40 protein-coding genes and 1 pseudogene (1 of these 41 cut by a window edge) are annotated in these 45,595 nt (G+C 58.7%); 10 read left to right on the forward strand and 31 right to left on the reverse strand.

What is annotated here, in order from left to right:
- The 11 genes from PHW99_RS00350 to PHW99_RS00400 form a co-directional block, all read right to left on the reverse strand.
- Window positions 1-1,831, reverse strand: partial view of a nucleoside-diphosphate sugar epimerase/dehydratase gene (locus PHW99_RS00350; RefSeq protein WP_300172592.1) — the 5' portion only. The gene continues 38 nt to the left of window position 1, outside the view; the window shows 1,831 of its 1,869 coding nt (coding positions 1-1,831); it begins with the start codon at window positions 1,829-1,831; the stop codon falls past the left edge of the window.
- Window positions 1,832-1,855: 24 nt separating this feature from the next.
- Complete coding sequence (locus tag PHW99_RS00355; protein ID WP_300172593.1) at window positions 1,856-2,179, reverse strand: H-NS histone family protein; 324 nt, start codon at window positions 2,177-2,179, stop codon at window positions 1,856-1,858.
- Window positions 2,180-2,245: 66 nt separating this feature from the next.
- A complete protein-coding gene (locus tag PHW99_RS00360) occupies window positions 2,246-2,806 on the reverse strand; it encodes a sugar transferase (protein WP_300172595.1) in 561 nt (186 codons plus the stop codon).
- Window positions 2,803-3,741 (reverse strand): SDR family oxidoreductase, encoded by a 939-nt coding sequence (locus PHW99_RS00365; protein ID WP_300172597.1) that lies wholly within the window; start codon window positions 3,739-3,741, stop codon window positions 2,803-2,805. The genes PHW99_RS00360 and PHW99_RS00365 overlap by 4 nt, the downstream gene beginning before the upstream one ends.
- Complete coding sequence (locus PHW99_RS00370) at window positions 3,738-4,607, reverse strand: glycosyltransferase (RefSeq protein WP_300172599.1); 870 nt, start codon at window positions 4,605-4,607, stop codon at window positions 3,738-3,740. Before PHW99_RS00370 ends, PHW99_RS00365 begins: the two co-directional genes overlap by 4 nt.
- The gene (locus PHW99_RS00375) at window positions 4,505-5,317 is read right to left on the reverse strand and encodes a glycosyltransferase family 2 protein (protein WP_300172601.1); all 813 of its coding nucleotides are present in this window, start codon (window positions 5,315-5,317) and stop codon (window positions 4,505-4,507) included. Before PHW99_RS00375 ends, PHW99_RS00370 begins: the two co-directional genes overlap by 103 nt.
- Window positions 5,314-6,141: a glycosyltransferase family 2 protein gene (locus PHW99_RS00380; RefSeq protein WP_300172603.1), complete on the reverse strand. Its 828-nt coding sequence runs from the start codon at window positions 6,139-6,141 to the stop codon at window positions 5,314-5,316. The genes PHW99_RS00375 and PHW99_RS00380 overlap by 4 nt, the downstream gene beginning before the upstream one ends.
- Complete coding sequence (locus PHW99_RS00385; protein ID WP_300172605.1) at window positions 6,138-7,154, reverse strand: acyltransferase; 1,017 nt, start codon at window positions 7,152-7,154, stop codon at window positions 6,138-6,140. The genes PHW99_RS00380 and PHW99_RS00385 overlap by 4 nt, the downstream gene beginning before the upstream one ends.
- 10 nt (window positions 7,155-7,164) lie before the next feature.
- Window positions 7,165-7,821, reverse strand: coding sequence for a class I SAM-dependent methyltransferase (locus PHW99_RS00390; RefSeq protein WP_300172606.1), 657 nt, complete (start codon window positions 7,819-7,821; stop codon window positions 7,165-7,167).
- Window positions 7,822-7,824: 3 nt separating this feature from the next.
- Entirely contained in the window at window positions 7,825-9,183 is a 1,359-nt protein-coding gene (locus PHW99_RS00395) for an oligosaccharide flippase family protein (RefSeq protein WP_300172608.1), read from the reverse strand.
- Between the two features lie 112 nt (window positions 9,184-9,295).
- Window positions 9,296-11,293, reverse strand: coding sequence for an SDR family oxidoreductase (locus PHW99_RS00400; protein WP_300172610.1), 1,998 nt, complete (start codon window positions 11,291-11,293; stop codon window positions 9,296-9,298).
- A 204-nt stretch (window positions 11,294-11,497) separates the two neighbouring features.
- Between PHW99_RS00400 and PHW99_RS00405 the strand changes: the two genes are divergently transcribed.
- The 4 genes from PHW99_RS00405 to PHW99_RS00420 are packed head-to-tail and all read left to right on the forward strand — an operon-like array spanning window position 11,498 to window position 14,836.
- Window positions 11,498-12,094, forward strand: coding sequence for a phasin family protein (locus PHW99_RS00405; protein ID WP_300172612.1), 597 nt, complete (start codon window positions 11,498-11,500; stop codon window positions 12,092-12,094).
- 33 nt (window positions 12,095-12,127) lie between these two features.
- Window positions 12,128-13,378, forward strand: a complete 1,251-nt coding sequence (locus PHW99_RS00410; protein ID WP_300172614.1) for a patatin-like phospholipase family protein — start codon at window positions 12,128-12,130, stop codon at window positions 13,376-13,378.
- Window positions 13,372-14,040, forward strand: coding sequence for a TetR/AcrR family transcriptional regulator (locus PHW99_RS00415; protein ID WP_300172616.1), 669 nt, complete (start codon window positions 13,372-13,374; stop codon window positions 14,038-14,040). The genes PHW99_RS00410 and PHW99_RS00415 overlap by 7 nt, the downstream gene beginning before the upstream one ends.
- A 22-nt stretch (window positions 14,041-14,062) precedes the next feature.
- Complete coding sequence (locus PHW99_RS00420; RefSeq protein WP_300172619.1) at window positions 14,063-14,836, forward strand: hypothetical protein; 774 nt, start codon at window positions 14,063-14,065, stop codon at window positions 14,834-14,836.
- 67 nt (window positions 14,837-14,903) lie between these two features.
- Here PHW99_RS00420 and PHW99_RS00425 read toward each other — a convergent pair whose 3' ends face one another.
- Window positions 14,904-16,439 carry a wax ester/triacylglycerol synthase family O-acyltransferase gene (locus PHW99_RS00425; RefSeq protein WP_300172621.1) on the reverse strand — a complete coding sequence of 512 codons (1,536 nt, stop codon included), beginning with the start codon at window positions 16,437-16,439 and terminating at the stop codon, window positions 14,904-14,906.
- Window positions 16,440-16,546: 107 nt separating this feature from the next.
- On the opposite strand from PHW99_RS00425, the gene PHW99_RS00430 reads away from it, so the two are divergent.
- Window positions 16,547-16,801 carry an acyl-CoA-binding protein gene (locus PHW99_RS00430; protein WP_300172623.1) on the forward strand — a complete coding sequence of 85 codons (255 nt, stop codon included), beginning with the start codon at window positions 16,547-16,549 and terminating at the stop codon, window positions 16,799-16,801.
- Here PHW99_RS00430 and PHW99_RS00435 read toward each other — a convergent pair whose 3' ends face one another.
- Both PHW99_RS00435 and PHW99_RS00440 read right to left on the reverse strand, forming a co-directional pair.
- Entirely contained in the window at window positions 16,802-17,122 is a 321-nt protein-coding gene (locus tag PHW99_RS00435) for a polyhydroxyalkanoic acid system family protein (RefSeq protein WP_300172625.1), read from the reverse strand.
- Window positions 17,115-18,194, reverse strand: coding sequence for an aminopeptidase (locus tag PHW99_RS00440; RefSeq protein WP_300172665.1), 1,080 nt, complete (start codon window positions 18,192-18,194; stop codon window positions 17,115-17,117). The genes PHW99_RS00435 and PHW99_RS00440 overlap by 8 nt, the downstream gene beginning before the upstream one ends.
- A gap of 87 nt (window positions 18,195-18,281) precedes the next feature.
- On the opposite strand from PHW99_RS00440, the gene PHW99_RS00445 reads away from it, so the two are divergent.
- Window positions 18,282-18,617, forward strand: coding sequence for a DUF1840 domain-containing protein (locus PHW99_RS00445; RefSeq protein ID WP_300172627.1), 336 nt, complete (start codon window positions 18,282-18,284; stop codon window positions 18,615-18,617).
- Between the two features lie 15 nt (window positions 18,618-18,632).
- Here the strand turns inward: PHW99_RS00445 and PHW99_RS00450 are convergent, their stop codons facing one another.
- The 7 genes from PHW99_RS00450 to PHW99_RS00480 all read right to left on the reverse strand — a co-directional run bounded on the left by PHW99_RS00450 (window position 18,633) and on the right by PHW99_RS00480 (window position 27,074).
- Window positions 18,633-19,889, reverse strand: coding sequence for an AMP-binding protein (locus tag PHW99_RS00450; protein WP_300172629.1), 1,257 nt, complete (start codon window positions 19,887-19,889; stop codon window positions 18,633-18,635).
- Window positions 19,890-19,914: 25 nt separating this feature from the next.
- Entirely contained in the window at window positions 19,915-20,727 is an 813-nt protein-coding gene (locus tag PHW99_RS00455) for an ABC transporter ATP-binding protein (protein WP_300172631.1), read from the reverse strand.
- Window positions 20,728-20,891: 164 nt separating this feature from the next.
- Complete coding sequence (locus PHW99_RS00460; protein WP_300172633.1) at window positions 20,892-22,208, reverse strand: ABC transporter substrate-binding protein; 1,317 nt, start codon at window positions 22,206-22,208, stop codon at window positions 20,892-20,894.
- Window positions 22,209-22,271: 63 nt separating this feature from the next.
- Complete coding sequence (locus PHW99_RS00465) at window positions 22,272-23,348, reverse strand: branched-chain amino acid ABC transporter permease (RefSeq protein WP_300172635.1); 1,077 nt, start codon at window positions 23,346-23,348, stop codon at window positions 22,272-22,274.
- A 35-nt stretch (window positions 23,349-23,383) separates the two neighbouring features.
- Complete coding sequence (locus PHW99_RS00470) at window positions 23,384-24,313, reverse strand: branched-chain amino acid ABC transporter permease (protein ID WP_300172636.1); 930 nt, start codon at window positions 24,311-24,313, stop codon at window positions 23,384-23,386.
- Window positions 24,314-24,324: 11 nt separating this feature from the next.
- Window positions 24,325-25,110 carry an ABC transporter ATP-binding protein gene (locus tag PHW99_RS00475; RefSeq protein ID WP_300172637.1) on the reverse strand — a complete coding sequence of 262 codons (786 nt, stop codon included), beginning with the start codon at window positions 25,108-25,110 and terminating at the stop codon, window positions 24,325-24,327.
- A gap of 17 nt (window positions 25,111-25,127) precedes the next feature.
- Window positions 25,128-27,074 carry an AMP-binding protein gene (locus PHW99_RS00480; RefSeq protein ID WP_300172638.1) on the reverse strand — a complete coding sequence of 649 codons (1,947 nt, stop codon included), beginning with the start codon at window positions 27,072-27,074 and terminating at the stop codon, window positions 25,128-25,130.
- A 190-nt stretch (window positions 27,075-27,264) separates the two neighbouring features.
- On the opposite strand from PHW99_RS00480, the gene PHW99_RS00485 reads away from it, so the two are divergent.
- Window positions 27,265-27,972 (forward strand): Crp/Fnr family transcriptional regulator, encoded by a 708-nt coding sequence (locus tag PHW99_RS00485; protein WP_300172640.1) that lies wholly within the window; start codon window positions 27,265-27,267, stop codon window positions 27,970-27,972.
- A 100-nt stretch (window positions 27,973-28,072) separates the two neighbouring features.
- Here PHW99_RS00485 and PHW99_RS00490 read toward each other — a convergent pair whose 3' ends face one another.
- Complete coding sequence (locus PHW99_RS00490; RefSeq protein ID WP_300172642.1) at window positions 28,073-28,249, reverse strand: hypothetical protein; 177 nt, start codon at window positions 28,247-28,249, stop codon at window positions 28,073-28,075.
- Window positions 28,250-28,352: 103 nt separating this feature from the next.
- Between PHW99_RS00490 and PHW99_RS00495 the strand changes: the two genes are divergently transcribed.
- Window positions 28,353-29,294, forward strand: coding sequence for a GSU2403 family nucleotidyltransferase fold protein (locus PHW99_RS00495; RefSeq protein ID WP_300172644.1), 942 nt, complete (start codon window positions 28,353-28,355; stop codon window positions 29,292-29,294).
- Between the two features lie 61 nt (window positions 29,295-29,355).
- On the opposite strand, the gene PHW99_RS00500 is transcribed toward PHW99_RS00495, so the two are convergent.
- The 5 genes and pseudogenes from PHW99_RS00500 to PHW99_RS00520 form a co-directional block, all read right to left on the reverse strand.
- Window positions 29,356-29,736 carry a VOC family protein gene (locus tag PHW99_RS00500; protein WP_300172667.1) on the reverse strand — a complete coding sequence of 127 codons (381 nt, stop codon included), beginning with the start codon at window positions 29,734-29,736 and terminating at the stop codon, window positions 29,356-29,358.
- Between the two features lie 28 nt (window positions 29,737-29,764).
- Window positions 29,765-31,159, reverse strand: a pseudogene (locus tag PHW99_RS00505) (DUF2130 domain-containing protein); the annotation flags it as partial.
- 153 nt (window positions 31,160-31,312) lie between these two features.
- Window positions 31,313-32,704, reverse strand: a complete 1,392-nt coding sequence (locus PHW99_RS00510; RefSeq protein ID WP_300172646.1) for a hypothetical protein — start codon at window positions 32,702-32,704, stop codon at window positions 31,313-31,315.
- A 53-nt stretch (window positions 32,705-32,757) separates the two neighbouring features.
- A complete protein-coding gene (locus PHW99_RS00515; RefSeq protein ID WP_300172648.1) occupies window positions 32,758-37,125 on the reverse strand; it encodes an NACHT domain-containing protein in 4,368 nt (1,455 codons plus the stop codon).
- Between the two features lie 99 nt (window positions 37,126-37,224).
- A complete protein-coding gene (locus PHW99_RS00520) occupies window positions 37,225-39,054 on the reverse strand; it encodes an NERD domain-containing protein/DEAD/DEAH box helicase (RefSeq protein WP_300172650.1) in 1,830 nt (609 codons plus the stop codon).
- Window positions 39,055-39,264: 210 nt separating this feature from the next.
- Between PHW99_RS00520 and PHW99_RS00525 the strand changes: the two genes are divergently transcribed.
- Both PHW99_RS00525 and PHW99_RS00530 read left to right on the forward strand, forming a co-directional pair.
- On the forward strand, window positions 39,265-40,263 hold the full coding sequence (locus PHW99_RS00525) for a pseudouridine synthase (RefSeq protein ID WP_300172652.1): 999 nt from the start codon (window positions 39,265-39,267) through the stop codon (window positions 40,261-40,263).
- Between the two features lie 47 nt (window positions 40,264-40,310).
- Window positions 40,311-41,558, forward strand: coding sequence for an alpha/beta hydrolase (locus PHW99_RS00530; RefSeq protein WP_300172654.1), 1,248 nt, complete (start codon window positions 40,311-40,313; stop codon window positions 41,556-41,558).
- 13 nt (window positions 41,559-41,571) lie between these two features.
- Here the strand turns inward: PHW99_RS00530 and PHW99_RS00535 are convergent, their stop codons facing one another.
- The 4 genes from PHW99_RS00535 to PHW99_RS18810 all read right to left on the reverse strand — a co-directional run bounded on the left by PHW99_RS00535 (window position 41,572) and on the right by PHW99_RS18810 (window position 45,593).
- Window positions 41,572-42,831, reverse strand: a complete 1,260-nt coding sequence (locus tag PHW99_RS00535; RefSeq protein WP_300172656.1) for an IPTL-CTERM sorting domain-containing protein — start codon at window positions 42,829-42,831, stop codon at window positions 41,572-41,574.
- A 21-nt stretch (window positions 42,832-42,852) separates the two neighbouring features.
- Window positions 42,853-44,082 (reverse strand): DUF1566 domain-containing protein, encoded by a 1,230-nt coding sequence (locus PHW99_RS00540; protein WP_300172658.1) that lies wholly within the window; start codon window positions 44,080-44,082, stop codon window positions 42,853-42,855.
- 96 nt (window positions 44,083-44,178) lie between these two features.
- On the reverse strand, window positions 44,179-45,411 hold the full coding sequence (locus PHW99_RS00545; protein ID WP_300172660.1) for a DUF1566 domain-containing protein: 1,233 nt from the start codon (window positions 45,409-45,411) through the stop codon (window positions 44,179-44,181).
- Between the two features lie 14 nt (window positions 45,412-45,425).
- Window positions 45,426-45,593, reverse strand: a complete 168-nt coding sequence (locus PHW99_RS18810; RefSeq protein ID WP_366912853.1) for an IPTL-CTERM sorting domain-containing protein — start codon at window positions 45,591-45,593, stop codon at window positions 45,426-45,428.
- Window positions 45,594-45,595 lie beyond the last annotated feature (2 nt).

The raw sequence follows: 45,595 nt of genomic DNA on the forward strand, positions 1-45,595 counted from the left end.
TCTGCAATACGCTTTTGATCGCGGGCACATCATTGGCTTCTGCTGCTCGACGTAAAACACGCAAATGTGGCTCCAGTTGTGACCATTCAAGATGATCTTCATGCGCCTTCATGATGCGAGGGTGAGCAGTGGGTGTCGGGTTGTCGCCAATCAGCAGTTCTTCATATAGTTTTTCACCGGGGCGCAGACCGGTCACTGTAATCTCGATGTCACCATCTGGCTGCAACGCATTGCGCACGCGCAACCCCGAAAGCTCTACCATGCGACGCGCCAGATCCATGATTTTCACCGGCTCGCCCATGTCCAGCACAAACACATCCCCCCCCTCCGCCATGGCACCAGCTTGCAACACCAGTTGCGCGGCCTCAGGAATCGTCATGAAATAACGTGTGACCTCGGTATGGGTCACGGTAAGTGGTCCGCCAGAAGCCAATTGACGCCTAAACAAGGGCACCACACTGCCACTGGAACCCAATACATTGCCAAACCGTACCATGCAAAAACAAGTCCTGGGCATGCCGGCCGCCATGGCCTGCAAGACCAGCTCAGCCATCCGTTTGCTTGCCCCCATGACATTGGTGGGCCGTACTGCCTTATCTGTGGACACCAGCACAAAATGGGCAACCCCACTGGCCAGGGCGGCCTGCGCCATGTTCAACGTCCCAAAGACATTGTTCAAAATGCCTTCACCTGGGTTGTCTTCAACCATTGGCACATGTTTGTAGGCAGCTGCGTGATACACCGTGTACGGTCGATAAGTTGCACAAACCGCGGCCAAACGGTCAGGATTCGCCACACTGCCCAACAAAGGAACCAAATCCAGTCGCAATCCAAGCGCTGCACAAACGTCCAGCAATTCCTGGTGAATGGCGTAAAGACCAAACTCGTTATGGTCAAACAGCAGCAATTGCCGTGGGCGTTGCAACAGAATCTGGCGCGTCAACTCGCCACCAATGCTACCCCCAGCACCGGTCACCAGCACCACCTTATCTGTCAGGTTTTTGGCCAACAAGGCAATATCCGGGGGCACCGGATCGCGCCCCAGCAAATCTTCGACATCGAGTTCACGAAAATCCTGTATGGTGACGCGGCCACTGGCCAAGTCTGACAAGCCCGGAAGCGTGCGGACATGTACCGGCAAATGGCGCAAGCTCTCCAAAATGGCATTCCGACGATCCCTGGACACACTGGGCAGAGCAAGCAGAATATCCGTCACCCCCTGACTTGCGACAACGGCTGTTATTTCTGTGGGCCCGATCACAGGCACACCGTTGACACTGCGCCCAATCTTGGTGGCATCGTCGTCGACAAAACCAATCAAGGCATATTGTGGTGACAAGTGCAATGCTGCAGCAGTTTGCACCCCTGCCGCACCGGCACCGTAAATCAGCAAACGCCCATCCATCTGGGCGCCCACACGCCCTAGATCAGCCAGCCAAAATCGGGCGACAGCCCGACTTGCCCCCACCAGAAATAAAAACACCAGCGGCTGAAGCACACCCAGGCTGCGCGGCACCATCGGCCATTGCGTCCACAGCAAAATGACCGACAACAGCCCGCCATACAGCAGCACCGCCAGGCCAGTTGCCTGCAGTGCAGCTTGCCCCGTGTACCTGAAAATGGCTCGATACAAACCAAACCGAACGAAAATCGGGATCGACAACACCGGGGCCAAAAAATAGACCCACCATTGCGCTCCCGACGGCCAATGGGGCTGGTCGAGCCGCAGGGTGTAGGAAATCCAGGTTGCCAGCAGCGCCAGAAAGATATCCAGCGCCACCACCACCAGCCGCTTCGCCGAACGCGGCCACTCAAGTACCCTGCTTTGCATCAACAAACCCTGAGGCAACCCCGCTTAGACACCAATTGCAAACGATTCCTTGGACTGCCCTTGTGCGACCAGAGCAGCGAGCCAACGTGGCATCAACCCGCGGCCGCTCCAGGTTTCTCCGTTCGGCCCACGGTATTTTGCAGGTGCCGGGTTGCTGGATTTGCCTGGTTTGTTCGTCACTTTGCGCCCTCGCGCTTTGCCACCCTGAAGATCATCCAAGGTAATACCAAAGGCTTCCATTTTGGCGAGGATTTCCTGCACTGTTTTGTCAAACTCCTTTGCCTTCAACTCATCAGCCTGCTTTTGCAACAATGCGATTTGATTTTGAATGTCGATCAAACTGGTCATATTCAACACCTATACATGAACGTTAAGAAAACCCAAAGATCCCTGAACATCACTTGGACGTGATTTCTAATGGGAAATATTATCTCTCTTTAAAACTTTCAAGGCTGTCAAAAAAATAATTCTGACATCAAAAAAAATAGATTTTTTTTGCATGTATTCAATATCAAGCGCCACTTTCTCAGGTATAGGAAGCTCATCACGGCCATTGATCTGCGCCCATCCAGTCAAACCTGGGAGCAATTGATGAACGCCGGCATCGGTACGTAATTGAATCAAATCATGTTGATTGAATAGGGCGGGTCGCGGCCCGACAAAACTCATATCACCATGAATAATGCTCCATAACTGTGGCAATTCATCGAGACTGGATTTCCTCAAAAAACCGCCAACCGGGGTCAAATAAGCACCTGGGTTATTCAACAAATGCGTAGCCACTGCCGGTGTCCCTATTTGCATACTGCGAAATTTGGGCATTTTGAACAACCTATTGTTCTGCCCCACCCGATCAGACCAATACAACACGGGCCCCCTGGAGGTCAAGGCAACGACAAGCGCAATCAAGATGACCGGAACCATCAAAACCAGACTGGCAAACACGGCCAAAACCAAATCAAAAATTCTTTTCACGGTGATGTCACTCCAGCGGCAGCCCGCATCAACCCTTCTTGCACAGATACAGGTGGCGTCCAGCCCAACAAATTCCTGCTCTTGGCGCTATCCACCTGCAAATTGGCGCACAGACGCTGCACCGCGCCGCCCTTGCCAATCAGCCCCCCAATCAACTGGAGTGTCCATACAGGCACCGGCAACAAACGAACAGGAACACCAAGCGCCTGGGCTAGTCCGCGAACCAGTTCGGACGTGGATAAATCCTTCCCGTCACTGACCAGAAAGGTCTGACCAGCACTTTGAGGGTGCGAAATACAGGTCATGAGGAAGTCCACCAAGTTATCCAGGGCAATCAAGCTGCGTTGATTGTGGACAGCGCCAAGGGGCAAAGGCCAGCCCTTGACCACGACACGCATCAAGGCGTCAAAATTGGCCTTGACACCCGGACCATAAACCAAAGGCGGCCGAATGATGACCAGCTCCAGGCCGGTGGCCTCAGCGATGGCCCGCAAGCCTTGTTCGGCCTCATATTTGCTGATCGCATAGTTATCTTGCGGATCAGGAACATCAGACTCCCGGAAAACGACCCCGGGTCGCGTGAACTCACCATTGACCTTGATGGAGCTGACAAAAACAAAACGCTTCACGCCCGCCGCAACGGCCTGGCGCGCCAAGTTGAGCGTCCCATCAACATTGACACGACGAAATTCAGCCATAGGATCCTCAGCCGTATCGTCCATGACATGAACACGTGCCGCCAAGTGCACCACCACGCTGACACCCGTCAAGGCAGTCGACCAATCCGTCGACGCATGGATATCCCCAACGACAAAAGCACCCGGGATCGACTCCGAAGTTCGCACAGCGGCCCGGACAACCTCCCCCTCTAGCTGCAGACGGGCACACAGCGCACGCCCAATCAACCCGTTGGCGCCAGTTACCAAGATACTCATAACCGATGCTGCGACTTAAGTTGACGATATTCCGCAGAGCATAAAAACCGCAACATGCTGCCGACATGCCAGCGCAGATACCTCAGACTACGATGACTGCGTCGTTGGGCATGATGCACCACACAAGAACCCGGGTCCACGACGACGCGCAGACCAATCAGGTGCAGCCTGGCGCAGATGTCCACGTCCTCGTAATACAGGAAATAGCGTTCGTTGAACCCCTTCAGGTTTTCAAAAACTGCATGAGGAAACAGCATGAACATACCGGCCACCCAATCCACATCCACCAGCTCGTCACCCAAGGCATAGTCAATTGATCGAGTTTTCTTGACCAGTTTTCCCATGATTTTTTTCAATGTCGGAAACCGCCGTGCGCTGTCTTCCGTGGTTCCCGATGGATTCAGGACTCGTGGCGCCACAATACCAATCTTGACTTCCTCCAAACACCCCAGCAACGCCTGGAACGGGCACACATCCAGACGAATATCCGGGTTGAGCACACAAAAATAGTCACCCCGCGCAACCCTGAAGGCCTGGTTATGGTTGGCACCAAACCCTTGAGGCACCGTATTTCTGATGACCGTGATAGGGTAGAAAAAATGGTGCTCATCCACGGTGAAAACCTCGTGAATATTGAGCGTCAAGATCAGTTCAATCGCTTGCCCATGACAATGGGCATGTATATCCTGCATCAAGTCCATCACCATATCCATTTGTCCATGGCTGACCACTGAAATGGAAATGGTGACAGGTCGGGATTCGGTTATTTTTTCCATCGCAAATAGGCTGTATAGATCATCAACCGACGTACGTATTTCAAAATAGAGTACAACACCAGGATCGAGAACTGAATGGCATTGATACATCGATCTTTGTAAAGACGCTGATAATTCCCCAGGTCGCTGCGCTCCATGAGCCAGATTTGAGAGCTGAGCCCCGTGACACCAAACGGATTCTTATAAATAGCCGCCAAAGCAACCGGTAATTTCACGACACGCGTGCTGGTGCACACAATCCGCATCCAGAGCATATGGTCTTCCATATACCGTTGCCGTTCTATGAATCGGTGTTGAATATCGCGTCTCACCATCACCGATGGTGTCACAAACTGATTTTTGAAAATCATGCGCCACTTGCTCACCGGCTGTGCTGCTTCTTTGCCAAGCTCCCAATACGGCAACACCTCCTGCTTCAAAAACCGGCATTCATGCCCCGACATCAGAACATCAGGATTGGCCACCATATAACCGTACTGAACTTCAATTTTCCGAAGATGCCAGGCATCGTCTGCGTCAAGAAAAGCAATCATGGGCTGGCTGGCAGCGGCCCACCCCGCGTTGCGGGCACTACCAGCGCCCACATTCTGATCCAGTAAAACCAGTTTGACCCATCCGGGCTCGTATCGTTCCCGCAACTCATACAACAGCGCCCGGGTGCCATCCTGACTGGCATCGTCCACCAGAACCAGCTCCATCGGCAATACCGTCTGGGCAGCTACCGAGGCCACCGCCCGCTCAAGGGTTTTGGCGCACCGAAAACAGGGGATGATCACACTCACGGCAGCAGTTTTGCTCATGATTGAGCCACCCCTTTGATCACCGCGCGGACACGAGCGAGCTGCCCCGCGAACAAGCGCTTCAACAGCATCAAACCCACCATGACCGACACAGAAAACCATGGTAGCGGAGCATGCCGGCGCAAAAATCGAACACCTGAACGCGTGAAATATTCATCCAGCAGAGGACTCCCCTGGCCAAGACTGGCTGACTGTTGGTGCCAAACCCGGGACCCGGCCGCCACGGCCAGCCGCCAGCCGGCCTGACGTAGACGAAAACCCAAATCGGTATCCTCCCAATACATAAAAAAGGACTGTTCGTCAAAAAGGCCTATCGCCTGCAGGGCTTCACGGCGCAACAACAATGACGCACCAGATACAAAATCCAGTTCAGCGGGTTGTCTTTGGTGCCGTGAACCCCCACGCCAAAGCTGCACCTTGCCACCGCCCCACAACTGGACCTGATCAGCCGGTGCCACCTCGTACAACACCGAACCCACAGCCCCGACAGCCGGATTTTGCTCAGCCACAGCGACCATCTCCGACAAGGCCTGGGGATCCACAGTGGCATCGCTATTGATCAGCCAGACATAATCTGCGCCCCGCTCAAGCGCTTTGCGAATACCCACATTGCACCCGCCCCCGAAGCCCAGATTGGCCCCCGTCTGGAGCAACTCAAGCCCCGGTTGGTGACGCAAAAGATGTTCTGCCGACCCATCGGTTGAGCCATTGTCAACCACGATCAAACTGAAATTGGGGTACTCCAGCTTCTGCAGGGATGCAATACACCCCAGCGTGTCACGCCAACCATTCCAGTTAAGCACCACCACGTCCACACGCTTCATGCCGGTGTCCCTGTCTTGGGTTTGAACCGCAACGCCTGCTTCTCGACAAAATGCCAGGACAGGTAGGCCAGCGTTGCCGTCACCAGGAAAGACAAGCCCAGATACAAACCAAACGGCCAGCCACGCCCCTGTCCCATCTGCGCAATGGTCTGTTGCACCGGGAAAGCAAAAATGTACATGCCGTAGGACAGATCGCCCAACCGATCAGTCAAACCGGCCCCCACAGCCGTTTTTTGGGCCATGATCACCAAGGCAGCAGCAAACAACAAAATGGCGGTGCGTTCCACTCCGCGGGAATCCACAACCAGAAACACGACAAAGACCAGCGCACTCCACAGCAACACCTTTTCCCTGTCTACCGGTGCCTTGGTGCTGACATGCCCGTACCAGACACCCCACCAAAAAAAGCCGACCATTTCAACATGTGTAATGTATTTGTCCCCCACAACACGTGTGCCAAACACCGCCACCAGCACCGCCAGCCCCAAACCAACGCCCCATGCCCTGTTCTCACGGCCTCGTCCAAGAACGCCGGCGAGCGCAACTGACACATAGCAAAAAAATTCAACCGGCAGGGTCCAGAGCGAGCCATTCACCGCCACCGGATAGGGGTTACTTGCAAAAACGCCAGGCAATTCATACCTGACCAACAACACCGAGGTCGTCAGGTAACGCCAAGTCTTCGATGCACTGAAATAGTCCGTCATTGCCAAACTGGACAACACCGGCCCGATCAGCAAAACGGTCACCCCAACCACCAGCCATAACCCCGGGAAAATGCGCAAGGACCGCCGCAGAAAAAACCGATTTGCGTCAGGATCACGCGCCCAACTGGACCACACCAGCCATCCACTCAGGAAGAAAAAAATCGACACGCCTGCGCCACCGAGCGTGGTCCAGTCGAGAAAGGCCGGCTGAACAAACCCCAATACGGCGTATTGGTGGCTGTACAGAACCAGGGTAGCGGCAAACAACCGCAACAGGTCAAGCGAATTCTTCTGTGCTGTCGCCATGAGGCACCGTTCAACGCACCTTGCGAGCGGCAAGGTAATACTGGTAAGTGATCAGGTCCTGAAAAATGCCCAGCGTCAAGGTGTTGAACACCCGCTTTTTTGAAACCCCGTCAAAACCGGTGGTCATGCAAGCCACATCCCCAAGCTGAGCGTGGGACAACAACGCTTGTGCCGTGCCACGGGTGAAAAACCGCAGATGAGTCCGGTCGAGCAAGCCGGCATCCGCATAATCCCAGCGCCCACCAAAAAGCAGCGGAAGCACCACACTGTAATGGCGCACATTGGGAACACTGGCAATCAGCGTTCCCCCGTCGGCCAGATAAGCGCTCACCAGCCGGTCCACAACGGACCAGGGATCGACCATGTGTTCAAGCACATCCAGGCACAAAATGACGTTGAATTTTTCACCCGCCAGGGCGACGTCGCTGCGCTCAAAATCAGCCCAATGCACCTCGTCCGCATGTGCTCTGGCAGCCGCAGCAGCCCCTTCGGCAATTTCAATCCCCACGGTGTAGGATGCTTTTTGGGTTTGGCGAAGCCACCCCAAAGTGGCACCCGATCCACAGCCAAGCTCCAGAACCCGGCCACAGTGCTGCGGCAAAAGCGGCAGTATCTCTTTGCGCGCGTGCGCAAAATAATCGTCTGATTTATCCTGGTAACTTTGCATGTCTCAAATCGTCATGACCGACGGTGTGCGGTCAGTGTGCAAATGCCACATCCAGACCAAAACGCAGTAGTCTACGATGCTTCTCGCCAGCCAGGCCCAGGCAGCACCTTCAATCCCCAACCAGGAAATGGCAAAAAACACCAGTACGGCATAGGGCAGCAACTCTGCGCAATGCAACAGAGCCACCGATCTCACCTTGCCAACCGCCTGCAAAGCCGTGAACGGAATCTGGGCCACCGCATTCACCCCAAAAGCCACCAATAAAATCTGTGTCAAGTGTGAACTCTGCTGCGCCAGGTTCGCCCCCAACCACACCGCCAGCGCCCACGGTGTCATCCAGCAACCTATCAACACCAGGATCGTCACCACCACCGCGCTCAGCCAACTCGACTTGGTCACCAGCCGATGTGCCCTGCTGGCAGCGCCCGGATCCGCGGCTGCCGCCAGGCTGGACAACCGGGTCAATTCTGGCAACAGCACGCTGCACAACGCAGCAACCAGCACGGGCAAACGTGACACCAGATCAAAGGGCACGGCATAAGCCGTGACCGCACTGGCAGTCAAGGTGGCCCCAATGACAAAGCGGTCAACATAAACAATGACCGGGCCAATCACATTGCTGACGGTGACCCACCCGCCAAAAGTCAACAGGCGACGCAGCCAGACACCGCTACCCGCCCTCAACAATACGGCGGTCATGCCCAGAAAACCATGCCCCGTCTGGTCTGCCACCAATTTCCATAACACCAACACATGCAAAGCCCTGACCAGCAGGATGCTGAGACACGCCCACACCAGACTGGGAACATAAACCGCCGTCATGCAGGGGCCGGCCACCAGCAGAACACCGGTCGGGATTCGCAACAAATTAAGCTGACGAAAAGCCCCCACACCCTCCAGATGGCCACGCAGGGAAGAAGACAACAGCAGCAAAGGCAAACTGGGCAACGTCCAGAGCAGGGCCTCAGCCACCTCCAGACGCAATTCGGAGGAGGACATCTGGAACGGGACACCCCAAGTGATCAGCCCCAACCCCAACATCGCCGCCGCCGCAACGCCCAGCCCCAACAGCAGTACTGAGGCCGATCCCAGCACATGCATCTCGTCAGGCCGTGCGCCGTCGCCTTCAGCCCGCAGCGCAGCAACCGCGACCGTCACCGCGCGGCCCAACCCCATATCCAGGAAGCTGAAATAACCAACGACAACCCAGACCAGCGACAACACACCCAAACGTTCCTGCCCCAGGTAACGCATCAACCAGGGCACGGCCAGCAGTGCCGCCAACATGGGCACAACCGTCCCCAGCAAGGACCAGACAGCCGAGCGGATCAGTGAGCGGTGAGAACGGGCGACGACCGACATGTCAACAATCAATAACGAGGCCCCGGCACGGACCGAAGCAGCAGGATAGACACTGAAAAAAAGGGCGCTGAGTAGCGCCCTGGGTCAGATTATCGCCGTTGCATCCGCCGCCTCAAAAATGGATCCCCTGCATCATCTGCTGCAACGCCATGGCCTCGGGAGACAATTTGGGCTTGGCCAGTTTGTCACCCGGTTTGGCCCCCTTGGCCGCACTCGAGTCCGGGAACATCCTGAAACTGGTGTTCATGGCAATTTGCGCCACCCGCGGCAACACCGCATGCAGGATTTGCCCGGTAATCCCCAGGCGTGTGGCAATCCGCACAGGCTTGAAGATACAGGCCTGGGCAATCATGTCAGCAGCCTCTTCCGGCGACAACGTGGGCACGTTGTTGTACAAGTTGGTTGGCGCAATCATGGGCGTGCGCACCAACGGCATGTTGATGGTGGTAAACGAGATCCCCTGGTCAGCAAATTCACTGCTGGCGCACCGCGTCCAGGCATCCAGCGCCGCCTTGGAAGCCACATAGGCACTGAAGCGAGGTGCATTGGTCAGCACACCAATCGAACTGATATTGACCACGTGTCCCTTGCGTTTGGCCACCATGCCTGGCAACAGCCCGGTGGTGACCCGCAGGCTACCGAAGTAATTGAGCTGCATGGTGCGCTCATAGTCATGGAAACGGTCATAACTGGACTCGATGGCCCGCCGGATGGAACGTCCGGCATTGTTGATCAGGAAGTCCACTCCCCCGTGATCAGCCAGCACCTGCTGTACAAACGCTTCACAATCGGTGGCATCCGCAATGTCGACCTTGTAGGGCACAAAAGCGTAGCCATTGGCCTTGGCTTCGGCACAGGCTGCATCCAGTTTGTCCTGATCACGTCCACAAATCAGCGTGATGGCACCCGCTTCGGCAAACTTGTGGGCGCTGGCCAGACCAATACCGGAAGACCCACCGGTGACCAGCACGACCTTGCCACCCACCGTACCACGCAGGCTGCGGTCGATGTGCAAGTCAGGATCCAGATGGCGCTCCCAGTAGTCCCATAAGCGCCAGGCGTAGTCCTTGAGGTTCGGACAGGCAATGCTGGTTCCCTTGAGCGCCGCCAGGGTATCGCGGCAATCAAAACGCGTGGGGTAATTGACAAACGTCAACATATCCTCAGGCAGTCCCAGGTCCGTCATGATGGCGTTGCGCACCCGGCGCACCGGAGCCAGTGCCATCAGGCCTTTGGTGATGCTGCGCGGAATGAATCCGAGCAGGGCCGCATTCACAAACAGATTCATCTTGGGCGCATGCGCGGCACGGCTGAAAATGTCCAGCACATCACCCACACGGTAACCCACCGGGTCCACCAGGTGATAACACTTGTGATCAATGTCCTTCTGATGGCTGATGGCCGCCAGGGCATCCACCACGAAGTCCACCGGCACAATATTGATCCGCCCCCCCTCCAGCCCGATCGAGGGCATCCAGGGCGGCAACAACTGACGCATGCGCTGGATGAGCTTGAAAAAGTAATATGGCCCGTCAATCTTGTCCATTTCCCCGGTGGTGCTGTCTCCCACCACCATGGCAGGCCGGTAGACCGACCACGGCACCTTGCACTCGGCGCGGACGATTTTTTCGCTTTCATGTTTGGTCATGAAATACGGGTGGTCGTAGTTTTCGGCCTCGTCAAACATGTCCTCTCGGAACACGCCCTCGTACAAACCGGCAGCAGCGATGGAACTCACATGATGGAAATGGCCGGCATCCACCGCTTTGGCCAGTTCCACCGTATTTCGGGTGCCGTCGATATTGACTTCGATCTGGCTGGCTTCATCCGCACCCAGGTCATAAATGGCCGCCAGGTGGTAAAAATGATCCACCTTGCCCTTGAGCTGTTTGACATCCGTCGCCGACACCCCCAGTTTTTTCTGAGTCAGATCCCCAAAAATCGGCACCAGCCGTGCAGCACTGACCCCACAAAACTCACGCAGAGCCTTGACCTTGTCTTCACTCTCCTGACGAATCAGGACAAATACCACGCTGCCCTTGCGCTCCAGCAACTTCTTGACCAGCCGTTTGCCAATAAAACCCGTTGCACCCGTTACGAAATATTGCATAAGTCATCTCCAGTTCAGACGGCCATTTTGGCCCGAACCACCCGGCCTTGCATTCAGCGTAAACCCGCAGCCAGCCTAGAGAGCCATGCTCAAATTAGGAAGCAGCACCTACACCTTGCGGGCATTGGCATCTAAAGTGCGAGCCATGCATGGGGCATCACACCATGCAGCTGTTTTCACCCTCGTACTTAACCGGAGCGCACCATGGTCACCAAACTCAAAAAGTCCACCCCAGCCAAAAAATCCGTCACCAGCAAAAAGGCCGGTTCCCCGCTGAGCAGCTCAGTCAAGGACTCGGCCCAACAAATCTGGCAAGCCGGCCTGGGTGCCTTCACCAAAGCCCAGACCGAGGGTACCAAGGCATTTGAAGCCCTGGTCAAGGAAGGCGTGAGCTTCCAGCGCAAGACCCAGTCTGCGGCTGAAGAAAAAATCACTGAAGCCACACAAAAAATGACCAGCATGGCCACCGATATTTCCAGCAAAGCCTCCGGCCAGTGGGACAAGCTGGAAAGCATTTTTGAAGACCGCGTTGCCAAGGCGCTCAACAAATTGGGGGTGCCCTCTGCCAAGGACATCAATGCGCTGATTGCCCGCATCAACGAACTCAACGCCAGCGTGCAGAAATTGGCCCCCGCCAAAGTGACGGCGAAAGCCCCGTCCAAGGCACCCGCCAAGGCCGCCACAGCCGCCAAACCAGTGGCCAAAAAGCCGGCGGTCAAATCAGCCGTCAAACCGGCAGCCAAAAAAGCCGCACCGCGCAAGGCACCAGCGGCCCCCGCTGCTGAGGTAAACCCTGACTGAGAAAAAGCACGATCGGTCTTAAACTGACGGCTTATGAAAAAGCCAACAAGGTCTTCTCCCAAAATTGCTTTGGCGCTGGCGGGGGGTGGCCCCTTGGGGGCCATCTATGAAATCGGCGCGCTTTGCGCCTTGCAGGAATCCCTCAAAGGCATCGACTTCACCCGCCTGCAGCACTATGTGGGCGTCTCAGCCGGCGGGTTTATCGCTGCCGGCCTGGCCAATGGCATCACACCGCAGCAGTTGTTCGCACTCTTCATTGAAGACCGCAAACACCAGACCGAAGCCTTTGACCCGGCCTGGCTGCTCAAACCCGCTTTCGCCGAGTTTTTCTCTCGCTCCCTGCTGTTACCCGAATTGATGCTCAAGGGAGCATGGCACAGCACCTTGGGGCGAAAATCGTTGATGCGCACGCTCGAGCGCATGAGTCCGAGCCTGCCAACCGGCATTTTTTCAAACGCGCAGATTGATGTTGAATTGACCCGTCTGTTTTCGCGCGCCGGGCGCAGCAACGACTTTCGTCAACTCAAAAGCCGTTTGACGCTGGTGGCCACCCATCTGGACAGCAGCAAAGCCGTGGCCTTTGGCCGCACCGGCTGGGACCACATCCCCATTTCCAAGGCCGTGCAAGCCAGCGCTGCGCTGCCGGGACTGTTTCCACCCGTCGAGATTGACGGCCAGCATTTTGTCGATGGCGCACTGATCAAGACCATGCACGCCTCCATCGCGCTGGACGAAGGTGTGGACCTGATGTTGTGTCTGAACCCACTGGTGCCATTCGACGCCTCGGCACCCGCGTCGGCGGGTGAATCGGCAACACCCTGGGCGGCGCCCGAGCCGATCCCACGGATTGCAGACGGAGGCCTGCCGGCCGTGCTGAGCCAGACCTTCCGCTCATTGATCCACTCCCGGCTGCTGCTGGGACTGAAACACTACGAACAGGCTTATCCCAACACCGACATCGTGCTGATCGAGCCCAACCACCGCGACCCCGAGCTGTACTTGGCCAACACCTTCAGCTACAGCCAACGCCGCCATCTGGCCGAACACGCCTACCAACAAACGCGCCAGCTGTTGCGCTCACGCCAGACCAATCTGGCCGCCAAACTGGGCTACCACGGCATCACCCTCAACCATGCCGCGCTCGATGATGTGCACCGTCACCTGTGTGCCCCCCGGCGGCCACCAGCACGCATTGGCCAGGCGCTGACCAAACTGCACAACCTGATGGACAACCTGAATCAGGTTGTCAGCGCCGCCGAACCCAAAAGCGACCCTACATGGTAAAAAAAGCGCCGCGCCGCACCGCCGAACGCATTCTGGAAGTGACGCTGGCGCTGTTCAACCGCTTTGGCGAACCCAACGTCTCCACCACCCTGATTTCAGCTGAGCTGAACATCAGTCCGGGCAATCTGTATTACCACTACCCAGCCAAGGACGAGCTCATCAACGCCTTGTTTGACCGCTTCGAGCGTTCACTCAACGATCTGCTTAATGCCGGTGATGACGTGCGCAATGTGGAAGACGCCTGGTTTTTCATGCACACCCTGTTTGAGTTGATCTGGCAATACCGCTTCCTGTACCGCGACCTGAACGACCTGCTGAGCAAAAACCGGCGGCTGGAAACCCATTTCCAGTCCATCCTCAAAAACAAGACCCGTGCCGTCAAGGCCCTGCTCGATGGCATGCGCCGCAGTGGCGCGCTGCAGATGGATTCGCGGGAGCTCGATGCCACCGCCACCAGCATGGTGGTGGTGCTGACCTACTGGCTGAGTTTTGAATACGTGCGCGACCCGCGCAACGCCCTGGAAGTCAGCAATGCCCAAGGTGCCCTGCTGCGTGGCGCGCAGCACGTGCTGAACCTGATGGTGCCCTACCTGGAACCCGGGCAAAGAACGCATCTGATCAAACTCTCAGATGCCTACAATAACAAGGAACAGCCCACATAAAAACAGGTTTGAGGAGACCGACATGGCCAAGTGGAGTGCCTTCCCCTACGCAGGTGACTACGACTTTGACGCTGCCAGCGTCAAAAAGAAGTGGGCCAGACTGCACGCCGGTGACCTCGAACCCCTGCCCAGCAACAACGACCTGCTGCAGGCCTGGGCACATTTTCACAACGGCGAGTTCCAGAAAGCAGCGACCCTGGGCCTGGACCTGGGCCTGATGGGGCTGAACGTCGCCAACAAGGCAGCCTGTGTTTACGCCACTTACCTGGAAAAACAGGAAACCCAGCGCCTGGCCCTGTTTCAGGAAGTGGCCGAGCGCGCCGAGGAACAGATCGAACGCGACCCCCACAACCTCAACGCCCGTTACTGGCGCGCCTACGCACTGGGGCGCTACAGCCAGGGCATCAGCGTGGCCAAGGCGCTGGCGCAAGGCCTGGGCACCAAGGTCAAGGCCGACCTGGAGCACGTCATCCAACATCAACCCAACCACGCCGACGCTCATATCGCGCTGGGCAGCTTTCACGCCGAGGTGATCGACAAGGTCGGCTCACTGATCGGCGCGATGGCCTACGGTGCCAACAAGGACACCGGGCTCAGCCTGCTGACCCGTGCACTCAAACTCAATGTGGAATCGGCGTTTGGCATGGTGGAATACGCCCATGCCATGCTCATGCTCGGCGGTGAGGACATGCTCAACGAAGCCACCCGCCTGTACCGGCAGGCGGCCCGCGCCAGACCGATCGATGCCATGGAGCGGCTGGACGTGGAGTTGGCCAAATCCGAGCTACTGACCTGACAAGTTGCAAAAAAATACGATGATTTTGGCCTCTATCCCACGTATTTAAAGCACTTATAGCTATAATTTATATAGCAATTTCACCCCAAGGAAGCATCAGTGTCAGCAGCTTGAGTTTGTTGAACTCGGGTTCAAACTCATCGATGATGGCTTGCGGATTCGGACACAGGGTGCTGTCGCTGATGATGCCAAACTGCACCCCGCCGCCATAACTCAGGATCGACACGCCCAGGCCGACGGTGCCGGACTGCGGCACCCAGAACAGCGTCTGCTCCAGCGTCGAGCCACAGAACTTGAGCTTGTCCCGCGGACCGGGCACATTGGTCATCACCGCCGTGGTTTTCCTGGAGAACAGACTCAGCATGGCGTCCTGCGCCGGCTTGATCAGCAGTCCAGCCACCGCCAACAACGCAAACGCCAGCAAGGGCTGCATGCTGCCTTTGAGTTCACCCATGCGGCGGCGCACTTCATACACCCGCGCCAGTGGATGTTCGGTCCCGATCGGCAACACCACCGGCGCCAAACCAAACTGGTTGCCCAGCTTGTGTGCCTGGTCCATCGGTCGCAGATTCACCGGCACCATGGCGCGAATCTCCTTGCCATCGACCACATCGCCATGGGACCTCAGATACTTGCCGATCGCCCCGGCCACACATGCCAGCAGCACATCATTGATGGAACAGTGCAGTGCCTTGCCAATGGCTCGCACCTCGTCCAGTGGAATCGGCTGGCACCACGCCACCCGCTTGGCCTGGCCCGGCGTGCCCTTGAGCCGGGTGGGTGAGTCATCGGCCATCAAGGCCAGTGCCGTGCCGTCACGCAGCACCTGGTACGCCAGCTTGGCGATCTCCGAGGACCCCGCCACGCCTTTGGAAAAGCCCTGGGACACCAGCTTGTCCAGCAGCGTCCTGGGGTCGCCCATGGCGCTCAGCGCCTGCGCCGCCCCAGCGCCAGCGGCGTCCAGCGTCTTCACCGCCGCCACGGTCAACGGCTCGATCAGGGTGTGTGACATCCACTCTTCTGCCGACTCCCAGCCGCCGCTGGGCGCTTCCTTGACCCGGCGCTTGGGTGGCTCGGTGCCGCCATCCACCAGAGACTGCGTCACCGCAATCAGCGCCAGACCATCGGCAATGCAGTGGTGAATGCGCACCAGCAGGGCCGAGCCGCCGTCGTAGTGCTCCACCAGCCGGAAATCCCACAGCGGCCGATCCGGGTCAAGCGGCTGCAGCGCCAGTTCGCCCAGCCGGGCCTGCAGTGCACGCTCGGGCTCGGTCCGGGCCAGGGCCGGCAGCTTTTCGCGCAGCACATGGTGCCTGATGTCAAAGTGGCTGTCCTCGACCCAGCTGGCACCGGTCGCATCCTGGCGCACCTTCTGCAAAAAGCGCGGGTACTTCAGCAGCCGCTCTTCAATGCGCTGGCAGACCGCCGCGTAGCTGACCGCCGGCTTGATGATCCACACCCCCATGATCATCATCAGGTTGCTGGGGCTGTCCATGCGCAGCCAGGCAGTGTCAACCTTGCTCATGCGCTCCGTCCCTACCGGACCATGCTGCGGGCTGGTCGGTGCGGCGGCAGGCTGAGGACGTGAAATTCGTGTGACCATAACAACTCTTTTCGGGAAGGTTCTCTATTTTGAGAGCAAAACGCCCTTTAAGATACCGCGCACTTACCCCAATACGGGGCGCCGATCAACCCAACTCACGCATCACCATGTCCGATCTGAAAAGCCAATTTGAAGCCGCTGTTGCCAACTCCAAAAACCTCAGTGAACGCCCAGACAACATGACGCTGCTGAAGCTCTACGCCCTGTACAAACAAGGCAGCACAGGTGACAACACCGAGAAAAAACCCGGTTTCACCGACATGGTGGGCCGTGCCAAATGGGATGCCTGGAACGCCCTCAAGGGCACGACCAGCGACGACGCCATGCAGCAATACATCGACCTGATCGAGTCGCTGAGCTGATCAGTCGGCTTTGCCTTTGCCCGGTTTGGCCTTGGGGGCCAGCAGGGCATCGAGCTGCCGCACAATCTCGGCCTCGATGGTGTGCTTGAAAGCGCCCACCAGAAACCCGAGATGGGCACGCAGCTCAAAATGGCTGGCACCGACGTCCAGCGTGCCCGTCACCCCCGAGCGGGAAAACGCCACCTCGTCACAGGTATCCCCCTCGGCATAAACACATTCCATGCCAAATTCGGCCTCGACCTGCTCGGCCCATTTGAAGGCGATCTTGCGGGCTTTGCCCATGCCCAAGGAATGCTCGCGAACGATGTGTAAGTCAGCCAAGGTGTTGCTCCAGTGCCCATTGTTTGAGTAAACCGGCACGTTCCTGCGCCGGATGTTGCGCCAGTTGTCTGACCGCATCATAAAACCGCAGCCAGTCGCGTCCTTGCTGGACAAACAGCGCCTCAAATCCCGGCACCAGCTCATCGTAGGCAGCCTGGGCGCCAAAAGCAGCGTTATTGGCCTGCGCCACCCAGGGGTCATAACCGCTGTAGCCGCCCCAGCTCTGTTTGAGCGCCGCATAGTTGTTTCTGAAAATTCGCATTGCTTCGTTTTTCATAGCAATGTGTGCTGGATTGACGTGGGATAGAGGCTTATTTTCCTCATAAATACGTGCCAATTGTTGGCGCGTGGCCCGGGTCAGCGCGCGAAATTGCTGGCGGCGCAGGTCCGAGGCCAGATAGGCCTGTCTGGCCTCGGGGGTGGCCCGCGTGGCCAGCCAGTGCTCGGCCCCCAGCCGTTCCACCGCGGTGGCAAACGATTCGTTGAACACCGTGTCGTCGGCCACATACACCACCTGGTGCGCCAGCTCATGGAACATCAGGCGCGCCAGCTCCCCTTCCGGGTAGTTCACAAAGGTGTTCAGCAGCGGGTCGCCGCCGAGCCAGTTCATCCAACCCAAGGTCGAATAGGCGGGTACGCCATACACCGTCACCTCCAGCCCTTGGGCGCGCAACTCGTCCGCCTGCGCCTGGGCATCAGCCTCGTCAAAATAACCCCGGTAACCCACACAGCCAGCCACCGGGAAACACCAGGTTTTCAAGGTCAGCGACCAGGGCGGCGCGGCCACCACGTTCCACACCACATAACGACGCTGCAAATCGGCAAACCGCTGGTAACTGGCGTTGTCGGGCAGATGCAGTTCCACCACCGAAAAATGGCGCATGACCTGCACCAGGCGCAAACGTTCACGCAAGGGCGCCGGGGTCCGGGCGTCATCCAGCCAGTCGGCCATCGGCCGCGCCGCCTGCATCAGCTTGAAGTGGCCACCGACCGACTGGGCGTAGTAGCGGGTGTCGGCGCAGGCACTCAGCGCCAGCGCCACCCACAACAGGCCCCAACGTGCCAGCGTCATCACACCGCCCGCCACGCCGGACACGGCGGTGTAGGATCAGGCTGGCAACACCGCCACCCATCCGTCAACCCAGAACAATCCATCACCATGCTTTACAAGTTCAAATCCAAAGCCACCGGGGACGTGATTATGTTGCAACCCAACGGGCAGCGCGTGCTGGAAATCATCGGCAAACACAGCGCCGCCGAACCGAGCATCAAAGGCATTTTGCTGCCTGAGCACATGCCACAGGCGCTGGCAGCGCTGGAAGCAGCCATCCTGGCGGAAGAAGCGGCCCGCCGCGAGGCCGTCGCCCAGGCGCAGGCCGAGCAGTTGCCGGCACCCCGCTTTGACGCCGTGAGCCTGCACCAGCGTGCCCTGCCCTTCATGGACATGATGCGTCAGTGCCTGAAGGCTGACGTGGCCATCACCTGGGGTGTCTGAAGCCTGCCGCGCCGCTCACTGGTAACTGCGGGCGTCTTCGATCACCTTGCCGTCGTTGGGCAGGGAGCCGGGCAGCACCACCTCGACCTGCCCGCGCAGTTTGGTGACTTCGCGGATGGCATCGGTCAACTTGGCGGCCAGATTGTCCGGGCCGCTGCAGGCGCTCTCGACCTTGAGCGTCATGCTGTCGTTGGCCATCTCTCCGGTCACCACCAGCCGGGCGCGCGCCACCTCGGGGAAACGTTTGACGATCTGGTCCACCTGCCCCGGGTGCACAAACATGCCACGAATCTTGGTGGTCTGGTCAGCCCGGCCCATCCAGCCCTTGATGCGGCTGTTGGTGCGCCCGCTCGGACACGGGCCCGGCAGGATGGCTGACAGGTCACCGGTGCCAAAACGAATCAAGGGGTAAGTCGGATTCAGCGTGGTGACCACCACCTCCCCGACCTCGCCGGGGGCCACCGGGTCGCCCGTGCCGGGGCGGACAATCTCCAGCAGCACTCCCTCATCCATCACCAGCCCTTCACGGGCTGTGGTTTCATACGCGATCAAGCCCAGATCGGCAGTGGCGTAACACTGGTAACCCGTCACACCACGGGCCGCAAACCAGTCACGCAGGCTGGGCGGAAACGCTTCGCCGCCAAACATGGCCTTGGTCACACTGGGCAGTGCCACCCCCATCTCGGCAGCCTTTTCCAGAATGATTTTCAGGAAACTGGGGGTCCCGATGTAACCCGCCGGCTTCAGGTCGGCCATCGCCTGCACCTGCTGCTCGGTCTGGCCGGTGCCGCCAGGAAACACGGTACAGCCCAGGGCATGGGCTCCGGTTTCCATCATCGAACCGGCAGGCACAAAGTGGTAGCTGAAGCTGTTGTGGATCAGCTCGCCGGCGCGAAAACCCGCCGCGTGAATGGCCCGTGCCATGCGCCAATAGTCGCGCGCGGTGCCCTCGGGCTCGTAAATCGGGCCAGGGCTGGCAAACACCCGCGGCATCTGGGCGCCAAATCCTGCAGCGCTGAAGCCACCGAACACACTGGCACCACGGCCACGGCTGGCCAGCTGCAGCTCCAGCAGTTCATGCTTGCGCGTCACCGGCAACTGCGCCAGCGCGGCGCGACTGGTCACGCTGGCCGGATCGACATCTTTCAAAATCTCGGCAAAGGCGCTGGAAGCCAGTTTGGCATGGGCCACCTGCATCGGCAACGCAGTCAACAGTGCGGCTTCGCGCACCTGCGGTTCACGCGTTTCCAGCGCGTCAAAATAGTCGGTCATGGTTATGGTCCTGAGTAAAACGGCCCTAGGCCAGCCAACGTTTGCGGCGCTTGTAACTCTTCACATCCTTGAAGCTCTTGCGCTCCCCGCCGCCCATGCCCAGATAGAACTCTTTCACGTCTTCGTTGTTGGCCAGGTCTCTGGCGGCGCCATCCATCACCACACGGCCAGATTCCATGATGTAGCCATAGTCGGCGTATTTCAGCGCCATGTTGGTGTTCTGCTCGGCCAGCAAAAAGGTGACTTTTTCCTTCTGGTTGAGGTCTTTCACAATCTCGAACACCTCTTCCACGATCTGCGGCGCCAGCCCCATGGACGGCTCATCGAGCAGCACCATGCTGGGGTTGGTCATCAGCGCCCGGCCAATGGCACACATCTGCTGCTCGCCCCCCGAGGTGTAGGCGGCCTGGCTGGTGCGCCGGGTCTTGAGCCGCGGGAAATAGGCGTAGACCTTCTCCAGATTGGCGGCAATCTCGCCCTTGTCCCTGCGGGTATAGCTGCCGGTGAGCAGGTTTTCCTCGATCGTCAGGTGCGCAAAACAATGACGCCCCTCCATCACCTGCACCACGCCACGTTGCACCAGATCCGCTGGCGACAGGTTTTCGATGCGCTCACCCCGCAACTCGATCGAGCCCTTGGTGACCTCGCCACGCTCGCCACGCAACAGGTTGGACACTGCGCGCAAGGTGGTGGTCTTGCCCGCACCATTGCCCCCCAGAATGGCCACGATGTCGCCCTCGGGCACATTCAGCGACACGCCTTTCAAGACCAGAATGACGTGGTTGTAGATGACCTCGATGCCATTGACGTTGAGAACGATATTTTTGGATTCACTCATGTGCTGGTTCCGTGTGACCTGGAAAACTGGGTATGTGCCAACTGAAAACGTGGTGACACCACCCTTTCAGTTGGCGACTCCATCGAGTCGCCTCCTTGTCCTGCTGACAAGGCACGCGGCGCTTTCTAGAAGCGGCCCCGCGTGACCTCTTGACCTCACAACGCTCAGGACTGGCAGTCAGCCGGCGTGCGTGGTGTCAGCTTCTTGTCGGTGGCGTATTTGGCCGCTGTCTTCTTGACCAGTGGCTTGAGGATCTGCTCGTCAGCCTGCAGCCAGTCGGAACTGAAAGCCCACTTCTTGCCGTCCCAGGTATGCACCCGAGCCCAGTTGGAGCCCATGTGGTCGGCACAGGTGGTGCTGATCGGGCGCATGACACCGGCAAAACCGAGGGCGTCAAGCTTCTTCTGGTCCAGCGCCAGGTTTTCGTAACCCCAGCGCGCCTGCTCGGCCGAAACCCACTTGCCCTTGCCAAAACGTTCCTGGGCACGGCGCACCCCTTCCACCGCCAGCATCGCACTCATGGCGCCACGCATGTACAGCACCTGGCCCACTTCCTCCTTCGGACCAGCGCCCTGGCCCTTGGCATGGACCTTTTCCAGGATTTCCTTCACCACGGCAGACTGTGGCTCGGCGCCATGCTGCATGGTCACCGCGTTGTAGCCCTTGGCGCCTTCACCCACGTCCTTCACGTCAGGCTCGGCACCCGACCACCACACGCCATACATCTTGTCGCGCGGATAACCGGTGGCCTGCGCCTCTTTCAGGGCGGTAGAGTTCATCACACCCCAGCCCCACAGCAGCACGTAATCGGGCTTGGCCTGACGCACTTGCAGCCAGGTGGCTTTCTGGTCGACACCAGGGGCGGTCACCGGCAACAACTGCAGGTTGAAACCGTGCATGGCGGCGCGCTCCTGCAGCAGCGGAATGGGTTCCTTGCCATACGGGGAATCGTGGTAGACCAAGGTGATCTTCTTGCCCTTGAGCTTGTCCAGACCGCCTTCTTTCTTGCCAATGGTCTGCACCAGGGCATCGGCTGCCAGCCAGTAGGTGCCGGCCAGTGGGAAGTTCCACTTGAACACCAGGCCGTCCTGGCTTTCGCTGCGGCCATAACCGGCAGTGATCAGCGGAATCTTGTCCCCCGGCGCCTTTTCGGTCAGGGCAAAAGTGATGCCGGTCGACAGCGGCTGGAACACCGTGGCCCCTCCGTTTTTGCCTTTCAGGCGCTCATAACACTCCACCCCACGCGCCGTGTCATAAGCCGTTTCACACTCTTCGTAAACAATCTTGACCCCGTTGATACCACCGCGCGCATTGGTCAATTTCATGTAGTCGGCATAACCATTGGCCCATGGCACACCGTTGGGTGCGTAAGGACCGGTGCGGTAGGGCAGCCCCGGAAAAAACTGCTCCTTGGCCTGTGCGTAGGCGCCGGCGCCAACGGCGGCCAGCAGGCTGGCCAGGACGATGTTGCGAATTTTCATGAAAGTCTCCTAAAGAATCGACACTCACGTGCCTGTGGTTAACGAACGGAAAACACCATCGAGTCAATGCGGGAAAGGCCAAAGCCGCAGTTTTTGTTTGCCAATGGACCAAAGTTTGGCCAGCCCGTGAGGCTCCACGATCAGGAACCAGACAATCAGCGAACCAAAAATGATGAGTTCGGCATGTGAGATGCCGGAGGTCGAAATCGCGATGCCGAACAAGCCACCCACCAGGGGCAAAAACTGGTTCAGGAAAATCGGCAGGACGACGATGAACGCAGCGCCAAAAAAGCTGCCCATGATGGAGCCCATGCCACCAATGATGACCATGAACAGCAGCTTGAACGACAAGTCCACCGAAAACGCCGCTGGCTCCCAGGAGCCCAGGTAAACAAAGCCCCACAACGCACCGGCCACTCCGACAATAAAGGAACTCACGGCAAACGCGGTCAGCTTGGCGTACATCGGGCGAATGCCGATCACGCTGGCTGCCACGTCCATGTCACGGATGGCCATCCATTCCCGGCCAACGGCGCTACGCACCAGATTCTTGGCCAGCAGCGCCATCACCGTCAGGATCGACAGGCACAGCAGGTACTTGGACACCGGGCTGTCAATCGTCAGGCCAAACACCTGCAGGCCCGAGACCGACACCGACCCCGAGGGCGCGTCGTTGGTAAACCACTTGATGCGCAGAAACATCCAGTCGCTGAAAAACTGTGCCGCCAACGTCGCTACCGCCAGATACAACCCCTTGACGCGCAAACTGGGCAAGCCAAACAGAATGCCAAACGCTGCGGCACAACTGCCGCCCAAAATCAGCGCGGCCAGCATCGGCATACCCGGCACCCGGACAAAAAAGTTGAACGCGGCGTAAGCCCCCACCGCCATGAAGGCGCCGGAACCGAGAGAAATCTGGCCGCAATACCCGACCAGGATATTCACCCCCAGCGCCGCCAGCGACATGATCAAGAACGGAATCAGAATGGCGCGGAACATGTAGTCACTGCCCAGGAAGGGGACCAGCAAAAATGCTGCCGCAATGATCGCCAACACCGCCCAGCGGTCCTGGGTAATCGCAAAGATCTGCTGATCCGCGCGGTACGAAGTCTTGAATTGGCCGTTTTCTCTGTAAAACATGATGCTCTTTATGGAATGGTTGACAACACCTGCGATCAGACGCGGTCAATGATTTTTTCGCCGAACAGGCCCTGCGGCCGGTACAGCAGGAACAGCAAGGCCAACACGTAGGCAAACCAGATTTCAATACCGCCCCCCACATAAGGGCCCAGAAACACTTCGGACAACTTCTCGCCCACGCCGATGATCAGACCACCAATGATGGCGCCCGGCACCGAAGTCAGCCCGCCCAAAATCACCACCGGCAAAGCCCGCAGGGCCACGGTGGTCAGTGAAAACTGCACCCCAAGCTTGCTGCCCCAGATCATGCCGGCCACCAGTGCCACCACCCCGGCCACGCACCAGACAATGACCCAGATGCGGTTGAGCGGAATACCGATACTCTGCGCCGCCTGGTGGTCATCGGCCACAGCGCGCAGCGCCCGGCCTGTCACGGTCTTCTGGAAAAACACCGTCAGCAGCCCCACCAGCACGGCGGCGATCACGGCGGCATACAGGTCTTCCTTGTTGATCAGGATGCCGCCCTCAAACAGGCTCTCGAACGCCAGGATCGGCTCCTTGGGCATGCCGACGTCAATCTTGTAGATGTCGCTGCCAAAAATGGTCTGACCGATGCCATCCAGGAAGTAGCTGATGCCCAAAGTGGCCATCAACAGGGTGGTGCCCTCCTGGTTCACCAGATGGCGCAGCGCCAGCCGCTCGATCAGCCAGGCCACCCCGAACATCAGCACCCCCGCCCCGACAAACGCCAGCAGGTTGGCCACAAAACCACTGGTAATCCCGGCATACAACGGAATCCATTCAGAAAACCGGGCCATCGCCAACGCGGCAAACAACACCATGGCCCCCTGGGCAAAATTGAACACCCCCGAGGCTTTGTAAATCAGCACAAAACCCAGCGCCACCAGCGAATACAGCATGCCGGCCATCAGGCCGCCCAACAGTGTTTCTACGAAAAATCCCATGTTGTTCTTCCTTAATGTCCGGTGCCCAAATAGGCGCTGATCACCTCTTCGTTGTTGCGGACTTCATCGGGTGTCCCGTCACCGATTTTTTTGCCGTAGTCCAGCACCACCACCCGATCGGAAATATCCATCACCACCCCCATGTCGTGTTCGATCAGCACAATGGTGGTGCCGAACTCCTCATTCACATCCAGCACAAAGCGGCTCATGTCCTGCTTTTCTTCCACGTTCATGCCGGCCATCGGCTCATCCAGCAGCAGCAGCTGCGGCTCCATCGCCAGGGCACGCCCGAGGTCCACACGTTTTTGCAGGCCATAAGGCAGCTGGCCGACCGGCGTCTTGCGGTAGGCCTGGATTTCGAGAAAGTCGATGATGTGCTCGACAAATTCACGGTGCTGCTCTTCTTCACGCTGGGCCGGGCCGATGCGCAGCGCCTGCAGAAACAGGTTGCTCTTGATGCGCAGGTTGCGCCCGGTCATGATGTTGTCGATGACGCTCATGCCCTTGAACAAGGCCAGGTTCTGGAACGTGCGGCCAATGCCCATGGTGGCGACCTGGTGGCTGTCCATGTGGCTGAAGGTCTGGCCACGGAAAGTGATCGCACCTTGCTGCGGCCGGTAAACCCCGTTGACGCAGTTCAGCATGGAACTCTTGCCCGCGCCATTGGGGCCGATGATGGCGCGCACCTCGTGCTCGCGCACATTGAACGAAATGTCGGTCAGCGCCTTGACACCGCCGAAACTCAGGGAAATGTTCTTGACGTCAAGAATGACGTCGCCGATTTGTTTTGTCGCCATGGTTTTGACTTGTAGATTCAGGCTGCCGCTTTGACCGGCGCAAAGGTTTTGGCGTCTTCGATCGCCAAGGTCGCGCTGACACTGCCGGTGCGGCCGTCTTCAAACTTGACCTGGGTTTCGATGAACTGGCTGGTTTTGCCGCCATACAGGGCATCCACCAGCACATCGTATTTTTCGGCGATGAAGCCGCGGCGCACTTTGTTGGTACGGGTCAGCTCACCATCGTCGGCATCGAGTTCCTTGTGCAGCACCAGGAAGCGGCTCACCTGACTGCCCGCCAGCAGGGCGTCCACGCTCAGATCGGCATTGACCTTTTCCACACAGTCCTTGATCAACTGATACACCTCGGGCTTTTGCGCCAGATCGGTGTACCCGGCGTAGGGCAGATTGCGCCGCTCGGCCCAGTTGCCCACCGCTTCGAAGTCGATGTTGATCATGACGCAGACCTTTTCCCGCCCGTCGCCATAAGCCACCACTTCCTTGATGTGCGGGAAGAACTTGAGCTTGTTTTCCACATACTTGGGCGCAAACATGGCCCCATCGTTGGCCCCGCCCTTGAGACGGCCCACGTCCTTGACACGGTCGATGATCTTCAGGTGCCCCTGCGCGTCGAGGAAACCGGCATCACTGGTGTGGTACCAGCCGTCGGCGGTCAGCACCTCGGCGGTGGCCTCGGGGTTCTTGAAGTAGCCTTTGAGCAGACCGGGCGACTTCACCAGAATCTCGCCGTTGTCGGCCACCTTGATCTCCACCCCCTTGCACGGCACCCCGACGGTGTCAGCACGCGCTTCGTTGTCGGGCTGCAGGCAGACAAACACCGCGGTTTCGGTTGACCCGTAAAGCTGTTTCAGATTGACCCCGATGGAGCGGTAGAAACTGAACAGATCCGGCCCGATCGCTTCACCGGCGGTGTAGGCCACCCGCACGCGGCTGAAGCCGAGGTTGTTGCGCAGCGGGCCATACACCATGAAGTCACCCAGCGCATACAGCAGGCGGTCAGCCACCGGCACCGACTTGCCGTCCATCAACGCCGGGCCAACCCGTTTGGCCACCCCCATGAAGTAGTGAAACATCCGGCGCTTGAAGGCGCCGGCATCCTCCATGCGGATCATCACGCTGGTGAGCAAACCTTCAAACACCCGTGGCGGGGCAAAGTAGTAAGTCGGCCCCACCTCCTTGAGGTCGATCGTCACCGTGGCAGCCGACTCCGGGCAGTTCACCACGTAACCACAGCTCAGCCATTGCGCATAACTGAAGATGTTCTGGCCGATCCAGGCCGGCGGCAGATAGGCCAGCACGTCTTCGGCGTGGGTGAGCCGGTCGAACTCGGCCCCGGCGCGGGCCCGGTTGAGCAAGGTGTCATGGGTGTGCACCACCCCCTTGGGGTTGCCGGTGGTGCCCGAGGTGAAGAACATCGCCGCCACATCATCGGGCTGGACCTTGGCCACCTCGTTTTTGAAGAACTCCGGGTGCACAGCGGCGAAGGCCTTGCCCGCCGCAATCAGCTCATCCACCGCCGCCAGACCGGGCTCATCGTAATTGCGCAGGCCGCGCGGATCGTCAAAATAGATGTGCGCCAATTGCGGGCACTGGCTGCGGATCTCCAGCAGCTTGTCCACCTGCTCCTGATCTTCGGCAAAGGCAAACGCCACCTCGGCGTTGTTGAGCGGAAACACACACTCGAGCGCGGCCGCGTCCTGGTACAGCGCAATCGGCACCGCCCCCAGCGCTTGCACCGCCAGCATGGTGGCATACAGGCGCGGGCGGTTGGCCCCGATCACCACCATGTGGTCATGCTGGCGCAAACCAGCCTGGTGCAGACCACAGGCCAGGTGCTCTACCTGAACGGCCAGATCGGCCCAGCTGATGGCTTGCCAGATGCCGTATTCCTTCTCGCGCATGGCGGTGTCCTGCGGCCGCTGGCTGGCGTGGTTCAACAAAAGTTGCGGAAAAGTCGTCTGCATTGCGGCACCTTGTCTCCATGTCTTGACCAACCCGGCGCGAACCGGTGCTGGTGTGATGGGCCGGATAATAGAACCGGGTTTGACGTCAGGTTGTCATTTGGACGACAATTTGACCGCTTCCCGGTAGGTGTTTTCCCTGCTGATTCGGGTAATCCCCAACTCATTCTTGACATGCATCAAGACTTTTCACATGACCAAAGACGCCACCCTGCTCCAGCGCCGCCGCCGCCTCAATCCAGAGGAACTGGCTGAAATTCCTTGGCTGCAACTGCTCTCCCCCGAGGAGCGCGAGCGTGCCGAAGCTGACCTGCAGATCGCCAATGCGGAACCCGGCGACTACGTCTGCCGCACTGGCCGCCCGGTAACCTACTGGTTTGGCGTGGTGGACGGTCTGCTGAAGATGAGCAGCGACAACGCCGACGGCCAGACCGTGACCTTCACCGGCGTGCCGCCCGGCGGCTGGTTTGGCGAAGGCACGGCCCTCAAACGGGAAGCCTACCGCTACAACATCCAGGCGCTGCGCAAAAGCCTGGTGGCCGGCCTGCACGTCGACACCTTTCACTGGCTGCTGGACCACTCAATCGGCTTTAACCGCTTCATCACCAACCAGCTCAACGAACGGCTGGGCCAGTTCATTGCCGCACTGGAAATCGACCGCATGACCAACCCGGACATCCGCGTGGCCCGCAGTCTGGCGGCCCTGTTCAACCCGGTGCTGTACCCGGGCGTGGGTGAGGTGCTGCGCATCACCCAGCAGGAGCTGGCCTACCTGGTGGGCCTGTCGCGCCAGCGTGTCAACGAAGCCCTGACCACACTGGCCAGCCATGGCGCCATCCAGGTTGAATATGGCGGCGTGCGGGTGACCAACTTGCAGGCTTTGAGAACCGGTCAGTTTTAGCCGTCAAACACGATGTTTGTGCTGGCGGTGCGGGCGCAGCGGTGGATGGATTAAGCAAAAGAATGGTCTTTAGCCCGCATAAAATAACCACAATATGCTATCAATACAATAGCATAATCTCCGCCAGCTGCATGGTCGTGGCCACGGTGCGCTCCAGCGTGGCGGGACCATCGGGGGTGCACAGCGCAATCTCAAAGCAGGGTGCTTCGGGCGTGGCCACCTGCGGGTTCTTGCCCAGTTGCCGCATCAGGCGGTGGCTGGAGAATGCCAGCGCCATGCTGCCGGTTTCCAGCTCGCCGTAGTTCCCACAAAAATATCTGTATGCTGTTGTTTTTATTTTGTTTTCGGTACAAAATCCAATTCACTTGAAACATACCGAAATGCAAGAACTCAGCCCCGCCATCACCCGCCAGAGCATCGACGCCATCGCCGTCTTTGAAGCCTTGGAAGAAGCCACGGCGGAGGCTGCCCAGGTGCGGGGCGGCATGTACTGGCATGCGGGCCCGGCGTCGGCTCCCGACAGAAAGTACCTGGTGCGCACCACCCCTGCCGGGGCCGAAACCAGCCTGGGGCCGCAGACACCTGAAACGCAGGCCATCTACGACAAATTCACCCAGCGCAAACAAGCCAGCGCCGAGCGACTGGCCGGCCTGAAAGCCGCGCTGAACCAACACCAGCGCCTGAACCGCGCGCTGCGCGTGGGCCGGGTAGACCCGCTGGTGGTGGCGCTGCTCAACCGCCTGGCCAGCACCCAGCTCAGCGAGCACTTCCGGGTGGTGGGCACCCACGCACTCTATGCGTACGAAGCCGCCGCAGGCGTGCGGCTGGACGCCGACGCCTTGACCACGCGCGACATGGACCTGCTGTGGGACACCCGCAAACGCATCGTCTTCTCCACCCAGCTCGCGCGGGTGGACAGCTCCATGCTGGGCGTGCTTCAGAAAGTGGACCCCACGTTTCGCATGCGCCAGAGCCAAAAATACACCGCCGTGAACAAGGACGGTTTCGAGGTGGACATCATCCGCCGGGAGCAAACCGAAGACGACCCGCACCCCATCAAACTCAGCGATGCGGACGAAGACTTTGGGGTGGCCAAGGCCCAGCGCGCCAACGTGCTGCTGGACGCACCGGGCTTCACGGCGGTGATCTTTGCCACCAACGGCACCATGGCGCGCATGAACACCGTGCACCCCGCAACCTTCGTGTCCTTCAAACGCTGGCTGGCCGGGCAAGCGGGCCGCGACCCGCTCAAACGCCGCCGTGACGTGCTGCAGGCCGACGCCGTGCAAGTGCTGCTGGAACAGTATTTGCCACCGAATTAGTTGCCAAATTGGCCGCTAGCCCAGGTGGAATATGCGCAAGCAGCTACCAAAACAGTAGCAGCTACGCCATGGGCGTGCACAGCTCCACCAGAAAGCCGTTGATGTCGGCCACGTAGGCAATGGTCTGGCCCCAGGGCATGACCTCGACCGGGCGCATGGGCTTGGCCCCGGCGGCCAAGGCGCGCTCCAGCGCGGCGGGTACGTCGGGCGTGCACAGCGCAATCTCGAAGCACGGCGCTTCGGGCTTGGCCGCCTGCGGGTTCTTGCCCAGCTGCTGCATCAAGCGGTGGCTGGAGAACGCCAACGCCGTGCTGCCGGTTTCCAGCTCGCCGTAGTCCCCGCTTTCGTGCAGGAAGCGTGTGGTCAGGCCGAATGCGGCTTCGTAGAACTGGAGTGTGGCGGGGACGTTGGGGACGTAGAGGATGGTGTAGCCGAGTTGCATGGGGGCTCCAGTAGAGGGTGTCTTGATCCTTCAGCTCTGCAAACTTAGCTGCCATTGTGGGGTTGCCGCGTGTGAGCTTTTTGATCGTCAGGTCGTCGGCCTTGTCGTTGGCCAGGCGCAGGTTGTTGGCGGACTTGTGCAGCGCTTCCTTGGTTTTCTCCAGGTCTTTGATGGCTTCGTCGATGCGCTTCACGGCTTCTTCAAAGCCTTCGGAGGCCAGGCGCCAATTGCGGCCAAACGCGGTCTTGAACTCGTCCAGTTGGGTTTCGAACTTGGTGATGTCCAGGTTTTGCGAGCGCACCAGCGCCAGCTCGGACTTGTACTTCAGCGAGTTCAATGCGGCATTGCGCAGCAGCGTGATCAGCGGCACAAAGAACTGGGGCCGCACCACATACATCTTGGGGTAGCGGTGCGACACATCCACAATGCCGCTGTTGTACAGCTCGCTCTCCGGCTCCAGCAGGGACACCAGCACCGCGTACTCGCACGCCTTCTCGGTGCGGTCCTTGTCCAGCTCTTTCAAGAAGTCTTCGTTCCGCTTTTTGGTGGCCGTTTCATCGCTCTCGTTCTTCATCTCAAACATGATGGAAACGATCTCGGTGCCGTGCTCGTCCGCCTCGCGAAAGATGTAGTCGCCTTTGCTGCCGGTGCGGGCGTCGTTGTCCTTCTCAAAATGCGCGCGCTGAAAGGCCGCCGCACGAATGCGGTTGAACTCAATCTCGCAGTGCTGCTCCAGCGTCTCGCCCACCATCTTGGTCGATAGCCGCGCCTTCATGTCCCGCAGGCGCTCAATCTCGCCTTCGCGGTCGCGCAGCTGCAAGGCGAATTGCTCCTTGATGGCTTTCTCTTCCAGCTGGTTTTTGACGGTGATGAGGCTGAGTTCGCCCTTCAAGGCATCGCGCTCTTGGGCCACCACGCCCACGGCCTGGTTCACCGCCTCCGTCACCGCCAACTGGCGCGCCACATCGCTGGCCGCCAGCTTGGCTTGCAGGGCCTGAATCTCGGCATCCTTTTTGGCGGCTTCGGCCTGCAGCGCATGGGCCAGCTTGGCCTCGGCCAACTGGGCTGCGGCTTGTTGCGCGTTGCGCGCTTGGACCAGTTCATTCGCCAGCGCATCCCGCTCTTTGCTCACTGTGCCCAAGGCCTCGGTGACGGCCAGCTTGCGTTCTACCTCGCCCGCGTCAAGCTGGGCCTTCAGCGCCTGAATCTCGGTGTCTTTGGCAGCCGCAGCCTTTTGCAGCGCATTGGTCACCTCGGCCTTGGCCAGGGCAATGGCGTCACGCTTTTCCCGCTCAGCCAATTCAAGGCGCTCGTGCAAAGCTTGCTCAAACTCGCCATCGCGCACCTGCTTGAGGATGTCGGCATACCCCGCCTCGTCGATCTTGAAGGCTTTGCTGCAGTGGGGGCAGATGATTTCGTGCATGGGGATAGAACTCTATTTATTGATTGGGCTGCTTTGGGGGCTGCTTGCTGCGGTCCGTGCAGGAGTTGAAGTACAAGGCATCTACTGGCCTAATTGGGCTGTGGCCCTCGTCGAATGTGCGTGACTAGCTATAAAAATGAAAGCCAAACTGGGCTAAAGCCCTAGCACTCCAAAATGGCTTGTGTCCACCCAACTGCCGTAATCAGTCTCCTTTACCCGCATCAAAATCTTCCAGCACCTTTTTACAGCGTATCCCTGGACGCGGAACAGTTTGTCAACAGCATCTGCTGATAGCGTTGTACAAACAGACGAGGGTGGTAATGAATCTTTTTCGTGCATGGGCTGCCAGCGCCAGTTCCAATAGTCAACCTTTCCCACGCGAATACCGTCGAGAAATATTGACGTGCCACCAACCTCCGGGGTTGCAGCGACAGTATTCGCACTCGAATGAACATTCGGGATCATGGGCAAAAGATGGAGGAGGTCAGTACTTAAATACCCTACGATATGGCCAACAAGAGGAAGCAGTGCTGGCAAATACTGAGTACCATTTTTGCCGGGGAGTGTGTGCTTGCGTACCCAAACATCTGGCGAGAAGGATTCCAACGACAGCCTTGGCACTTCAACTTTTCCAAGCAAAAAGTTATAGAAGAAGAATACATCCTCAGGATCAGTAGCACCATTTGCAGATAGCGCGGTAGTTACTTCTGCCTCGACACTTATCCTCTTTGTTGAATGAATGTTTCCTTTGAAGTGAAGCAATGTTCGACCCGTATGTTGCTCAATGTGCTCAACCATTTGCGCAACTGAAATTTGTAAGTCCGTTCCAGAACTTTCGATCGTCCATGAAAGCAACGGTGTCGCCCATTGCGGGGGCGATTTAGGTAATAACTTCAACAGAAGGGGTTCCGCGGGCAACGCGAACTGCGCAACTTCTTCTGCATGGTCTTGATGCATATCCCACCGTGCTACAGCTAAGGCCAGCGTCCGCAGAAATGCCGAACGGGCCAAATGGCTGTGCTTGCCTATAAACATGCCGGTGCCGTTGGCGGTGTCTCCCCGGAAATATCCAAAATGGCCACTTTCTGTGTAAGTCGCGCGTGAGCGAAGCAATGTGAACTCGTACGCCCATTGCCGCATGAAAGGTTTTCCTGAGCCTTGCTCTAGCGCTCTTAATTTGTTTCCGAATAGTGGCGGAACAAACCTAGCAGAGTTGAGCTCTTCAATCTCTTCATTCAGCCGAAGCATGCTCGGTACTTCTCCACTGTGTGAATGCGTCCACGCGGCGATTACCAGAGAAGTACCAAAGGACTGGGCAATGAGGAAATCAGAAAGAATCGATGGGCGCTCAATGCTCAGTCGCAATTCTGAAACATCAAGCGCTCGCGCACCCTTAGCCAAAAAGATAGCGCTTAGCCCTTCCAACACCTCAGATTCAAGCTCTCTAGTTTTAAGCCAACGCAGCAGTGCGTCCCAAATGACGGGCCCAGACTGATCGTTGCGAAGACTCACCGAAATGTCATGAATTATTTGCAGCTTTGCCATCGGTACAGGCAATCCCAGCCTAGCTACTGCAACGTCGGCGATTTGGCTTGGTGTCAACATGCCGGTTCTAGCCAATCTGGCTCTTCTAGCGGTTGGTCTGCAAAATCATCCACGGTCGTTTCGACCATAGCTCGGGCCACGTCAACAGCGGCATCAAGCTGTCCTACTTTCAAAAGGAAGACTACAAGTTTGTCGTGCGGGATAGAGCGTTTTGCCGATACACGATCGTCAACGACGGTAGTGGCGTCAATGAATTGACGCCAACGATCCCGATAATGCGCAGCAAATGCGTCGAACCGCTGATCTGAATCCTTCCAACCATAGTGAGCATCCCACCCGTGGCACGAAATTTGCGCAGCAACAATCCACGGATACGCCTTGTGGCGACCTTCTAGCTCAAGACTTAGCTCAAAAGCTGGATCGAATAGATCTGCAACTGATGAGTAACGGTTATCTCTATCCCTGAACTCCCCAAGCGTACGAAGTAAGGCGATGCCTTGTTTTTGGCACTTCCAATGATCGAACCACTCCTTGAGAATTCGACGTTCTGCCACATATACCTGCATCTCTTTCAGCTGCGCCAGCAATGCATCCAACGCATTTGGTGGGTACGTCGAAACATCAATGGCTACAGGCTCCTCATTGGACTTCGTGTCTCCAAATCGCTCTTTGCCTAGGTCATCGACTGGCATTCCGAAGCGCGAGGCTCGTTCGTCAAGCAGTTTTTCTGCCTCAAGTTCACCCTGAGTTGCACGTTCTCTGACAGCCGCAACAGCATGTGAATCCCAAAGAAAACTTGCTGCTAGTTTCACAACAGGGTTTGATAAATCTGCCTTCTCCATCAATGGCGCAAACACCCGTTCTGCGCTGTACCACTCCCCACTCTCAACCCAGTGCTTGTAGTATCGAACGTACGATTCCGGCATGACCTCTATAAGAAGCGGGGCTAAGTCTGACTCACGCGAGCCAGCGTCTTCGGTCATGTCACTAATGCACGTGATCACAGGCGAGATTTGGCGAATAGCCCAGCGCGCCACGTCAGGCGCAGCCGGGATCAGCGCCTCGATGGTATGAATTACGTAGGCGAGACTCGGATCTTTTCGCCAACCATAACCAATCAAGCAACAATATGCTCGCTTCAAAATTTCATTCGCCAATGCTTGCAGGTCGAAACGCAAGGCCCATTCGCACAGATCGACGTAGGACTGTGCACGCTCATTGAACGGCGAGATGTTGCTGGAAATATTGGATAGTTCTGCCGTGATATCCGTCTCAACGGCTTCCGTGTCCAAAAGCTTGTAGCCTGCAATCAAATACTTCGACCGCCAATGCTCCAGTTGAAAATGTCGGGAATTTCTTGCCCTTTGCCATTCCGACACGGGAATGGTCGCAAGCCTTGATTTGGGTCGACACAACAAAAATAAGTCAGCAGCAATTGAAGTCAAGGCACGCTTGAACGCATGGTGGTCCATTGCCGAATCGTGATCGCTTGGCGATTTGAAATCGTCCAGCAATCGATAGGGCATGGCGAACGCGGGCAAATCACCACGGGCCAATATTCCTGCCGTTGACTGCGCAATAACTTCAAGCTGGGCAATGGCTTGTGTTAGCCATGGGCGCTTGGGGTAAGCAATCGTTTCTGCGGGATCTAGCGCGCCTCTCAATTCAAGACGTCGCATCACAGAGTCAAAGAACAGAGTATGCAGATAGCTTTCGAGGTCCGTTTTGGATGTAGCCCAATGATCTACATCCAAGGCAGCGTTGAATCGTTTGAATGGCACGCGCTTGAAGGCCGCCCGCTGGTAGAGCAAGGCCCAGCATGCGGATAACGGATGTGTTCTGAATCGCTTAAAGCTAGGCCAGATATGAAGCTTCGCATCGCACCATCCTGCAAGACGTACAGCAGAAACTTCGAGCTCACGCCGCATCTGCAATTTCAGAGGAACGTCAGCAAATTGAATTAGTTTGTCCACGTCGCCATGACGTGCCAGATCGCTTAAAAAAATTGCAAAGACGGCTGCGCTATCGTCTCCGAGCCCGCGGCGTATGCTTGCTGCTGTGCTCTCGGCGTTGAATTCACCGGTTCCAGCTAACAGCTCCAAATAGAGTTCAACTGCGGTCTTAAACTCACCGTCTTCAAATGCATTGGCTGCGAGCTTGTCGTTAATTCGGGTTCTGATGCGGCGTAGGCAATCGACTGCGTCTGCTTTTCTTCCTGCCCATAGATATTGCATGCCGAGCCTATGCAATTTCTCAATCCTTGCTGTGTGTACTTTGGCAGCCAACAACGTCACTGGATAGTCATCATTGGCAAGTTGCATTGCACAGCGCTGTAGCTTAGTAACATCATCTAGCTGAAATTCAGGGCCATTGAGCATACGGGTCTTCACCCATCGACGGCGAACGGCGAGCCCATATTCGCCCGCTCCAAACGCGACACTCTCCGCACGCTCGAGAATTTGAACGATTTGATTCGGTGGATAACCCTTCGCCAAACTTTCAAGTACCCATCTTCTGTCTGTGTTGTCAAGCAAGGGCCTCGCGTCGCCTATTTTTTGCTGGTAGAGCCAAAGCCATCCCCATTTATGAAAGGGCGGTGCAAACTGATCGAGCCAGTGCATCACTGCTGGCATTAGCGCTTGGACTCGATTGTCGTGGTCCAGTTGGCCTTGCACAAAAACATACAAGCTGCCATGAAAAGCGATCTGGCCTGCCTCAACCCAGGTGAACAGATGACCGACTTCTCGTCGTAGCTCACCACCGTGAAACTCGAGGCAGTCCTCTAAGCCGTTCATCGGCCAAATGAATGTGGCATCCGCCATTAGGTGAAGGGCATCCTTGGCTTTGTGTGAAAGTGTTTTCCACAGTCCGTCGTAATAGTCCGCGGCGTCTTTGCTTGGAGCCCTTTGACTTTCCCTTACAAGCTGCGGTGAAAGTTGATAGTGCTCCCGCGACAAAGCTGCGAAGCTGTATGTCATGACAAGAGGATGGCCCTGCGAGATATCCTGAAAGGCAGTTGCTATAGCGGCAAGGCCGTCAGTAGTCCGACTAGAGGCTTCAATTTCAAATTGCTTGGCATCAAGTTGGACTTGCAGCCAGCCTTTTGTCGATACCTGTGACATTCGAGGAACTTCAACCCAACACTCGAGCGGAGCGTACCTCGAGAAGTGTGACGGCAGCTGCTCGGCATCTACTCTTTGTGTTCCTATCAGCAATGTCACGTTTTCCGGCAGTGGAAACAAAGTATTGAACAGACTGTCTAGTGGAGCTTTGTTCTTTTCATGTTCGCGCCATACGTGATCTAAGCCGTCGACCACGATGATGAAGCGCTTGCCTTGCTGAGCACAACCGCGGGCGCATGCGTTGATCCAATCGGGCAGATGCTCAGAATTTCTCTGAATGCCGGCGACGAACGGAAAGTAATCTCTTTCCATTTGTGCCATCAGTGAATTTGCTACTACGTCGAATGTGAACCGATCGATGCGCTCATGCAGATGGAGGAAATAGTGGTGACGAATGACAGGGTGGCTTAGCTGCTTCAGCTGGGCGCAGACATAGCTCAAAAATGTACTTTTCCCTTGTCCTGGAGAGCCCCAAACTACTCGGACACCACCCGCATTCTCGACAAGATCATTGACAAATGTTTCAGCGAATGTTGCATCTGGCGGGGTATAGCCATCGGGTATTCGAAAGGATTGATCAAGTGGCGCTGGTCGCCGCTGATCAAGGATTGCACGGACTAGATCTATTCGTATGAATCCATCTGGATTTGGGAACCCTTTGCGGGTCGCCCAATCGATGGCCTCTCGAAAAAGCGCGTTGTACCCGTCACGAGTTTTCGTATGTCGAGGAATTAGGCGGTTTAAGACTAAACGATCAAGTGATTCGTAACCCTGATGGCTATGTCGGATCTCGAATGCAGAGAAAAATAGGTTGGCCCGTTGCTCGTCGCCCAACTGCGCAATGATTTGCGCACGAATTCCTGCTGACGCTGACTGCCAGTTGATTCGATTGCCATCGGAATTCAAGCTCTGTTGTAGCTCTGCATCTGGTCTACGGTTCGTTATCGCCGCTGCGCTGGCGACGAGGGCAGGATCGAACCTCTGGTACGCGCGTTCCCACTTTTGCAGCAACGATAAGCCCTTTGGTTTGTGGGTTAGCAACCATTTCCAACTAAGCGCATTGTCGGTATCAAACGGGTCAACCGTTAGTTTGATTTGTTGAAGCACAAAACGACCGTCTCGCCTCTTGGCAACTACGTCATCAAGTCCTTGTGCTTGCTCCTCATCATCCGCCTCGAACTTTACCCACTCAAACAGTGTTGGATCATCAAGCCAATCACATAACAGGTCTATCCCTGCCCAAGTTTGATAGATGTATCCGCCCGCAGTAATGGCGGAGTGCTTGATGATTTGATTCACGCTGATTTCAACTTCAATGTGCCGTTGCTGGGTGCCTAGGTTTTGGATGAATCCTGGTATTAAATGGGATCGGGTATACCGAATCGAATGCCGGCAATGCTAAAGAGTTCTTTCCATTAATCGCATGCCAAACCCGACACCCCCACCCACCCCCATCAACAACCTCTGCGTCGCCCGAGTCGCCGCCACATAAAACACCCGAGCCGCTTCCTTCTCTTCCTCCCCCGCAGCAGGCATATGCCCCACGCCGGGTAGCGCCACCACGGGGAACTCCAGGCCCTTGCTGACCTTCATGGTCATCACCTTGATCTTGTTGCTGGTGGGGTCATAGTCACCAATTCCAAGCCGGTTCTCTACCGGCAGCTTGTGTTGCGCTAGGGTGCGGGCGCACAGGTCGCGCGTCTTGGTGTCCGCGCACAGCACGGCCATGTCGCCCCACGCAAAGCCCTCCTTGTGGGCTTGGGCCAGGTGGTCGGCAATGGCCTCGGCCTCTTCGCGCAGGGTGGGCAGCTGGATGATGATGGGCTCGGGGCCGTCGCGCCCGCAGCTCACAGGTTTGAGCAGGAGCACGCCGTCGTCGTCGCAGTCGTCAGCCGTGAGCAGGTCCGCGGCCACCAGGCTGGCGGTGTGCAATATCTGGCGAGTGTTGCGGTAGTTGATCTTCAGGATGGTGGTGCGCCCCTGCGCCTGGATGCCCACGCTTTTGAAGCTGAACTGTTTGCTGCGCGCGCGTTCGTAAATGCTTTGTGCGTCGTCGTACAGCACCAGCAGGCTGTTGGTGGCCGGGTCCACCATTTGGGTGACTAGCTTGAGCCATTCGGGCGCGAAGTCGTGGCCTTCGTCGATCATCACCGCCTGGTACTGGCCGCTGGGGATTTGGCGGCGGTCCACGGCGGTGATAACGCGGTGCACCATGTCGTCCATCTTGGCGGACACAGTGAGTCGGCTATCCGGCAGAGTCTGTCCAAAGGCCACCAGTTGGTCTCGGCACCATCTGTGGAAGTGGCGCACATGCGCACGGTCGCTCAAGCCTTTGGCCTCCATGCTGCTGGCCAGCTTCACGCCCAGCGGCTCGTTGAAGCACAGGATGAGGATGGGCTTGGCCGTCGGCGTGCAGGCCCGGGCCAGGTATTCGGCGCGGTAGCCCAGGATCATGGTCTTGCCCGAGCCGGCCACGCCGTGGATGACGCGGTGGCCATCGCCCAGGCTGCGGGCCAGTTGCTCCTGCTGCAAGTCCATCACGCGCATGATGTCGGGCAGTTCGGCTTGCTCGTCGTTGTCGTCAAACAGGCTGCCCTGTGCTTGCACGCGCACCTGGGGGAACATGATCCAGCGCACGCGGTCCAGCTGCGGCAGGCTCATCACGCCGCGCATCATGTAGGGGAACATGTCCCACAGACGGCTTTGCAGGTCTTCAGCCCCCACACTTTCCAGCATGTCGTCCTGACAGATCACGCGGTGTGGTTCGATGGCATGCTGCAGCTCGGCGGCTTCAAACTGTTTGCGCGTGATGTTGGGCAGCACCACGCCGTAGCTCCAGGGAAACGCCAGCTTGCCCCTGTGGCGGCCGTCCGGCTGCACCAGTTGCAGGTCGCGCTCCAACGCGTTGACGATCTGGTGAGCGTATTGGCGGGCTTGCTCCAGCGGGCTGGCTACCGTTTTGGGTGTGCCGTCGGGGGTAATGACCCAGTCGTTTTTGTTGGCTTGCTGGATGGTGCCAAGCTTCCAGTCCTTCACCTCCAGCACCAGGATGCCGCGGTGCGGGTGCATCACCACAAAGTCGGGGTGTGCGTACTGCGGCCCCACCGGCACGTCATACCAAAGCAGATAATCGTCATCCAGCTTTTGCTCCAGCCGCTCGGCCAGACGGCGTTCGCCGCCGGTCATGCGTGAGGCGCAACTGCCTAATGCTGGCATCAGGGTGGCCATCTGTTATCTGCTCCCATTGATTGTTGACTCGCTTGATTATGCTGAAAACCGCCAAGCTCCAACGCTGAATCAGCGGGCGCTGCCCTGATTTGCCACCACCACTGGTTGCCATGCTCTTTTTGCACTGCATCACCGCCCCGCAAAAGCAATAGACAAACAGGCACCTAGCCCGCGTAGAATATACCCAAACAGCTACAAATTACATAGCAAATGAGCGACACCCCCAAACCCCCGATGTTCCGCCGCGCCGCGCCGCCCGCAGCCAAAGCCCCCATTCCTGCTGGTCAAAAAAACACGGCGGCGCATGGTGCTGATGGCACCGTGCGGCTGAACAAGCGCATGGCCGAGCTGGGCCTGGCCTCGCGCCGCGAGGCCGACGACTGGATCGCCAAGGGCTGGGTCAAGGTCAATGGCCAGGTGGCCGAGATGGGCATGCAGGTCAAGCCGGACGTGCGCATCGAGATCGACAAACAAGCGCAGGGCCAGCAGGCCAACCAGGTCACCATCCTGCTCAACAAGCCGCTGGGCATTGTCAGCGGCCAGGCCGAAGACGGCCACCAGCCCGCCATCACGCTGATCCAGCCGCAAAACCGCTGGGCCGAGGACAACGCCCGCTTCTTCTTCCACGGCAGCCAGCTCAAAAGCCTGGTGCCCGCCGGGCGGCTGGACATCGACTCCACCGGTCTGCTGGTGCTGACACAGGATGGCCGCGTGGCGCGCCAGCTGATTGGTGAAGACTCGGTGATGGAAAAAGAGTATCTGGTGCGCGTGATCTACACCGGGGTGGTCAACACACTGGCTGCCACCTCGGCGGCAGCCACCCACGCCGCACGGCCGCCGGCCCGCAGCCAGACGCCCGCCAGCCCGCAGACCACCCGCCCCGCCCCACCCACCCAGCTCAGCCGCATTGACGATGACGACCCGGTCAGCCAGGACGTGCAATCGGTTTTTCCCAAAGAAAAACTGGCCCTGCTGCGCCATGGTCTGAGCCTGGACGGCCAGGCCCTGCAGCCCGCCAAGGTTGAGTGGCAAAACCCCGAGCAGCTGCGTTTTGTGCTGACTGAGGGCAAAAAGCGCCAGATTCGCCGCATGTGTGAACTGGTTGGCCTGAAGGTGGTGGGCTTGAAGCGCGTGCGCGTCGGCAAAGTGATGCTGGGTAACCTGCCAGTCGGCCAATGGCGTTACCTGGCCCCGCACGAGCGGTTTTAGTCCCGCACCCCTAGTCACCAAGGCCTCCGGCGCCCACAATGGGCGCCATGACCACCCCCATCCCCCCCAGGAAACCCGCCCGCCATCTGCGGGCCTCTGACCTGCGCGCGCTCGCGCTGCTGGGCACCGAAGCCACCCGTGCAGTGACCACCATTGCCGAAGGTGTGCACCAGTCTGTCTGGCGCAGCCTGGGTGCCCGCGATGGTGCCGACAGCGGGCAGACCCGGGGCCTGACCGGACTGGTTTACCAAAGCATCCACGGCATCACCCAGCTGGTGGGCAAGGGCCTGTCCAGCACCTTCACGCTGCTGGAGCCCCTGCTGCGCCAATTGGAGGGTGCCCCTGACGACACCCCTGAGCGCGCTGCCGTCGTGGCTGCCCTCAACGGGGTCATGGGCGACCGCTTGCAAGCCAGCGCCAACCCGCTGGCCACCCCCATGACCCTGCGCCACCAGGGACAGGTGCTGAGCAACGCCACCCCGCCCGCTGCGCAGGCCGTCACCGGCAAAGTGCTGCTGGTCATCCACGGCCTGTGCATGAATGACCTTCAGTGGAGCAGCCAGCACCAGGGCAAGCCGGTCAACCACGCCAGCGCCATCAGCACTGCCCTGGGTTACACCCCGGTTTACCTGCGCTACAACTCGGGCCTGCACGTGTCCGACAACGGCGCCGAATTGGCGCGCCAGCTGGACGACGTGCTGCGCCACTGGCCGGTGCCCGTGCAAGCCGTCAGCGTGCTGGCCCACAGCATGGGCGGGCTGGTGATGCGCAGCGCCGTGCACTGCGCCACCCAGGCTGGTTGGCAGTGGCTGTCGCAGCTCAAACACATCGTCTTCCTGGGCACGCCGCACCATGGCGCGCCGCTGGAGCGCGCTGGCAACTGGGTGGATGTGCTGCTGGGCAGCACCCCCTACAGCCGCCCGTTGGCCAAGCTCGGCCAGTTGCGCAGCAGCGGCGTCACCGACCTGCGTTACGGGCTGGTGCTGGATTCAGACTGGCAAGGGCAGGATCGTTTTCGCCGCCAGCCGGATCGGCGCACCCCGCTGCCCCTGCCTGCCGGTGTGGCCTGCTTCACCGTAGCAGCCACGCTGGCGGGCCAGCGCAGCGCCATGGCGGACCGGCTGGTGGGTGATGGCCTGGTGCCGCTGCCCAGCGCCCTGGGCCAGCATGACGAGCCCCGGCGCTGCCTGGATTTCCCCGCCGCTCACCAGCACATCGCCTACCGCACCGGCCACCTGCAACTGCTCAGCGACCCGACCGTTGCCCAGCAGCTTTTGCGCTGGCTGGGCACATAGCAGCCACGACGGCCTACCTGCGCCACAAGCCCGACAGCATCGCGCGGCCACGCACCAACAGCACCTGGCTATTGACGGTGCCCACCAACAGCAAAGAGAGCAACAGCAACGCCCACTCAGACAGGGTGGGCACACTGCTCACCCCCGCAAGCAATGGCACGCCGGCACCTGCCGGGTCGTTGATCGCACCCACGGCGGGGTTGTTGTCACCCTGCCCGTTGTCTGCCACGCTGTAGGTAATGGTGTTGCCGCTGATGGTGGCCGGGTGCTCGTACCAAGTGGGAGCGGCGCCTGCGGTGGCCGGGCCGAATTTGAAGAACTTGCTGCCAGGGGGCAAGGCATGGGGGTAGGTCAGCGTGATGCTGATGCCGCTGGCGCAATTGGCATTGGTGGCAAAGGCCAGCACCCCGTGGGTGAAGGTGTACCCGGCAGGCAGCACACCACCGGCACTGGCCGCAGTTTGGTAACCCACATTGCTGAAACCGCAGGTGGCCGCCCCTGTCAGGCTGGCACTAACCGTGCTGCCGCTGCCCGGTGCAGTGGCGCTGTAATTGGTGTTCAGGGTAAAGCTGGCGGTCACGCTCTTGGTAGCGGTGACACCGGTCAGGGAGCAGCTTGTGCCTGAGCAATCCCCACTGAAAGCGTTGAAGCTGTACCCTGCGTTCGGGGTTGCCGTGCAAGTGGCATTGCCGCCAAGGCTGACCGGGTTGGGCGTGCAACTGACCGTGCCACCAGCTGCCGGGCTGGCGGTGGCGGTCACCGTGAAGGTGGGCACGGCGGCCATGGTGGTGCTGGTAAAAGTGTCGGTCACACCGCCAATGCTCAGTACCGTGTTCACGCTGCTTGAAAAACTGGCGCTGGAGGTATGGCGCACCGTCACTGAGTCGCCCGCCGAGACCGTTGCACTTGCATTGGTCCAGCTGCCAGTGCCAATTTTGTATTCCCCCCCGCTGATGGTGATGGTGGCCGGGGCGTTGATGCCGCTGACGGTGATGGCATTGGAGGTGATCACGGTCGATGTCGCCACACCCGTCTGATCCGTGAAGCTGAAGGCCACGGGTGTCGTGTCGGAAAATTCGTAGCTCAACACCCGCCCGCTGCTGCTGGCGGCGTACATCGTTTGGCCGTCGGGGCTGAGCGCCAGTGCGTTGATTTGCCAACTGGCCGCACCAGCCGCGTTGGGGCCACTGCCTTCCCAGGTGTTGACGGCGGCCGCAGCCAAACCCACCCCCAACAACAGGGTGACACTGGTTAAAAGTGATTTGAGTTTCATAGGGGGTAAGTCGGTGCTGGGTCAGTTTGGCAAACCGGTGTTCATGGCCGCCCAGCTGGTGCAGCCATCGGTGCTGGCAAACACGCCAGCGGTGGTTCCGGCGTACAGCGTGCTGCCTGAGAGCGTCAGGCTGTTGATGTTCGCAGCGCCGCCGGGCAATGCCCCACAGGCCATCCAGTTGCTGCTGCCATCGCCAAAAAACACTCCCGCGCCGTCGGTACCGGCAAACAGGCGGCTGGCATCGGCTTGGATCGCCAGTGCTTTCACGCTCAGGTTGCTCAGACCCGTGTTGAGGGCAGCCCAAGTCGCACCGCTGTCGAGGCTTTTGTACACGCCGCCACTGTCTTGCCCGGCAAACAACGTGCTGGGCGTGACCGGGTTCACCACGATGCTGCTGGTGGTGATGGCGGCGCTGGCAAACGCCAACGGGTCAAGCACATCAGAGACAGTGCTATACGATGTTTTGGCCACCAAGTAGAGGTCGTAGTTGGTGCCCACGCCTAAACCGCTGATCGCGAAGGTTTGGGGCGTGGTTGCAGCCATGGCTGCATTGCCGCTGGCTGCCACGCTGACACCCCGGTAGCTGGCAACCCCGGCGATGATCTCCGTGGCCAGCGGTGCAGCGGCTGCGCGCGGCACCACCATCCAGTAACCGGTGGCCGCCACGGGGCTGGTGGCGGTCAGCGTGGCGCTGCCTGGGGTGATGCCAGACAAGGCGGCGCGGGTCAGCCCAAAAGAACCAAAGGCCTGCCCGCTTCGCACAAGGCGAACATAGTAGATGTTGGTCTTGAAGGGGGGGTTGCCGTCGGGGAGGCCGAAAGCCACGCTCGCCCCGAAACTCGGGACAAGCACGAAGGATGTCGTGCTCCAATACATGTAAGCGCCGGTATTCGGAAACACGCTGCTGTCAATGCGCGGATGGACCCCGGTTTTGACCAGCGTTTTGAGCTCATTGAAGCTGGGCACGCGCCAATCGCTATAGCCCTTGTAGTTGCCCCCACTTTGCAGGGTGGCGGCCTGGGTTTGTGCCCCCACCCAGTCATAGAGCGCGGGTAAGCCGGTGCAGGTATTAGCCCCCTGGGTTTGCCCCAGGGAGCACTGGTCCCATATCAACCCGGTGGAGGTGTCGGTGACCGTGCCGTCATTGTTGTCAACAAATGGCGCAGCGGCCTGGACCTGGCCTGCCAGCAGCACGGCAGCGGTGAACAAGATGCCAAGGTAATGGCGCAAAGAATAAGTGGTGGCGGTCATGGTGGTTGTCAACAATCCATTAAGAGAGCATTGAGCGCACGTCAAGCAAGGGCTGGATACCAATTTGGCTCAAAAAATCGCCATGAATCAGCCGCCTTAATTCGGCAAGCCGGTGTTCATGGCCACCCAACTGGTGCAGCCGTCGGTGCTGGCAAACACGCCTGCGGTGGTGCCGGCATACAGCGTGCTGCCAGCGAACTTCAAGCTGCGCACATTGAGTCCACCACCTGACAGTGCCCCGCAGGCCGTCCAACTGCTGCCGTCGCCATAAAACACACCCGCGCCGTCGGTGCCGACAAACAGGCGGCTGGCATCAGGTTGGATGGCCAGCGCCTTCACGCTCAGGTTGCTCAGGCCGGTGTTGAGGGCAGCCCAAGTCGCACCGCTGTCTGTGCTTTTGTACACGCCGCCACTGTCTTGCCCGGCAAACAACGTGCTGGGTGTGACCGGGTTCACCACGATGCTGCTGGTGGCGATGGCTGCGCTGGCGAACTCCACCGGGCCAAGCACATCCGAGACGGTTTCATAGGAGGTGTCTTTGGCCACCAGATAGAGGTCGTAGTGGGTGCCCACGCTTAAACCACTGATGGCAAAGGTTTGAGGCGTCGCTACATCCATGGCAGCATTGCCGCTGGCTGCCACCGTGACACCACGGTAGCTGGCAACCCCGGCCATGATCTCCGTGGCCAGTGGCGTAGCGGCTGCGCGCGGCACCACCATCCAGTAACCGGTGGCCGCCACGGGACTGGTGGCGGTCAGCGTGGCGGCGCTTGGGCTCATGCCAGACAGCTCGGCACGGCTCAAGCCAAAAGTGCCAGAAGACTGTCCGCTCCGCACGAGGCGGACAAAGTTGGTACTAGCCTTGCCACTGGCGTCGGTACTGCCGTTGAGGAAAACGACGGTCCACGCAAGACTCGGGAAAGGCCCCCAGGTTGTCGCAGACCAATACCAGGAGGAGCTGGTAGCAGGAAACGCGGCGCTGTCAATACTTGGGCTCACCCCGGTTTTGACCAACGTTTGAAGCTCGTGAAGATTGGGCAGGCGCCAATCCGCATACCCCTTGTAGCTGCTACCACTTTGCAGGGTGGCGGCCTGAGTTTGGGCACCCAACCAGGTGAAGGCAGTGGGTGAACCGGTGCAGGTGTTGCCACCTTGGGTTTGGCCCAGTGAGCACTGGTCCCACATCAGGCCAGTGGAGGTATCGGTGACCGTTCCATCGTTGTTGTCGACAAATGGCGCAGCCGCCTGGGCCTGACCCGCCAACAGCAAGGCAACGGCGGCCATGGCGCCCAGGCTGCGGCGCAAGAAAGGCTTGGTGATAAGTGTCATGGTGTTATCAACGATCATGGATGACTCTGCCTGCGAACCTGCACCAGCGCCACCCCAGCCAGCACCAGGGCCAGCAGCATCAACGCCCACTGCGACAGGGTGGGAATGCCGACAGCCCCCGGCACCCCCGGCCCACCCGCGTCCACGATGGTGCCGTTGGGTGTCAAGTCGTCATCCCCCACGC

Origin of the sequence: Rhodoferax sp. (genome assembly GCF_028689305.1) — a bacterium.
In the GTDB taxonomy this organism is placed as follows: Bacteria; Pseudomonadota; Gammaproteobacteria; order Burkholderiales; family Burkholderiaceae_C; genus Rhodoferax.

Coding starts and splice junctions, on each gene's coding strand:
- PHW99_RS00355 (WP_300172593.1), bottom strand. CDS start 2,179: ATGACCAGTTTGATCGACATTCAAAATCAAATCGCATTGTTGCAAAAG.
- PHW99_RS00365 (WP_300172597.1), bottom strand. CDS start 3,741: ATGAGTATCTTGGTAACTGGCGCCAACGGGTTGATTGGGCGTGCGCTG.
- PHW99_RS00370 (WP_300172599.1), bottom strand. CDS start 4,607: ATGTATCAATGCCATTCAGTTCTCGATCCTGGTGTTGTACTCTATTTT.
- PHW99_RS00375 (WP_300172601.1), bottom strand. CDS start 5,317: ATGAGCAAAACTGCTGCCGTGAGTGTGATCATCCCCTGTTTTCGGTGC.
- PHW99_RS00380 (WP_300172603.1), bottom strand. CDS start 6,141: ATGAAGCGTGTGGACGTGGTGGTGCTTAACTGGAATGGTTGGCGTGAC.
- PHW99_RS00385 (WP_300172605.1), bottom strand. CDS start 7,154: ATGGCGACAGCACAGAAGAATTCGCTTGACCTGTTGCGGTTGTTTGCC.
- PHW99_RS00390 (WP_300172606.1), bottom strand. CDS start 7,821: ATGCAAAGTTACCAGGATAAATCAGACGATTATTTTGCGCACGCGCGC.
- PHW99_RS00395 (WP_300172608.1), bottom strand. CDS start 9,183: ATGTCGGTCGTCGCCCGTTCTCACCGCTCACTGATCCGCTCGGCTGTC.
- PHW99_RS00400 (WP_300172610.1), bottom strand. CDS start 11,293: ATGCAATATTTCGTAACGGGTGCAACGGGTTTTATTGGCAAACGGCTG.
- PHW99_RS00405 (WP_300172612.1), top strand. CDS start 11,498: ATGGTCACCAAACTCAAAAAGTCCACCCCAGCCAAAAAATCCGTCACC.
- PHW99_RS00410 (WP_300172614.1), top strand. CDS start 12,128: ATGAAAAAGCCAACAAGGTCTTCTCCCAAAATTGCTTTGGCGCTGGCG.
- PHW99_RS00415 (WP_300172616.1), top strand. CDS start 13,372: ATGGTAAAAAAAGCGCCGCGCCGCACCGCCGAACGCATTCTGGAAGTG.
- PHW99_RS00420 (WP_300172619.1), top strand. CDS start 14,063: ATGGCCAAGTGGAGTGCCTTCCCCTACGCAGGTGACTACGACTTTGAC.
- PHW99_RS00425 (WP_300172621.1), bottom strand. CDS start 16,439: ATGGTCACACGAATTTCACGTCCTCAGCCTGCCGCCGCACCGACCAGC.
- PHW99_RS00430 (WP_300172623.1), top strand. CDS start 16,547: ATGTCCGATCTGAAAAGCCAATTTGAAGCCGCTGTTGCCAACTCCAAA.
- PHW99_RS00440 (WP_300172665.1), bottom strand. CDS start 18,194: ATGACGCTGGCACGTTGGGGCCTGTTGTGGGTGGCGCTGGCGCTGAGT.
- PHW99_RS00445 (WP_300172627.1), top strand. CDS start 18,282: ATGCTTTACAAGTTCAAATCCAAAGCCACCGGGGACGTGATTATGTTG.
- PHW99_RS00450 (WP_300172629.1), bottom strand. CDS start 19,889: ATGACCGACTATTTTGACGCGCTGGAAACGCGTGAACCGCAGGTGCGC.
- PHW99_RS00455 (WP_300172631.1), bottom strand. CDS start 20,727: ATGAGTGAATCCAAAAATATCGTTCTCAACGTCAATGGCATCGAGGTC.
- PHW99_RS00460 (WP_300172633.1), bottom strand. CDS start 22,208: ATGAAAATTCGCAACATCGTCCTGGCCAGCCTGCTGGCCGCCGTTGGC.
- PHW99_RS00465 (WP_300172635.1), bottom strand. CDS start 23,348: ATGTTTTACAGAGAAAACGGCCAATTCAAGACTTCGTACCGCGCGGAT.
- PHW99_RS00470 (WP_300172636.1), bottom strand. CDS start 24,313: ATGGGATTTTTCGTAGAAACACTGTTGGGCGGCCTGATGGCCGGCATG.
- PHW99_RS00475 (WP_300172637.1), bottom strand. CDS start 25,110: ATGGCGACAAAACAAATCGGCGACGTCATTCTTGACGTCAAGAACATT.
- PHW99_RS00480 (WP_300172638.1), bottom strand. CDS start 27,074: ATGCAGACGACTTTTCCGCAACTTTTGTTGAACCACGCCAGCCAGCGG.
- PHW99_RS00485 (WP_300172640.1), top strand. CDS start 27,265: ATGACCAAAGACGCCACCCTGCTCCAGCGCCGCCGCCGCCTCAATCCA.
- PHW99_RS00490 (WP_300172642.1), bottom strand. CDS start 28,249: ATGGCGCTGGCATTCTCCAGCCACCGCCTGATGCGGCAACTGGGCAAG.
- PHW99_RS00495 (WP_300172644.1), top strand. CDS start 28,353: ATGCAAGAACTCAGCCCCGCCATCACCCGCCAGAGCATCGACGCCATC.
- PHW99_RS00500 (WP_300172667.1), bottom strand. CDS start 29,736: ATGCAACTCGGCTACACCATCCTCTACGTCCCCAACGTCCCCGCCACA.
- PHW99_RS00510 (WP_300172646.1), bottom strand. CDS start 32,704: ATGGCAAAGCTGCAAATAATTCATGACATTTCGGTGAGTCTTCGCAAC.
- PHW99_RS00520 (WP_300172650.1), bottom strand. CDS start 39,054: ATGGCCACCCTGATGCCAGCATTAGGCAGTTGCGCCTCACGCATGACC.
- PHW99_RS00525 (WP_300172652.1), top strand. CDS start 39,265: ATGAGCGACACCCCCAAACCCCCGATGTTCCGCCGCGCCGCGCCGCCC.
- PHW99_RS00530 (WP_300172654.1), top strand. CDS start 40,311: ATGACCACCCCCATCCCCCCCAGGAAACCCGCCCGCCATCTGCGGGCC.
- PHW99_RS00535 (WP_300172656.1), bottom strand. CDS start 42,831: ATGAAACTCAAATCACTTTTAACCAGTGTCACCCTGTTGTTGGGGGTG.
- PHW99_RS00540 (WP_300172658.1), bottom strand. CDS start 44,082: ATGACCGCCACCACTTATTCTTTGCGCCATTACCTTGGCATCTTGTTC.
- PHW99_RS00545 (WP_300172660.1), bottom strand. CDS start 45,411: ATGACACTTATCACCAAGCCTTTCTTGCGCCGCAGCCTGGGCGCCATG.